The organism is Planobispora rosea, assembly GCF_014648175.1.
In the GTDB taxonomy this organism is placed as follows: Bacteria; Actinomycetota; Actinomycetes; order Streptosporangiales; family Streptosporangiaceae; genus Planobispora; species Planobispora rosea.
In genome coordinates this window covers 55,722-113,392 of record NZ_BMQP01000008.1, presented here as the reverse complement: position 1 = coordinate 113,392, position 57,671 = coordinate 55,722, and the positions used below count along the sequence as shown (strand labels likewise).

45 protein-coding genes (2 of these 45 cut by a window edge) are annotated in these 57,671 nt (G+C 72.4%); 24 read left to right on the top strand and 21 right to left on the bottom strand.

Translation table 11 applies throughout. From position 1 onward, the window contains the following. On the top strand, nt 1-1,746 hold the 3' portion of the coding sequence (locus IEZ08_RS10355) for an MMPL family transporter (protein WP_189242059.1). 528 nt of this gene lie to the left of the window's left edge; the window shows 1,746 of its 2,274 coding nt (coding positions 529-2,274); its start codon lies off the left edge, out of view; the stop codon is at nt 1,744-1,746. 16 nt (nt 1,747-1,762) lie between these two features. On the opposite strand, the gene IEZ08_RS10350 is transcribed toward IEZ08_RS10355, so the two are convergent. Beyond that, nucleotides 1,763-3,952, bottom strand: a complete 2,190-nt coding sequence (locus IEZ08_RS10350) for a WD40 repeat domain-containing serine/threonine protein kinase (protein WP_189242058.1) — start codon at nt 3,950-3,952, stop codon at nt 1,763-1,765. Nucleotides 3,953-4,114: 162 nt separating this feature from the next. Beyond that, a complete protein-coding gene (locus IEZ08_RS10345) occupies nt 4,115-5,350 on the bottom strand; it encodes a benzoate/H(+) symporter BenE family transporter (RefSeq protein WP_068920655.1) in 1,236 nt (411 codons plus the stop codon). A gap of 72 nt (nt 5,351-5,422) precedes the next feature. Between IEZ08_RS10345 and IEZ08_RS10340 the strand changes: the two genes are divergently transcribed. After that, on the top strand, nt 5,423-5,992 hold the full coding sequence (locus IEZ08_RS10340) for a helix-turn-helix domain-containing protein (protein ID WP_068920654.1): 570 nt from the start codon (nt 5,423-5,425) through the stop codon (nt 5,990-5,992). Between the two features lie 69 nt (nt 5,993-6,061). After that, complete coding sequence (locus IEZ08_RS40215) at nt 6,062-6,187, top strand: hypothetical protein (RefSeq protein ID WP_268249322.1); 126 nt, start codon at nt 6,062-6,064, stop codon at nt 6,185-6,187. 41 nt (nt 6,188-6,228) lie between these two features. On the opposite strand, the gene IEZ08_RS10335 is transcribed toward IEZ08_RS40215, so the two are convergent. Continuing rightward, the gene (locus IEZ08_RS10335; RefSeq protein WP_189242057.1) at nt 6,229-7,017 is read right to left on the bottom strand and encodes a DUF4287 domain-containing protein; all 789 of its coding nucleotides are present in this window, start codon (nt 7,015-7,017) and stop codon (nt 6,229-6,231) included. 254 nt (nt 7,018-7,271) lie between these two features. Between IEZ08_RS10335 and IEZ08_RS10330 the strand changes: the two genes are divergently transcribed. Then, nucleotides 7,272-8,492 carry an MFS transporter gene (locus IEZ08_RS10330; protein WP_229803026.1) on the top strand — a complete coding sequence of 407 codons (1,221 nt, stop codon included), beginning with the start codon at nt 7,272-7,274 and terminating at the stop codon, nt 8,490-8,492. Nucleotides 8,493-8,674: 182 nt separating this feature from the next. Here the strand turns inward: IEZ08_RS10330 and IEZ08_RS39455 are convergent, their stop codons facing one another. Both IEZ08_RS39455 and IEZ08_RS10315 read right to left on the bottom strand, forming a co-directional pair. Next, nucleotides 8,675-10,294: a pectate lyase family protein gene (locus tag IEZ08_RS39455; protein ID WP_203863325.1), complete on the bottom strand. Its 1,620-nt coding sequence runs from the start codon at nt 10,292-10,294 to the stop codon at nt 8,675-8,677. A gap of 201 nt (nt 10,295-10,495) precedes the next feature. Beyond that, nucleotides 10,496-11,239: an MBL fold metallo-hydrolase gene (locus tag IEZ08_RS10315; protein ID WP_068920651.1), complete on the bottom strand. Its 744-nt coding sequence runs from the start codon at nt 11,237-11,239 to the stop codon at nt 10,496-10,498. Nucleotides 11,240-11,485: 246 nt separating this feature from the next. Here IEZ08_RS10315 and rho point away from each other — a divergent pair, with 246 nt between their 5' ends. Continuing rightward, complete coding sequence (gene rho / locus IEZ08_RS10310; RefSeq protein WP_084779469.1) at nt 11,486-12,703, top strand: transcription termination factor Rho; 1,218 nt, start codon at nt 11,486-11,488, stop codon at nt 12,701-12,703. Nucleotides 12,704-12,832: 129 nt separating this feature from the next. Here the strand turns inward: rho and IEZ08_RS10305 are convergent, their stop codons facing one another. Continuing rightward, entirely contained in the window at nt 12,833-13,288 is a 456-nt protein-coding gene (locus IEZ08_RS10305) for a hypothetical protein (protein ID WP_141703493.1), read from the bottom strand. 47 nt (nt 13,289-13,335) lie between these two features. After that, nucleotides 13,336-14,835: a hypothetical protein gene (locus tag IEZ08_RS10300; RefSeq protein WP_189242056.1), complete on the bottom strand. Its 1,500-nt coding sequence runs from the start codon at nt 14,833-14,835 to the stop codon at nt 13,336-13,338. Nucleotides 14,836-14,947: 112 nt separating this feature from the next. On the opposite strand from IEZ08_RS10300, the gene IEZ08_RS10295 reads away from it, so the two are divergent. After that, complete coding sequence (locus tag IEZ08_RS10295) at nt 14,948-15,817, top strand: putative RNA methyltransferase (protein WP_068920648.1); 870 nt, start codon at nt 14,948-14,950, stop codon at nt 15,815-15,817. A gap of 180 nt (nt 15,818-15,997) precedes the next feature. Beyond that, entirely contained in the window at nt 15,998-17,764 is a 1,767-nt protein-coding gene (locus IEZ08_RS10290) for a S9 family peptidase (protein WP_068920647.1), read from the top strand. Nucleotides 17,765-17,808: 44 nt separating this feature from the next. Here IEZ08_RS10290 and IEZ08_RS10285 read toward each other — a convergent pair whose 3' ends face one another. Then, nucleotides 17,809-19,350 (bottom strand): PP2C family protein-serine/threonine phosphatase, encoded by a 1,542-nt coding sequence (locus tag IEZ08_RS10285; RefSeq protein WP_229803025.1) that lies wholly within the window; start codon nt 19,348-19,350, stop codon nt 17,809-17,811. 122 nt (nt 19,351-19,472) lie between these two features. On the opposite strand from IEZ08_RS10285, the gene IEZ08_RS10280 reads away from it, so the two are divergent. The 3 genes from IEZ08_RS10280 to IEZ08_RS10270 all read left to right on the top strand — a co-directional run bounded on the left by IEZ08_RS10280 (nt 19,473) and on the right by IEZ08_RS10270 (nt 25,122). Next, nucleotides 19,473-23,666, top strand: a complete 4,194-nt coding sequence (locus tag IEZ08_RS10280) for a HAMP domain-containing protein (RefSeq protein ID WP_189242055.1) — start codon at nt 19,473-19,475, stop codon at nt 23,664-23,666. Nucleotides 23,667-23,669: 3 nt separating this feature from the next. Next, nucleotides 23,670-24,302 carry a response regulator gene (locus IEZ08_RS10275; RefSeq protein ID WP_068920645.1) on the top strand — a complete coding sequence of 211 codons (633 nt, stop codon included), beginning with the start codon at nt 23,670-23,672 and terminating at the stop codon, nt 24,300-24,302. A gap of 154 nt (nt 24,303-24,456) precedes the next feature. Then, entirely contained in the window at nt 24,457-25,122 is a 666-nt protein-coding gene (locus IEZ08_RS10270; protein ID WP_068920644.1) for a class I SAM-dependent methyltransferase, read from the top strand. Between the two features lie 72 nt (nt 25,123-25,194). Here the strand turns inward: IEZ08_RS10270 and IEZ08_RS10265 are convergent, their stop codons facing one another. Beyond that, nucleotides 25,195-26,547 carry an NYN domain-containing protein gene (locus IEZ08_RS10265; protein ID WP_068920643.1) on the bottom strand — a complete coding sequence of 451 codons (1,353 nt, stop codon included), beginning with the start codon at nt 26,545-26,547 and terminating at the stop codon, nt 25,195-25,197. 205 nt (nt 26,548-26,752) lie between these two features. After that, on the bottom strand, nt 26,753-29,533 hold the full coding sequence (locus tag IEZ08_RS10260) for a sigma-70 family RNA polymerase sigma factor (RefSeq protein ID WP_189242054.1): 2,781 nt from the start codon (nt 29,531-29,533) through the stop codon (nt 26,753-26,755). A 149-nt stretch (nt 29,534-29,682) separates the two neighbouring features. Here IEZ08_RS10260 and pyrE point away from each other — a divergent pair, with 149 nt between their 5' ends. Then, entirely contained in the window at nt 29,683-30,219 is a 537-nt protein-coding gene (gene pyrE / locus IEZ08_RS10255; protein WP_068920641.1) for an orotate phosphoribosyltransferase, read from the top strand. Nucleotides 30,220-30,263: 44 nt separating this feature from the next. Here pyrE and IEZ08_RS10250 read toward each other — a convergent pair whose 3' ends face one another. After that, nucleotides 30,264-30,692, bottom strand: coding sequence for a hypothetical protein (locus IEZ08_RS10250; protein WP_189242053.1), 429 nt, complete (start codon nt 30,690-30,692; stop codon nt 30,264-30,266). Between the two features lie 280 nt (nt 30,693-30,972). Between IEZ08_RS10250 and fbaA the strand changes: the two genes are divergently transcribed. From fbaA to IEZ08_RS10230, 4 genes are all read left to right on the top strand, one after another. Continuing rightward, nucleotides 30,973-31,995 (top strand): class II fructose-bisphosphate aldolase, encoded by a 1,023-nt coding sequence (fbaA, locus tag IEZ08_RS10245; protein WP_068920639.1) that lies wholly within the window; start codon nt 30,973-30,975, stop codon nt 31,993-31,995. A 124-nt stretch (nt 31,996-32,119) separates the two neighbouring features. Continuing rightward, complete coding sequence (locus IEZ08_RS10240; protein ID WP_068920638.1) at nt 32,120-32,536, top strand: DUF3151 domain-containing protein; 417 nt, start codon at nt 32,120-32,122, stop codon at nt 32,534-32,536. Between the two features lie 211 nt (nt 32,537-32,747). After that, nucleotides 32,748-34,031, top strand: coding sequence for an adenylosuccinate synthase (locus IEZ08_RS10235; protein WP_068920637.1), 1,284 nt, complete (start codon nt 32,748-32,750; stop codon nt 34,029-34,031). A 74-nt stretch (nt 34,032-34,105) separates the two neighbouring features. Next, entirely contained in the window at nt 34,106-35,032 is a 927-nt protein-coding gene (locus IEZ08_RS10230; RefSeq protein ID WP_068920636.1) for a glycerophosphodiester phosphodiesterase family protein, read from the top strand. Between the two features lie 81 nt (nt 35,033-35,113). Here the strand turns inward: IEZ08_RS10230 and corA are convergent, their stop codons facing one another. Further along, nucleotides 35,114-36,157, bottom strand: a complete 1,044-nt coding sequence (gene corA, locus IEZ08_RS10225; RefSeq protein ID WP_229803024.1) for a magnesium/cobalt transporter CorA — start codon at nt 36,155-36,157, stop codon at nt 35,114-35,116. Nucleotides 36,158-36,594: 437 nt separating this feature from the next. On the opposite strand from corA, the gene purD reads away from it, so the two are divergent. The 4 genes from purD to IEZ08_RS10205 all read left to right on the top strand — a co-directional run bounded on the left by purD (nt 36,595) and on the right by IEZ08_RS10205 (nt 41,642). Further along, on the top strand, nt 36,595-37,833 hold the full coding sequence (purD, locus tag IEZ08_RS10220; RefSeq protein WP_068920634.1) for a phosphoribosylamine--glycine ligase: 1,239 nt from the start codon (nt 36,595-36,597) through the stop codon (nt 37,831-37,833). A gap of 76 nt (nt 37,834-37,909) precedes the next feature. Next, entirely contained in the window at nt 37,910-38,746 is an 837-nt protein-coding gene (locus tag IEZ08_RS10215; protein WP_189242052.1) for a phosphoribosylaminoimidazolesuccinocarboxamide synthase, read from the top strand. A gap of 113 nt (nt 38,747-38,859) precedes the next feature. Next, complete coding sequence (gene murA, locus IEZ08_RS10210) at nt 38,860-40,128, top strand: UDP-N-acetylglucosamine 1-carboxyvinyltransferase (protein ID WP_068920632.1); 1,269 nt, start codon at nt 38,860-38,862, stop codon at nt 40,126-40,128. Between the two features lie 224 nt (nt 40,129-40,352). Continuing rightward, the gene (locus IEZ08_RS10205) at nt 40,353-41,642 is read left to right on the top strand and encodes a GTP cyclohydrolase IIa (protein WP_068920631.1); all 1,290 of its coding nucleotides are present in this window, start codon (nt 40,353-40,355) and stop codon (nt 41,640-41,642) included. 57 nt (nt 41,643-41,699) lie between these two features. On the opposite strand, the gene IEZ08_RS10200 is transcribed toward IEZ08_RS10205, so the two are convergent. Both IEZ08_RS10200 and IEZ08_RS10195 read right to left on the bottom strand, forming a co-directional pair. Next, complete coding sequence (locus tag IEZ08_RS10200; RefSeq protein WP_229803023.1) at nt 41,700-43,250, bottom strand: multicopper oxidase family protein; 1,551 nt, start codon at nt 43,248-43,250, stop codon at nt 41,700-41,702. Continuing rightward, nucleotides 43,247-43,720 carry a hypothetical protein gene (locus IEZ08_RS10195; protein WP_229803022.1) on the bottom strand — a complete coding sequence of 158 codons (474 nt, stop codon included), beginning with the start codon at nt 43,718-43,720 and terminating at the stop codon, nt 43,247-43,249. The genes IEZ08_RS10200 and IEZ08_RS10195 overlap by 4 nt, the downstream gene beginning before the upstream one ends. Nucleotides 43,721-43,905: 185 nt before the next feature. Between IEZ08_RS10195 and IEZ08_RS10190 the strand changes: the two genes are divergently transcribed. The 3 genes from IEZ08_RS10190 to IEZ08_RS10180 all read left to right on the top strand — a co-directional run bounded on the left by IEZ08_RS10190 (nt 43,906) and on the right by IEZ08_RS10180 (nt 46,874). Beyond that, nucleotides 43,906-45,156, top strand: coding sequence for a sensor histidine kinase (locus IEZ08_RS10190; protein ID WP_229803040.1), 1,251 nt, complete (start codon nt 43,906-43,908; stop codon nt 45,154-45,156). Then, on the top strand, nt 45,153-45,815 hold the full coding sequence (locus tag IEZ08_RS10185; RefSeq protein ID WP_068920629.1) for a response regulator: 663 nt from the start codon (nt 45,153-45,155) through the stop codon (nt 45,813-45,815). The genes IEZ08_RS10190 and IEZ08_RS10185 overlap by 4 nt, the downstream gene beginning before the upstream one ends. A gap of 102 nt (nt 45,816-45,917) precedes the next feature. After that, complete coding sequence (locus IEZ08_RS10180) at nt 45,918-46,874, top strand: EamA family transporter (RefSeq protein WP_068920628.1); 957 nt, start codon at nt 45,918-45,920, stop codon at nt 46,872-46,874. Nucleotides 46,875-46,991: 117 nt separating this feature from the next. Here IEZ08_RS10180 and hisC read toward each other — a convergent pair whose 3' ends face one another. Then, a complete protein-coding gene (hisC, locus tag IEZ08_RS10175; RefSeq protein ID WP_176728344.1) occupies nt 46,992-48,053 on the bottom strand; it encodes a histidinol-phosphate transaminase in 1,062 nt (353 codons plus the stop codon). A gap of 60 nt (nt 48,054-48,113) precedes the next feature. On the opposite strand from hisC, the gene IEZ08_RS10170 reads away from it, so the two are divergent. Then, nucleotides 48,114-48,818, top strand: coding sequence for a Uma2 family endonuclease (locus IEZ08_RS10170; protein ID WP_084779467.1), 705 nt, complete (start codon nt 48,114-48,116; stop codon nt 48,816-48,818). Here IEZ08_RS10170 and IEZ08_RS10165 read toward each other — a convergent pair whose 3' ends face one another. Genes IEZ08_RS10165 through IEZ08_RS10140 form a run of 6 tightly spaced genes read right to left on the bottom strand, consistent with a single transcriptional unit; the run spans nt 48,819 to nt 57,230 of the window. Next, entirely contained in the window at nt 48,819-50,639 is a 1,821-nt protein-coding gene (locus tag IEZ08_RS10165) for an ABC transporter ATP-binding protein (protein WP_068920627.1), read from the bottom strand. Next, a complete protein-coding gene (locus tag IEZ08_RS10160) occupies nt 50,636-52,387 on the bottom strand; it encodes an ABC transporter ATP-binding protein/permease (protein ID WP_189242050.1) in 1,752 nt (583 codons plus the stop codon). The genes IEZ08_RS10165 and IEZ08_RS10160 overlap by 4 nt, the downstream gene beginning before the upstream one ends. Beyond that, nucleotides 52,384-53,529: a nitroreductase family protein gene (locus IEZ08_RS10155; RefSeq protein WP_189242049.1), complete on the bottom strand. Its 1,146-nt coding sequence runs from the start codon at nt 53,527-53,529 to the stop codon at nt 52,384-52,386. The genes IEZ08_RS10160 and IEZ08_RS10155 overlap by 4 nt, the downstream gene beginning before the upstream one ends. 7 nt (nt 53,530-53,536) lie before the next feature. After that, nucleotides 53,537-54,889: a YcaO-like family protein gene (locus IEZ08_RS10150; RefSeq protein WP_068920624.1), complete on the bottom strand. Its 1,353-nt coding sequence runs from the start codon at nt 54,887-54,889 to the stop codon at nt 53,537-53,539. Next, nucleotides 54,889-56,442, bottom strand: coding sequence for a CocE/NonD family hydrolase (locus IEZ08_RS10145; protein WP_084779466.1), 1,554 nt, complete (start codon nt 56,440-56,442; stop codon nt 54,889-54,891). The genes IEZ08_RS10150 and IEZ08_RS10145 overlap by 1 nt, the downstream gene beginning before the upstream one ends. Continuing rightward, a complete protein-coding gene (locus tag IEZ08_RS10140; protein WP_068920623.1) occupies nt 56,439-57,230 on the bottom strand; it encodes a hypothetical protein in 792 nt (263 codons plus the stop codon). Before IEZ08_RS10140 ends, IEZ08_RS10145 begins: the two co-directional genes overlap by 4 nt. 371 nt (nt 57,231-57,601) lie before the next feature. Between IEZ08_RS10140 and IEZ08_RS10135 the strand changes: the two genes are divergently transcribed. Beyond that, nucleotides 57,602-57,671 carry the beginning of a YncE family protein gene (locus IEZ08_RS10135; protein ID WP_189242048.1) on the top strand. It continues 1,364 nt past the right edge of the window, so 70 of the gene's 1,434 nt are visible here — the first part of the coding sequence; its start codon is at nt 57,602-57,604; its stop codon lies off the right edge, out of view.

Below are 57,671 nucleotides of genomic sequence, written 5' to 3'. Positions count from 1 at the left end.
GACGTGCTCGGCGACGACCTGGTCCGGGCCGAACTGCTGTCCATCCCGCTGACGTTCGGCATCCTGCTGGCCGCCTTCGGCGCGCTGCTGGCCGCCGTGGTCCCGCTGGTGGTGGCGTTCACCGCCTATCTCGGCTCGATCGGCCTGCTCGCGCTGACCAGCCAGTTCCTGCACGTCGACTCGGCCACCACCAACCTCATGCTGCTGATCGGCCTGGCCGTCGGCGTCGACTACTCCCTGTTCTACATCCGCCGCGAGCGCGAGGAACGGGCCAGGGGCCGGGGCAGGGAGCGGGCCCTGGAGATCGCGGCGGCGACCTCGGGACGGGCCGTGCTGATCTCCGGCATCACCGTGATCGTCGCCATGGCGGGCATGTTCCTGACCGGCAACGGCATCTTCATGGGATTCGCCCAGGGCACGATCCTGGTGGTGCTGGTCGCGATGGTCGGCTCGATGACCGTGTTGCCCGCGATCCTGTCCCTGATCGGCGACAAGATCGACGCCCGGGTCGTGCACGGCACCGTCCGCAAGCTCACCGGCCGCACCTGGCGGCGGGTCCTCGGCGGGCGCGAGGGCGGCGGGCGCGTGTGGAACGCCATCCTCACCGCGGTGCTGCGCCGCCCGATCGTCTCGGTGCTGCTGGCCGGGGGCCTGCTGGTCGGCCTCTCGGTCCCGGCCTTCGACCTGCGCACCGGCGAGCCCGGCACCGCCGACGTGCAGGGCAGCTACCCCGTCATGGACACCTTCCGCGCCATCGAGGAGGCCTTCCCCGGCAACAAGGCCCCGGCCGCCGTCGTGCTGAAGGCCGACGACGTGACCGCGCCGCACGTCCGCAAGGAGGTCGAGCGCTTCCGGGAGCTCGCGCTCGGCACCGGTGAGATCGACCCCGCCTTCTTCGGCGTCAGCGTGAACCCCGACAAGACCGTGGCGGTCCTCAACCTCGGGCTGAAGGGCAAGGGACCCTCCGACGAGACCTCCGAGCACGCCGTGCGCACCCTGCGGGAGCGGGTCGTCCCGCCGACCGTCGGGCTGGTCGCCGAGACCTACGTCTACGGCAGCGTGGCCGGGGTGATGGACTTCAACGCCCAGCTCGGCAGCACCGTCCCGCTGGTCTTCACCTTCGTCCTGCTGCTGGCGTTCGTCCTGCTGCTGGCGTCGTTCCGGTCACTGGTGGCGGCGGTGACGGCGATCGTGCTGAACCTGCTCTCGGTGGCCGCGGCGTACGGTGTGCTGGTCATGGTCTTCCAGTACGGCTGGGGCGAGAACCTGCTGAACTTCGAGTCCACCGGCTCGATCGTGAGCTGGCTGCCGCTGTTCCTGTTCGTGATCCTCTTCGGGCTCTCGATGGACTACCACGTGTTCATCCTGAGCCGGATCCGCGAGGCCTTCGACCGGGGCATGCCCACCGAGCAGGCCGTGACCCACGGGATCAGGACGACCGCCGGGGTGGTGAGCAGCGCGGCGTTCATCATGGTCGGGGTGTTCGCGATCTTCGGCACGATGTCGCTGCTCTCCTTCAAGGAGATGGGCATCGGCCTGGCGGCGGCCATCCTGATCGACGCCACGATCGTCCGGGCGGTCCTGCTGCCCGCGACGATGAAGCTGCTCGGCGAGGCCAACTGGTACCTGCCGCGCTGGCTCGGCTGGCTGCCGGTCCTGGAGCACGGGGCCGGCGACGATGACGACGAGGGCCCGGACGAGCCGGACGCCCTCCCCTCCGAGCGGATCCCGGTCACCGTCGGCTGACACCGCCCGACCGGCGTCAGGCGGTGCGCAGGCTGGCGACGTCGAAGAGCCCCACCTCGTTGCCCAGGGCCACGGCCAGGACGGTGCCGTCGGCGCTGAAGGCCACGGCCTGGATCTGGCCCTTGGGCACGGGCTGGGGGAGCTGCTCGCGGGTGGCGACGTCCCAGAGGAGGACGCCGTTGCGATCGGTCCCGGCGGCCAGCAGGGTCCCGTCGGGGCTGAGCGCCATGGTGTTGACGGTCGTCTTGGCGCCCTTGAACGCCTCGCCCGCCGGTTTGCGGGAGGACAGGTCCCAGACCCGGACGACCTTGTCGTATCCCGCGCTCGCCAGGGTCTCTCCGTCGAGGAACACCACCGCGTTGACGCTGTCCTTGTGCCCGGTCAGCGGGCTGCCGGACGCCTTGCCGTCGGAGGTGCGCCAGATCCGGACCCTGTCGTCCCAGCCGGCGGTGGCCAGCAGGCTCCCGTCGGGGCTGAACGCCGCGTTGCGGACGAACTCGGTGTGCCGCATGGACGCGCCCGCCTGCTTCCGGCTGGAGGTCCGCCAGAGCCGGACCCACTCGTAGCCGCTCCCGGTGACGAACAGCCCGCCGTCCGGGCTGAACCGCGCGAAGACGGAGCCCACCACGGATTTCGACACGCGGCGCCGGGAGCCGACGTCCCACACGTGGGCCTCGGTGTCCTGCACGCCGCCGACGCTGACCAGGGTCCGCCCGTCCGGGCTCAGTGCCAGGCCCTCGACGTAGAACTTGCGGTCGTCGAGTTCGTCGATCATCTTCCCGGAGGGGGCCTCCCAGAGACGGATTTTGCCGTCCCAGCATCCGGCGGCCACCGTACGGCCGTCTGCGGAGATCGCGAGGCCCTGCACCAGCTGGCCGTTGCGGAGCACCAGGGGGTCCCGGCCGGGCGGGAGCGGGCCGGACGGGCTCGGGCCGGCGGAGGGGGTCCCCGAGGGTGAGGCCGACGGACCGCCCGTGGACGAGGACAAGGACGACGGGGACGGGGAATGGGACTGGGACGGCCGCAGGCTACTGGTGACCTCCGTACCGGGCTGGGCTCCGACCGTGCTGTCCTTCTCCCTCAGGTAGCGGGGGATCAGGACCGCGGCCCCGGCCACCACCCCGGTGGCCAGCGCGGCGCCTCCGCCGATCAGAAGGTTCCGCCGGGAGACCCCGGCGGAGGGCCGGGTGGAGGACGGGCCGGTGGGCGGCGGGACCCACCCGGAGGGACCCGTGGGTTGCGCCCCCATCGGGGACGGGCCGGTGGAGTACGACGCCATCGGGGAAGGCCCCGTGCCGGAGGCGGGGGCTGCGGGGGGCGCCGAGGGGTGCGCCACCCGTCCCATCGCTGTGACCAGCAGATCGCCGGTGGAGACCGGCACGTCGGACCGGGCCGTCCCGTTGCCGGTGATGAGGCCCAGCAGAACCTGCTCGGCCGTGGGTCGGCTCCCCGGAGCCTTGGCCAGGCACCGGCCGACGATCTCCCGCAGGCCGTCCGGGAGGCCGGTGAGGTCGGGCTCGTGGTGGAGGATCCGGTACACCAGGGCCGCGATGGCGATGTCACGGCCGAACGGGGTCCTGCCCGTCCCGGCGAACAGGATGGTGCCGGCCCAGCTGAACATGTCGGAGGGCGGGCCCACCTCCTCCCCGGAGAGCTGCTCGGGCGACATGTACGGCGGGGTGCCGACCACGCTGGCGGAGGTGGCGGTCATGGACGTGCTGCGTGCGATGCCGAAGTCGACCACCCGCGGCCCGTCCGGGCCGAGCAGCACGTTGGCGGGTTTGAAGTCCCGGTGGACGATCCCGGAGCCGTGGATCGCCGCCAGGGCGGTGGCCGTACCGACCGCGAGCCGTTCCAGGTCACGCGGGCCGAGGGGTCCGCGTGAGCCGACCCGCTGCTCCAGCGACTCCCCCTCGATGAACTCGCTCACCACGTACGGCCGCTCGCCCGCCGTGCCCGCGTCGAGGATGCGCGCCGTGCAGAACTGGGGGACCTGGCGGGCCGCCTCCACCTCGCGGAGGAAGCGCCTGTGGTTCCTGGGGTCACCGGCGACGTGGCTGTGCAGGACCTTGACGGCGACCCGCACGCCCGCGGCGGACTCCCCGAGGTACACCGCTCCCTGCCCGCCCGTCCCCACGCGCCCGAGGAGGCGGTACTCCCCGATCCGCGATGGTTCGTCCGGCCGCAGGGGGTGCGGTTCCGACACGTGTGCCTCCCGGTGTCTCGCGGTCTCGGGATCGATGCGGCAGTGGGAGTGGCGGGTGCGGCCGGCCGGGGCTGTCCGGTTCGATCACGTCCCAGAATAGGCAGTTTGTGGCAGAGGTGGGGTAAATCCGTCCCGTTCCGGGCCCCCGGTCCGGGACCGGACTCAGGTCCGGGCCCGGTCCCGTCCGGGATTCGGATCAGGGCCCGGGCCCGGATGAGAGGCCGTACCAGAGGCCGGTACGGCCTGCGGAGCCTTCCTCCCCCGGTGCAGCAGCGTCATCAACCCGCCCGCGACGAGGCCCCAGAAGGCCGCGCCCACCCCGAGCACGGTCACCCCGGACGCGGTGACCGCGAAGGTGACCACCGCGGCCTCCCGGCCCTCGGGCTCGGCGACGGCCGCGGTGACCGCCGAGGCGAGCGCGCCGAGGAGGGCGAGCCCGGCGACGGCCTCGATGAGCACCGGCGGGGAGAGCAGGACCAGGGCCGTCGCGAGCCCGGCTCCGAGCCCCAGGACGATCATCGAGATCCCCGCGGTGGTGGAGGCGATCCACCTCCGCCCGGGATCGGGGCCGGCGTCGGGCCCGGCGGCCAGGGCGGCGGTGATCGCGGCCAGGTTCAGCGCGTGCCCGCCCAGCGGAGCCGCGACGGCACTGGCCAGGCCGGTGCCGACGAGCAGGGGGCGCAGCGGCGGGCGGTAGCCGTACCCGGCCAGGACCGCCATGCCCGGCACGTTCTGCGCGGCCATCGTGACCAGGAAGAGCGGGACCGCGATGCTGATCATCGCCGGGGCGCTCCAGGACGGCGCGGTCAGCTCGGCCACCGGCCGTACGTCCACCGCGCCCAGGCCCGGCCCGGTGAGCGCGATGGCCGCGATCGCGACCAGCAGCGCCCCGGGAACCGCCCACGTGCGGGCCACCCGGCTGAGCACCGCCCAGACCAGCACGACCGGAACGGCCGGCCCCGGCACCTCGACCAGCGCCCTGACCGGCGCGACGCACAGGTCGAGCAGGACTCCGGCGAGCATCGCCCCGGCGATCGGCGCCGGGATGGCCGAGATCCAGCGGCCGAGGGCGGGGAAGAGGCCGGCGACGACGATGAGCAGGCCGCAGACGACGAACGCGCCGACCGCGGCGGGGAAGCCGCCCTCGACGGCGCCGGTGGAGACCAGCAGCGCCGCGCCGGGCGTGGACCAGGCGACGGCGATCGGCGTGCGCAACCGCACGCTCAGCCAGATCGCCGTCCCGCCCACGGCCAGGCAGAGGGCGAGCAGCCCGGAGGCGGCCTGCCCCTGGTCGGCGCCCGCCGCGCGGAGGCCGGCCAGCACGACGGTGAAGGAACTGGCGAACCCGACCAGAGCGGTCACCACCCCGGCCAGCACCGGCTGCAGCAGGCGGTTCATCCGTCGTCCTCCGATGTCTCCGGGGACATTCGTTCCGTAAACGGAACGGCTGTCGTGCTGCACGATAGCTCCATGAAGCCCGGCGCACAAAATCCTCGTCCGACCCCGGATTCCGACACCCCAGACATCGGTCGGCGAATCCGCAGGTTGAGGGAGGAGCGTGGCATCTCCCTCTCGGAGCTCGCCCGGCGGGCGGGCGTCGGCAAGGCCACGCTCTCCGGGCTGGAGAACGGCACCCGCAACCCGACGCTGGAGACCCTCTGGACGGTGACCGCCCAGCTCGGCGTGGGCCTGGCCGCCGTGGTCGACACCGGCCCCGTCGTGCACGGCACCGCCGTACAGGGGGTGCTGCTCCAGGCTTTCGAGGAGGAGGGCGCCGCCTACGAGCTCTACCGCCTGTTCTTCCCCACGGGCTCCACCCAGACCTCCCCCGCCCACCCCGAGGGCGTCACCGAGCATCTGACCGTCTTCGCCGGCACCCTGCGCGCGGGCCCGGCCGACGCCCCCCTGACGGCCGGGCCCGGCGAGTACGTCACCTGGCGCTCGGACGTCCCGCACACCTACACCGTCCTCGGCGAGCACGACGTCCACGCCAGCCTCCTGATCCGCTACCCCCGGCGGCGGAGCGAGCCCGGGGGGTGAAATACCGTTCGAGCAGCCGGGACGGCACCGTCGCGTACGCCTGGAAGACGTCCTCCCCTATCAGAAGCGGTGCCGACCCCGCTGACCGGCACGTGCTCGCGGCGGCCGTCGATGGATCTGGCGGGCCTGCCGGCCCGGCTCGATCGCGCCGGGGTCAGCGGCTTCACCGAGGAGGTCCGCCGTCTGGCCCTGTGACCGTACGGCCTCCGGACCATGTGGTCCCCTCGCGCGGCGGGTCAGCCCTCCAGGAGTTTCTTCAGTACGGCCACGCGCTCGCGCCAGTAGGCCTTCAGCTCGGCGGCCGACGCGGCGTCGGGGAGCTTGCCGTGCTGGAGACCGAGCTGGGCCTTCTCCGCACCCTTGGCGACCACGCCGACAGTGATCGCGGCCCGGCCCTCCCAGTTGGCGGTGACGGACTTGCCCGGGCGCGAGGTACGGATCTCGAAGGGGGCGTCCGGCAGCCACCGGGCGCGCAGGTCGTCGTCGGTGAACGCCTCGACGACCCGCTCGGCCGGGACATTGATGATTTTGCTCGCGCTGATCGAGAAGTCGCCGCCGCGCGACTGGCCGGGAGCCCGCAGACCGCGCGCCCGCTCGTAGGAGACGGTGACGCTCTGCGCCCACCAGCCCTGGACGCCGTGCTCCTCGACCAGCCAGCGGGCGATCTCCCCGTGCGGACGGGCGGCGGCGCCCCAGTCGTCGAGGAGCGCGAACCACTCGTCGTTGGAGCGGCCGGTCCGCGCGACCACCACGTCGTCGGAGAGCGTCACGTCACGGACGGCCCCGGACCGCCCGGTCGGAGCGGAGGATCCCCCGGACGGGAGAGCCGTGGCGGAGAGTGCCTCGGGCTGCCCGATGGGCTCGCCGCCGGGGACGCGGGGGACGTCAAGGACACCGGGGACATCGGCGCCGTCAGGGACGCCGGGACCGTCGGGGACGAGGTGGCGGCGGGCGGCGGTGTAACTCTCGCCGGTCTTGGCCATGCGGGCGCGGACGCGGCTCTTGAAGGACTTGTTGCTGGTCATCTCATGCTCCTGGACACGGCGCCGCGCCGGGACTCACGCTCCCGTCGCCCCACCGGATCGAGGGCATGTGCAACCGGCGTCCCGAGAACTCCAGGGTCCCCTTTACCTCCGCGAGCCGGTGGCGTGAGCACCGGTGAAGGAGGTCGGGCGCGGGAACCACGCCTGACTCCAAGCTACCTTCCGGCGCCGACGTTTTCACCCCCGCTCCGCCCCCGCGATCGGAGCACAAAGTTCGCAAAAGTAATATTCATCCCATGACACCACGGTCCAAAGCCATGATCTTCTGGGCCACGGGTGTTCTGGCCTACGTCATCGCCGTCTTCCACCGCCAGTCCCTCGGTGTCGCGAGCATCGAGGCCGCCGCCCGGCTCGGTGTGGGAGCGGCCGGGCTCTCCCTGCTGGCCATGCTCCAGCTCCTGGTGTACGCGGCCATGCAGGTACCCGTCGGCGTGCTGGTCGACCGGTTCGGCTCCAAGCGCATGCTGGTCACCGGGGCCGCGGTGATGGCCTGCGGCGAGCTGGCCTTCGCCTTCGCGGGCGGGCTAGCGGGCGGAGTCGCGGGCCGGGCGCTCATCGGATGCGGCGACGCGATGACGTTCATCAGCGTGATCCGGCTGGTGAGCCTCCACTTTCCCGCGCAGCGCAACCCGGTGCTGGTCCAGCTCACCGGCATCATCGGTCAGCTCGGCGCGGTCGCCTCGGCCGTCCCGCTGATCCACTCCCTGCGCTCGTACGGCTGGACGCCGACCTTCCTGGGCGCCGCCGCTCTGGGCGCCGTGGCCGTACTGCTGCTCCTGACGGTCCTGCGCGACTCCCGGCCGGAGCGCGCGGCCGGGGCCCCGCCCGGGCTGAAGGCCGCCTGGGCCGAGCCCGGAACACGCCTGGGCATGTGGACCCACGCGGCCACCCAGTGCTCGGCCGCCGCATTCCTCCTGCTGTGGGGGTATCCGTTCCTGGTCCAGGGACACGGCCTGGACCCGTCCACGGCGGGTGTGCTGCTGTCCGCCCTGACCCTGTGCGGCATGGTCTGCGGGCCGCTGCTCGGCTATCTCGCCGGGCGTTTCCCGTTCCACCGCTCCCGGCTGGTGCTCATCGTGATCGGCACCACCGCCGGGGCGTGGACCGCCGTGCTGGCCTGGCCGGGGCGGGCGCCTCTCTGGCTGCTCGCCGTACTGGTGGTCGTCCTGGCGGCCAACGGTCCCGGCTCGATGATCGGCTTCGACTACGCCAGGACCTTCAACCCGGTCACCCGGATCGGAGCGGCGACCGGCATCGTCAACGGCGGCGGCTTCGTGGCCTCCATGTCGGTGATCGCCCTGATCGGCATCGTCCTCGACCTGCACGGCGGGACGGGGCCGGAGGCGTTCCGCTGGGCGTTCGCCGTACAGTATCCATTCTGGATGCTCGGCGCCGTACAGGTCCTGCGCTATCGGACGATCACCCGTCGTCTGCTGGCCGCCCAGCCGAGCACCTGAAGCCTCCCGGACCCCGGTCCGGGCGGCGCCCACGAGCAGGGCCTCTCTCCTTCCCACGGTCAGGGTGTGAAGGGGAGAGGCCCGTTGAGGGGATGCTCACTTCCGCACGGTCAGGATGCGGAGGGGAGCAGCCGTGCCGCGGAGCGGGGACCTCCTACGGGACGCCGCGGAGCGGGGAACCGCTACGGGATCCGGTCCGCGCCGGCCGCACCGGCGCCCGCGGCCGGCGGGGCCGAGGGGGCGGAACCGGCCGAGTAGGCGTACGGCGGCGCCGCGACACCGCCGTCGGCGCGCAGCCAGTCGCTCTGCTCCTTGCCGCCGTCCTGCGCCCGGGTGATCGTGGCCGGGTCGTAGAAGTTGCTGCCGGTCCAGGTCAGCCTGGTGTCGCCGAAGTCCTCCGTGATGGTCTTCGCGCCCTTCACGTAGTTGCTCTCGGCATAGATCTGGCCGCCCACGCCCAGCCCGATGAAGTAGTCCTCGACGTCCACGTAGTTGGCGAACACGTGGGCGTAGCCGAAGCGCACCCGCGGGTGGCGGGTGTTCGACCCGTCGAACCAGTTGTGGTGGTAGGTGACGCGCAGATAGCCCCTGTCCTGCGCGCCGTTGCCGTCGCTGTGGCCCAGCAGCATCGACTTGTCCGTGGCGACGAACCGGTTGTAGGAGACCGTCACCAGGTCCGACCCGCGCTTGACGTCCACCGAGCCGTCGGTGGAGGTGTGGAAGGTGTTGTGGTCGACCCACACGTGGTGCGAGTAGCACTGCACGTTGACCGAGTCGTCGGCGGAGTTCCGGAACGTCAGGTTCCGGATGATCACGTTCTGCGTGTGGGTGAACCTGTCCTTGCTGGCGGGGCTGCAGAGATCACCGCCCCAGGCGACCTCGTCCGGGCCCCAGCCGTTGACGTCGAACCCGAACCCGCTGATCGTCGCGTTCGTCCCGACGCCGATGATGGTCTTGTTCGAGCCGACGTCCAGCATCTTGGCGCCGGTGCCGGTGATCGTTCCCGACACGCGGACGATGCGGGGCGTGTCGTCGGCGACGGCCGCCGCCAGTTGCGCGTAGCTGCTGACGGTCACCGTCTCGCCGCCGGCGCCGCCGCTCGTCCCGGTCCGGCCGTACCCGGCCACGGTGGCGAAGCCGACCAGGCCGTCGGCGTTGCCCGGGGAACCGGTCGGGGTCACCGTGGGCGTCGCCGTGGGGGTGACCGTGGGCGTCACGGTGGGCGTCGCCGTCGGTGTCGCCGTCGGTGTCGCCGTCGGTGTCGCCGTCGGTGTCGCGGAGCCCGCCGGGACGAACTTCCACTGCTTGCTCGTTGCCGAGTCGCAGGAGTTCTGCTGGACCAGGGCGCCGGAGGCGGTCGAGTTGTCCTTGATGTTGAGGCACTTGCCGCCGTTGGCGTTGACGACCCGGTGGTTCGCCCCTGCGGCGGTCAGTTGCCAGGTCTGGGAGGAGGCTCCCGAGCAGGCCTCCTGCTGTACGGCCTTGCCCGCGGAGGTGCTTGCGTCCTTGACGCCCGCGCACTTGCCGCTGTGGGCGGCCTTGAGCTGCAATCCGCCGCTGACGGCGGTCAGGTTCCAGGTCTGGGAGGAGTCCCCGTCGCAGGCGGACTGCGCGAGCTGCACGCCGTCGGACGTGCCGGCGCCGGGAACCTCCAGACACAGGCCGCTGCCCGCGTTGACGAGGGTGTACGCGCCGGGTGCCGGGGCCGCGGCGGCCGAGGCGGCCGTCCACCCGGAGGCGGCGAGCGCGCCGATGACGGCGATGGTGGCCGCCGCCGCCCTTCTGTCGAATCTGCTCTTCAAGCCGAGCTCCTTGCTGGTCCAGCGGGTCCTGGGACCCGCGTCTGGATTCCCCCCAGCGAGTACTCACTGTTCACACGAGTTGCTCACACGAGTGAACGCACGCTTGTCGGCGCGCAGGCAAACCATAAGGAAAGCGTTTTCCCACTGTCAATGGAGCATGAAATTTCCAGCCGGAACCGGGCCCGGCGAACGGCTCCCGGTTCAGGCCAGTTCGATGAACGGCTCCGGAAGGTGAGCCGTGGCGATCAGGCCGCCCTCCGCCCTGACCCGGTTCAGCACCTCGATGCGGGTCCTGGCCGCCAGCTCGGGGTCGTCGTCGTAGAGGTAGGGCACCTCCGGGTCGGCCAGCTGGGAGGGGTGGAGCAGCAGATCGCCGGTCAGCGCGAGCTCGCCCACCCGGACGATCTGGTGACCCGGGGTGTGGCCGGGAGCGTGGACCACCCGGATTCCGGAGAACAGCTTCACGTCTCCGTCGATCACCCGGACCCGCTCGCCCAGCGGGCGGACGATGTGGTCGAGGACCGCCTCGGAGGCCGCGTCGATCTCGCTCCGCTGCAGGACGTACTCGGCACCGGGGAAGGCGGGCGCACCGCCGATCACGGCGCCGCCCGCGTGGTCGCTGTGCAGGTGGGTGATGACCACCGCCTCCACGTCCTCGGGCGCGGTTCCCACCCGCGCCAGCTCGGCCGTCAGCGATCCGGGCACGGGCGCCCAGCTCGCCGCCGGCGAGTCCGCCGGCCCGATCCCGGTGTCCACCAGCACGGTCCGGCCCGCCGCGTCACGCAGCAGGTAGCAGCGGAAGTGCAGGATCCACTCGCCGTCGTGGTGGCAACCGCCGGGGAACATCTCCGGAAGCGGTCGCCGGATGGCTTCTCCCATCGGTCCCACGGCATCGCGCAGCGGAAACACCTCGACGCCCGCGATGGTTATGGGTAGGTAGGGCATGTGATCTCCTTGTGACGGCGGGCGGGCATGCTACCGTGATAGCGGGTGTGACGCACCGCAGGCTGAGCCGCGTGCGACCGATCCGCCCCTTTTCTCTCATCACCGTGCCTCACCCGGCACGTGGTTCTCCTCCCGCGCATCCCGCGCGGCACTCGTTCTCCTCCCGCGCGACCGGCGCGGGTTCCCAGGACGTTCCGTACGTTCCCCAGGACGTTCCGTACGTCCGTTCCATCTGAGAGGTCGCCCATGACCGTAGAGACCATCACCAGGAAACCCCCGCGCCGCCGTAGGAGCGACGCCTCGTCCCCGTCCCCCGATCCCGTCTCCACCGCCGTTTCCGTTCCCGCCCAGTCCCCCGGCTCCGGCCCCGACTCCGATCCCGCGCTCGTCGAGGTCGCCTCGGGCCTCCTCGACGTCCGTGACAAGGCCGCCCACCTCAGAACCGGTGGCCACCTCCCCGGCCGCGCCGACGTGAAGGTCCCGCTCGCCCAGGTCAGGCAGTACGGCCTGCGCCCCGGCGACCACGTCGTCGCCACCGCGCGCAGGCCGTACGACAGGCTGGTCGAGGTGCGCGCCGTCAACGGCGCCGCGCCCGGCGGCCCCCGTCCGCACTTCGCGGACATGACACCGGTCCACCCCAGCGAACGGCTCCGCCTGGAGACCGACTCGCTCACCGCCCGGGTCGTCGACCTGTTCGCCCCGATCGGCAGGGGGCAGCGCGGCCTGATCGTCGCCCCGCCCAAAGCGGGCAAGACCCTCGTCCTGCGGGAGCTGGCCGCGGCGATCTCCGGCAACCACCCGGACGTCCACCTCATGGTCGTGCTCGTCGGCGAGCGGCCCGAGGAGGTCACCGAGATGCGCGAGTCGGTCCGGGGCGAGGTCGCCGCCTCCACCTTCGACCGCCCGGACCGCGACCACACGGCGGTCGCCGAGCTGGCGATCGAGCGCGCCAAGCGCCTGGCCGAGAGCGGCCACGACGTCGTCGTGCTGCTGGACTCGCTGACCCGCCTGGCCCGCGCCTACAACAACCTCGCCCCGGGCGGGGGCCGTACCCTCGCCGGAGGCCTCGACGCCGCCGCCCTCCTGCCGCCGCGCCGCTTCTTCGGCGCCGCCCGCAACCTCCGTGACGGTGGTTCGCTGACCATCCTCGCCACCGCCCTCGTCGAGACCGGATCCCGGATGGACGACAACCTCTTCGAGGAGTTCAAGGGCACCGGCAACATGGAGCTGCGCCTCCGCCGCGATATCGCCGACAAGCGGATCTACCCGGCCGTGGACCTGGACGCCTCCGGAACCCGGCGCGAGGAGATCCTGCTCGATCCCGACGAGCGCCGGCTCACCTGGCGCCTGCGCCGTACCCTCAGCGGCCTGGACCGGCAGCAGGCCCTGGAGCTCCTCCTCGACCGCCTCGGCGAAACCCCCTCCAACGCCGCGTTCCTCCAGCAGGTCCGCCAGACCACCTGACCGGCCGCCTGGAGCGGAGCGCGAGCACCATCAGGCAGACGACCGGAGCCGCCGAGATCGTCGCGTCACAACGGGCGACTCCAGGGACGCGAGACGGCGATCCGGTTACCCGTCACCGGCGGGACCGGGTCACTGGGGCCAGTTGGCGACGGTGGATGCCTTGATGGGGTCGGTGTAGCACCGGAAGATCCCGTTGGTCCGGTAGCTGACCAGGCAGACCCGCACGTCCACCCGGTCGACCTCGCCGTCCGAGGACAACTTGAAGTTCGCGCCCTTCGAGGAGCAGGTGTAGCGGACCTGCGACCAGCCGGTGCCGCCGCTCTTGTAGTGGAACCGCGCCCGCAGGTAGGCGCAGTGACCGGAGTGGCGGTCGCGGTCGTACAGCTTGCCGGAGACGACGAACCGCTCGGAGTCGAAGTCGCTCAGCCACACGTCGGCCTTGGCGTAGCCGCCGTGGCCGCTCTTGGACTGGACGGGGCCCCAGTGGTGCACGCGGTCCCCGGCGGCGGCCTGCGCCGTCCCGGTCAGCCCTCCGGCGAGCACGAGCGCCAGCAACCCACTACCGATGACAGTTCTCTTCCTCATGAGCCCTATGTGTACCAGTAGCCCCTTGAAAGCGACTTGCGCCCCACTTATCGCCGATTACCTGGATAAACCATGATAAGGAACTGCTCGACGGCGTCCTCCCCGTTCTTCCACGCCTCCTCGCTGCCACGTACGTGGACCCGGACCCGATACCCGCCCTTGCCCGCGACAGTGAGGTTGACGAGCCTCCTGCCACCGTAGAAGTCGACGAACGCCAGGTTCCCGCGGGTGCTCCGGTAGGGGATCTCCCGTACCGTGTCCCAGCCGCGCCGCTCCAGCGGGGGCCTGCGATCGTAGGCCTCGGCCGTGACGCACACGGTCGCGAACTCGTTGGCGACCGTCACCTGCACAATCCCGGGCTCGGCCCCGACCAGTCCCTTGACCAGGAGCGGACTGGCCTCGATCATCTCGAAGTCCTCGTCCTCAAGCGCCACGAGGGCGTTGTAGTCGGTGTGCACGGCGCCCGCCGCCCGCCGCACCGGCCGGATGCTCGGACGGTGCGGAGGATATGCCGCGCACTTGGCTTCGAGCGCCGCCTGTTTGCGCTCCTCGGCCAGGCGCTCCCGCTCGGCCTCGGCCTTCTCCACCGCGACCACCTGCGGGCAGATCGCCCTGAGCCCCTCGGCCAGGTCCGTGCTGTGCTCCAGCCCCACCTCCTCGTACGGTTCCCGCTCGTTCGCGTCCCCGCCGGCCCGCACCGCAGCGGCGCAGAGGTGGCGGCCGTAGGCGAGCACCTGCTCGTCGGGCATGTCCTCGAACGCGCGGATCGATCCTTGCCCCCACGGACCGCCGCGCACCGCGCAGAGGAACCGGGCCTCCCCCTCCAGCTCACCCAGGCCGTCTATCGGGAACCCCTCGGCGGTCGAGCACACCTCGCTCCCGGAGATCCTGCCGGTGGCGGCGTCCGAGACGGGCAGTAGGAGCATCGGGGGGACCAGGGACAGGCACAGCGCCACCCGGGCCGCGCCGGAGCGGCGGGCGTGCGGCGGCCGTACGGCGCGCAGCATGAGCACCAGGCAGACGCCTGTGATCAGGTAGGTGGTGAAGGTCAGGGCGATGACGGAGGATCCGCCCAGTGCCTGGCGGCAGTGGGGGCCCGTCATCGTGTCCAGCCATATCGCCGGGAGGGGGAAGAGGAAGACCAGCCCGACCAGGGCCACGGAGATCCGCGTGACGACCCGGCCGATCCCCGGCCGCCCCAGCCGGTTCCCGGCCAGCCACGCCGCGAAGGACACCACCACGAACGGCAGCGCGCCGAACCAGAAGACCGGCACCTCGTAGAGGACCCCGACGACCCAGCCATGATCTTCGAGGGCCTGGCTGCCGGCGCACATGTCCAGTTCCAGGAAGTCCTCGTACCGGCGGGGGTAGCGATCGTAACGGTCCAGGCTTGAGAACACCTGCTCCAACACCCACGGCGGGATCAGGGGGAACAGCGCCAGGACGGAGGCCGCGGCCCACTGGAACCATGCCGCCCTCCGGGGCCGGAACCGTTCCCGGGACCGCGACGCCCTCCCCGCGGGGGCGGCCGGGGAATCTCCGGGCATGGCGGGCTCCTTCTCTCCGGGACCGGCCGTGATCGGCTCGCTGTACGGCGAGCATCGTAGGGATGCGAGGCGACAGTCCGATCACGCCGCCGCGAGGCGGGATGATGGGGTCATGCTGGCTGACGTCGTCGAACACCTCATCTGCCCGGTCTGCGGAGACGGGATGGCCCTCGGTGACCGGGCGCTCCGCTGCCCCCTGGGGCACGCGTTCGACCTCGCGAAGCAGGGTTACGTCAGCCTCCTGACCGGCTCGCAGGTCCCGGGGACGGCCGACAGCACGGCCATGGTGGCCGCCCGGGACGACTTCCTCGGGGCGGGCCACTTCGCCCCGCTCGCGGACGCGGTCGCCGACGCCTGCCGTACGGCCCTGCGAACCGAGGGCACGGGCGGCGCCGGGACCCGGGCGGGGAAGATGATCCTGGACGCCGGGGCCGGGACCGGCTACTACCTGGCCCGGGTGCTCGACCGCCTGCCGTACGCCACCGGGATCGCCCTGGACATCTCCAAGCACGCGATCCGGCGGGCCGCGCGGGCGCACGCCCGGCTGGGGGCGGTGGTGGCCGATGTGTGGCGACCGCTGCCGGTGCGCGGCGGTGCGGCCGATGTCCTGCTGAATGTTTTCGCCCCGCGCAACGGGGCAGAGTTCGCGCGCGTGCTGCGGCGCGACGGCGCGCTCGTGGTCGTGACGCCCACACCACGACACCTGGAGCCCCTGGTGGAGCGGCTGGGCCTGCTGTCGGTGGACGAGTCGAAGGAGCGCCGGGTGGCCGAGAGCTTGAGCGGTCACTTCACCGAGACCGCGCGGAGCGCGCACGAGTTCCCGATGCGCCTGGATCACGGTGCGGTCGAGGCCGTCGTGGGGATGGGGCCGAGTGCCTGGCATGTCGACCCGGCGGCCATACGACGAAAAATCGCCGAACTCCCCGAAATAAGCGAAGTGATCGCGTCTTTTCGCATGTCTACCTTTAGAGCATGCCAATGATCAAGAGGATAACTTGACACGTCACTTCGGGACGCATGTTACTGAAGTGACATTTAGCCCGAAATTCCGTTATTCCACAGCGAACAAGTGAGGGAAGCGACATACTGGACGGCGATCTGGCAGGAAGCGCCCGCATGTGTGCATCCAATGCCTTGATGGCCTTGATGGAGGGACCGCTGAATGAAGGCGGAGGAACGCTGGCAGGCCAGGTTCCGGGCGCCGCGCGTGACGCTGCCCGTGTGGGCGCGGCAGGCCCCCGCTCGCGCGGTGTACCGCGGTAACGCCTCCGGTGCCTGGGAGGTCTACGCCTGGGACCGTTCGGAAGGCGTCGTCCGTCAGGTGACCGCGCGTCCCAAGGGCACCTCGCACGGCACGATCGACCCCACCGGCCAGTGGATCTGGTGGTTCGCCGACACCGACGGCGACGAGTGGGGCACCTGGATGCGCCAGCCCTTCACCGGTGGCCCGGACGAGCCCGTCGACCTCGACCCCGGCCACCCCGCCGGGATCGCCCTGTCCGCGGCGGGTGACGCGATCATCGGCACGGCGCGGCCCGGCAAGGGCTTCACCGTCCACATCGTACGGCCCGGCTCTCCCGGGAAAGTGATCTACGAGCACGTGGAGGCCGCCTCCGTGGCCGCCGTCTCCCCCGACGGCTCGCTGATCGCGATCAACCACAGCGAGCACGGCGACGCCCGGCACCCCTCCCTGAAGGTGGTACGGCAGTGCGGCGAGACGGTCGGCGAGCTGTACGACGGCCCCGGCAAGGGCGTCGCCGGCCTGCGCTTCTCCCCCGTCCCGGGGGACCGGCGGCTGCTCGCGCTGCACGAGCGCCGGGGCCGCCGCGAGCCCCTGGTCTGGGACCCCGTCACCGGCGACCAGCGGGAGATCTGGCTGCCCGACCCCGGTGACATCACCGCGGACTGGTACGACGACGGCCGCTCCCTGCTCATCGTCCGCGCCCACCGCGGCCGCACCCACCTCCACCGCTACGACCTGGCCGGAGGCGTGCTCACCGCGATCGAGACCAAGCACGGGGTGATCGAGGCCGCCGCGCCCCGCCCCGACGGCTCGGTGGAGTACTCCTGGTCCAGCGGCTCCCACCCGCCGGTCGTGCGGTCGACCAGCGGCCAGGTGGTGATGAACCACTCCGGGCTGCCCGCGCCGCCCTCCGTCCCGGTCGAGGACGTGGACGTCGACGGGCCGGGCGGGCGCATCCACGCCCTGGTCTCGCGGCCCGAGCGCGGCGCCGGGCCGTACCCGACGATCTTCCTCCTGCACGGCGGGCCGGCCTCGCAGGACGACGACTCCTTCGTTCCGCAGGTGGCCGCCTGGGTGGACCACGGCTTCGCGGTCGTGCGGGTCAACTACCGGGGTTCGACCGGGTACGGCTCCGCCTGGCGCGACGCCCTGTCCGGCGACGTCGGCCACATCGAGCTGGCCGACGTGACCGCCGTCCGCGAGGCGATGGTCGCGCGCGGCCTGGCCGACCCGGACCGGCTGGTCCTGGCCGGTTCCTCCTGGGGCGGCTACCTCACGCTGCTGGGCCTGGGGACGCAGCCCGGGGTGTGGGCCGCGGGCCTGGCGACGGTCCCCATCGCCGACCACGTGGCGACCTACGAGGACGAGCCGGAGTCGCTGCGCGCCTACCACCGCGCCCTGCTCGGCGGCTCGCCCGCCGAGCAGCCGGAGCGCTACGCGGCCTGCTCGCCCATCGCCTACGTGGACCGGGTCGAGGCGCCGGTGCTGATCCTGGCCGGGGAGAACGACCCGCGCTGCCCGATGCGGCAGGTCGAGTTCTACGTGTCCCGGCTCGCCGAGCGGGGGCACCCGTACGAGATCTACCGGTACGACGCGGGCCACGGCTCGCTGGTCGTCTCCGAGCGCATCGCCCAGATGGCGGCCCAGCTGGACTTCGTCCGCAAACACGTGAAGCCGGTCGACTGACCCTCCCGGTCCTGCCGGTCCTGCCGGTCGCCCCCTCCGGGGCGTCAGCGGGCGCGCAGCACCACGATCGCCATGTCGTCCGCGCTCGGCTCGGGCGCGAAATCCTGTACGGCGCGGCGGATCCGCGCGGCGACCGCCCCCGCCGACAGGCCCGCGCACTCGGCCAGCAGCTTCGCCAGCCCCCCGTCGTCGTCGAGGAGCCTGCCGCCCCGGCGCCGCTCGGTCACCCCGTCGGTCACCGCCAGGAGCACGTCACCGTGGTCGAGGTGGACCAGGTCCGCCTCGAAGGTCACCTCGGGGAAGACGCCCAGCAGCGACTGGGACGTCACGACCGGCTCCACCACGCCGTCGGGCTTCAGCCGCAGCGCCTCCGGGTGCCCGGCCGAGACCAGCCGCAGCTCCAGGCCCGTGGGCACGGGCGTGATCTCCCCGTGGAGCAGGGTGAGGAACCTGGCCCGCTCGCCCTCCTCCAGGATCGCCTGGTTGAGGCGGCCCAGCACCGCGGCCACGCCGTACCCCTCCCTGGCGAGCAGGCGCAACGTGTGGCGGGCCAGGCCGGTGACCGCGGCGGCGACCGGGCCGGTCCCGCAGACGTCGCCGACCGCGAACCGCCAGCTGCCGTCCCCGGCCGCGAACAGGTCGTAGAAGTCGCCGCCGACCTCGTTGTTCTCGCCCGCGGGCTCGTAGACCACGGCGGAGTCCAGTCCCGGGATCTCACCGGGTTCGTCGGGCGGGAGCAGGCTGCGCTGCAGCGCCTGGTTGGCCTCCGCCTGCTGGGCGTAGAGCAGGGCGTTGTCCAGGGCGAGCGCGGCCCGGCGGCTGATGTCCCCGGCGTACTGGATCACGTCCTCGGCGAAGCGGTCGGAGCGGCCCAGGCACATCACGCCCAGCCCGCGCCCGCGCGCCAGCAGCGGGACGACGAGCACGTGCGAGTCCCCGAGCTGCATCGAGCCGCCCGTGTCCGGGATCCGGATCGTGGCGAGCTCCTCGCGCAGCCCGTCGATGCGGGACTCGTCGGTGTGCCACAGGTAAGGGGGGCGCTGCGGCCCGCCGCCGTCGGTCCACGTGTAGACCGCGCACCAGGCCGCCAGCCGGGGCACCGCGATCTGCGCGATGATCGCGGGCACCATGTCCGGGTTGAGCGTGCCCGCGAGCAGGTCGCTGGCGTCGGCCAGGAACCGGAGCCAGCCGATCGGACCCCGGCCCGGTTCCTCCTCGGTCCACTCGGTGGTCACCTGCCCGGCGGAGCCGGGCAGCGGCAGCCGGGCCCAGTGCGTACGGTGTTGCCCCGAGAAGGTGACGCCCCACTCCTCCACCGGCGCGCGGGGGCCGGCGGCGCCCGCCTCCCCGGCGCCCTTCTGCCGCACCTCCACCTGGACGCCGTCGCCCATGTGGTTCCAGACGACCTCGAACGGCCCGTCGACCACCTGGGCGGCGAGCTCACCGGCCAGTTTCTCGGCGTCGGCGCGCACGGAAACGGCGGCCCAGGCGGTCATCACCTCCCTGGTGAACCGCCTGGCCGCGGGCACGGCTGTCTCTCCCGGCGCGAAGGTCGCCGCCAGGACGGCGCGAGGAACACTGGTCACTGTTCCGTGATTACCACACTTCCCACTGACGTGGGGTAAACCAATGGCAGGGTCTGTGGGTCGCGCACCGTGACAGACTGGTACAGCCCGCGGATGCCCCCCTCGGGAGTCAAGGAGGTCTAATGACCATGGCCGACGCGATGCCCGCCGACATCGAGGAACGTCGCTACACGGAGTCCGACCTGCAACCCCTCCTCCAAACCTTGATCACTTGGAGGGACGGCGACTTCCGGCGTCGGGTCCCCCACGCTCCTCCTGGAATCCTGAGCGAGATCCGCCTCCTCCTCAACGAGGTCGCCGACCGCCGCGAGCACCTGGCCAACGAGCTCCACCGGGTCCGCCGCGAGGTCGTCAAGGAGGGCCGCTTCGGCGAGCGCCTCTCCCCCGGTCCCGGGGTGGGCTCCTGGGCGGAGAGCGTCGACTCGGTCAATTCCCTGATCGACGCCCTGGTCGGGCCGGTCAGCGGGGCCGCGGACGTGATCGACGCCGTGGCCAAGGGCGACCTGTCCCGCCGGATCGACCTCGACCGCAGCTCCCGCGGCGAGGTGCGCCGCCTGGGCAAGGCCGTCAACGGCATGGTGGACCAGCTCTCCCTGTTCACCTCCGAGGTGACGCGGGTGGCGCGGGAGGTCGGCACCGAGGGGCGTCTCGGCGGCCGGGCCAACGTGCGGGGCATGTCCGGCAGCTGGCGCGACCTCACCGAGGCCGTGAACACCATGTCGAGCCGCGTCTCGGCCCAGGTCCGCGACATCGCGCTGGTCACCACCGCGGTGGCGAAGGGCGACCTGAGCCGTAAGGTCACGGTCGACGCGGTCGGCGAGATGTTCGAGTTGAAGAACACCGTGAACACGATGGTGGACCAGTTGTCCGCCTTCGCCGAGGAGGTCACCCGCGTGGCCCGCGAGGTCGGCACCGAGGGCCAGCTCGGCGGCCAGGCCCAGGTCCGCGGCGTCTCCGGCGTCTGGAAGGACCTCACCGACAACGTCAACGTCATGGCGGGCAACCTGACCACCCAGGTCCGTGCCATCGCGGCGGTCTCCACCGCCGTCGCCCAGGGCGACCTGTCAAAGAAGATCACCGCCGACGCCCAGGGCGAGATCCTCCAGCTCAAGGACACCCTCAACACGATGGTGGACCAGCTGTCGATGTTCGCCGACGAGGTCACCCGGGTGGCCCGCGAGGTCGGCACCGAGGGCCAGCTCGGCGGCCAGGCCCGCGTGCGGGGAGTGTCGGGCGTCTGGAAGGACCTCACCGACAACGTCAACTTCATGGCCAACAACCTGACCTACCAGGTCCGCAACATCGCCGAGGTCACCACCGCCGTCGCCAACGGCGACCTGACCCGCAAGATCGACGTGGACGCGCAGGGCGAGATCCTCGCCCTCAAGACCACCATCAACACGATGGTCGACCAGCTGTCCAGCTTCGCCGCCGAGGTGAGCCGGGTGGCCCGCGAGGTCGGCACCGAGGGCCAGCTCGGCGGCCAGGCCCAGGTCCGCGGCGTCTCCGGGGTCTGGAAGGACCTCACCGACAACGTCAACTTCATGGCGAACAACCTGACCACCCAGGTCCGCCAGATCGCGGCGGTCTCCACCGCCGTCGCCCAGGGCAATCTCTCCAAGAAGATCACCGCCGACGCCCAGGGCGAGATCCTCCAGCTCAAGGACACCCTCAACACGATGGTGGACCAGCTGTCGCTGTTCGCCGACGAGGTCACCCGGGTGGCCCGCGAGGTCGGCACCGAGGGCCAGCTCGGCGGCCAGGCCCGCGTGCGGGGAGTGTCGGGCGTCTGGAAGGACCTCACCGACAACGTCAACGTCATGGCCAACAACCTGACCACCCAGGTCCGCAACATCGCCGAGGTCACCACGGCCGTGGCGAAGGGCAACCTGACCCGGAAGATCGACGTCAACGCGCAGGGCGAGATCCTCGCCCTCAAGACCACCATCAACACGATGGTCGACCAGCTGTCCAGCTTCGCCGCCGAGGTCACCCGGGTGGCCCGCGAGGTCGGCTCCGAGGGCAAGCTCGGCGGCCAGGCGCGGGTGGAGGGCGCCGAGGGCATCTGGAAGCGCCTCACCGAGAGCGTGAACGAGCTCGCCGGCCGCCTGACCACCCAGGTCCGCGCGATCGCCGAGGTCACCACCGCCGTCGCCCAGGGCGACCTGACCCGATCGATCAGCGTCGACGCCGAAGGCGAGATCGGCGAGCTCAAGGACAACATCAACATGATGGTGTCCGTGCTGCGCGACACGACGACCGCCAACCAGGAGCAGGACTGGCTCAAGTCCAACCTGGCCCGGATCTCCCGGCTCATGCAGGGCCACCGCGACCTGATGGAGGTCGCCCGGCTCATCATGAGCGAGCTGACCCCGCTGGTCTCCGCCCACTACGGCGCGTTCTACCTGGCCGACCCCACCGGAAACCACGACCTGCACCTCATCGCCGGATACGGCACCACCGCGGCCACCAGTCCCCGCAAGCGCTTCGTCGTCGGCCAGGGGATCGTCGGCCAGGCCGCGTTCGAGGGTAAGCGGATCCTGCTGCCGAAGGTCCCCGCCCAGTACCTCACGGTGGACACCGGTCTCAGCACCTCGGTCCCCGCGCAGATCGTCGTCCTCCCGGTCCTCTTCGAGAACCAGGTGCTCGGCGTGCTGGAGCTGGCCTCGTTCGAGGAGTTCAGCGAGGTCCACCACGACTTCCTGAACCAGCTCGTCGAGACCATCGGCGTCACGATGAACACGATCATCGCCAACTCCCGGACCGAGGACCTGCTCACCGAGTCCCAGCGCCTCACCACCGAGCTCCGGGAACGCTCCGACGAGCTCCAGCGCCAGCAGGAGGAGCTGCGCCGCTCCAACGCCGAGTTGGAGGACAAGGCAGCGCTGCTGGCCAAGCAGAACCGGGCCATCGAGATCCAGAACTTCCAGATCGAGCAGGCCCGCCGCACGCTGGAGGAGCGCGCCGAGCAGCTGGTCGTCTCCTCCCGCTACAAGTCCGAGTTCGTCGCCAACATGTCGCACGAGCTGCGCACCCCGCTCAACAGCCTGCTCGTCCTGGCCAAGCTGCTGACCGAGAACGCCGAGGGCAACCTCACGCCCCAGCAGGTGGAGTTCGCCCGGACCATCCACGGCGCCGGTTCCGCGCTGCTCCAGCTGATCAACGACATCCTCGACCTGTCCAAGGTCGAGGCCGGGCGGATGGACATCCACCCCCAGCAGATCCCCCTGTCCAAGCTCGTCGACTACTGCGAGACCACGTTCACCCCGCTCGCCCAGGACAAGGGCCTGTCGTTCACGGTGGAGGTGGACCCGTCGGTCCCGACGGACCTCCGCACCGACGAGCAGCGCCTCCAGCAGGTGCTGCGCAACCTGCTCTCCAACGCGATCAAGTTCACGCCCAAGGGCGAGGTACGGCTCCGCGTGCTCTGCGCCCAGCCCGGCATCTCCTTCGTGGACGAGACCCTGCGCGACGCCGAGGGCATCCTGGCCTTCGAGGTGGTGGACACCGGTATCGGCATCGCGGCCGACAAACTGGAGGTCATCTTCGAGGCGTTCCGGCAGGCCGACGGGACCACCAGCCGCAAGTACGGCGGGACCGGCCTGGGCCTGTCCATCTGCCGCGAGATCGCCCGCCTGCTCGGCGGCGAGATCCACGTGGTCAGCGCCGTGGGACAGGGGAGCACCTTCACCCTGTACCTGCCGACGGCCTACGGAGGCCCGCTGGCCGCCCGCGACGGCGGGGCGGTCCCCCCGATCGCCGACGCCGTCCCGCGCACCCCGGCCGCGTCCGCCAAGGTCCTCGAGGAGGGCTCCGAGCTTCCGGAGATCCCGCTGCCCGAGGTCATGCCCATGCCGCTGCCGCACTTCCCCGAGCACGACGGCCAGGCGTGGACGGGTGAGGACCCGCTCAACAGCGCCAAGATCCTGATCGTGGACGACGACATCCGCAACGTCTTCGCGCTGACCAGCGTGCTGGAGCGGCACGGCGCCACGGTGGTCTTCGCCGAGAACGGCCGGGAGGGCATCGAGCAGCTGGAGCGGAACGAGGACGTCGCCCTCGTCCTGATGGACATCATGATGCCGGAGATGGACGGCTGGGCGACCACCTCCGCGATCCGCCGGATGCCGCAGTTCGCCGATCTGCCGATCATCGCGCTTACCGCTAAGGTCATGCAGGGCGACCGGGAGAAGAGCATCGCATCCGGCGCCTCCGACTACGTGCCCAAGCCCGTCGACGTCGACCGCCTGCTGGAGCGGCTGCGCGGCTGGCTCAGCCGTGGCCGGGCGACCAGTGACACACGCGAAGGGGCGTGATCGATGCCCGACAGAGCCAAGATTCTCCTGGTCGACGACCGCGAGGAGAACCTGATCGCCCTTGAGGCCATCCTCAGCTCCCTCGACCTCGTCCCCGTCCGCGCCCGGTCCGGGGAGGAGGCGCTGAAGGCCCTGCTCAGCACCGAGTTCGCACTGATCCTGCTGGACGTGCGGATGCCGGGCATGGACGGGTTCGAGACGGCATCGCACATCAAACGCCGCGAACGCACCCGGAACATTCCGATCATCTTCCTGACGGTGGTCGACAGCGCGCCCGACTACGCCTTCCGCAGTTACGCGGCCGGCGCGGTCGACTACCTCACCAAGCCCTTCGACCCGTGGGTGCTGCGGGCCAAGGTCTCGGTCTTCGTCGAGTTGTACAACATGAACCGCCGCCTGGCCGAGCAGGCGGGCATGCTCCGCGAGCGCCTGACCGCCGAGCTTCCGCCGGGCCAGGCCGGCGAGCAGGGCTCCGTGCTCCCCGAGCTCTCCCGCCGCCTCACCGCCGTCGAGAGCGAGCTCGCCCGCGTCCGCGAGCTGGCCCGCAAGTCGAACGACCTGACCCTCACCGGCCCCCTCTCCGACCTCGCCGACCGCCTCAACCACCTCCGCGCCGGCTTCGACGCCCTCACCTGAGGCTTCCGTACGGCGCGGGGTGCGCCCGCGACGCGATCGACGCCGGTACGGCGAGCCGGAGCGGCTTCCACGAGTGGTCTCCCGGAGCCGGTTCCCGGGGCCGCGCGGGATGGGCGGTCGTTGACGAGGGCTGCCGTGCAGGAGAAGTTGGGGTATGACTGATTGGCGGCGTGCCGGGCTGGTCCCCGTGGTGTACGACGTCGGGGTCGAGCACGAGCGGATCGGCACCATCGGCGGCAGGCTGCTGTGGGGCGCGAACCTGAAGCGCTTCTACCGTGGCATCGAGGAGCTGCGGACGCTCGCGGACGGCGGGAATGTGCTCGACGTCCCCTGCGGTGGAGGCATCGCCTTCCGCGGACTGCCCAAGGAAGGCCCCTACCGTTACGTGGCGCTCGACCTGTCTCCGGTGATGGTGGGGCGGGCACGGGCCAACGCGGCGCGACACGGGAAGCGGGACATCGTCTTCCTGCGGGGGGACGTGACCACGCTGCCGCACCCCGCGGGCGCCTTCGATCTGTGCCTCACCTACTTCGGCCTGCACTGCTTCCCCGATCCGGCGGCGGCCCTGGCGGAGATGGCCCGCGTCCTGCGGCCGGGCGGGCGGCTGCGGGGAACCTCGATCGTGCGCGGAGGCGGCCTGCGGCAGGATGCCTTCATCTCGCTGTTCCGGATGAGCGGGGCGTTCGGGACCGTGGGGACGGCCGGGGATCTGTCGTCCTGGCTCTCCGCGGCCGGATTCGACGACGTCGGCGTCGACCGCGACGGCGCCGTCGCGTTCTTCTCCGCTCGGCGGACGTCCGCGCCCTCGGGTACGGCGTAACCGGCTGTTCCCGCAGACGCCCGGCGACTCCCTACGGCGCCGGGCCCTGAACGGCGCCGTATCGGCGCACGGTCAGCGGCGGGCCTGTTCGAGGGCGTCCCAGAAACCCCGGCGCAGGGCGTGGCGGACCTCGTCGTGGAGGAGGAAGTCGATCGGCAGGGAGGAGCCCTGCAGGAGGCGGGCCTCAAGGTCGGAGGGCATGCGGGGTTTGCGGGCCAGGACCGCCTCCAGCCACAGGGCCGGGGCGTCCTTGGCCACGGACTCGCCGAAGTCGTGGCCCTCGGTGTGCGCGGCCTTCACCGCGTCCGCCAGCGTGGTCGCGCCGCTCGTGGCGGCGCCCTGGGCCGGGACGGGCGCCGCCTGGGGGCCGGTGTAGGAGCCGGCGGCGGGCTGCGGGCCCGTGTAGGGGCCGGCGGCCTGGTAGCTCGACATGCCGCCGGTGCCGCCCGAGGCGTACTGCCCGGAGGAGCCGGAGGAGTACGGCGAGGCGGCCGGAATCGGGCCGGTCGGGTTGCTGTGCCCGGCGGGCGAGGCCGGCGGGACCGGTGAGGAGGACGCCGAGGAGGATGCCGGGGCCGCGGCGGACGAAGACGGGGTGGACGAGGACAGGGGCGGGGGGGCCGGAGCCGCCGGGGCGGACGAGGTGGCCGGACGTTCCTGGGCGTAGCCGGGGTAGGCGGGCAGCGCGGGCGGGGAGGCGCTCGCTCTGGACGGCTGGGCCGGTGACGCGGGGCCGGCGGCCGGGGTGATGCCGTTGGCCGGCGTGGAGCTGCCCGACGGGAGGCCGTTGCCGAGCGGGGCGGGGGTGCCCAGCGCGGCGGGACCGGCGACGGCCTGGTGGCCGTTGTTCGGCGCGGAGCCGTTGCTCAGCGCCGGGAGCTCGGTGACACCGGTGTTCAGGGTGACGTACGGCCGCAGATGACCGCCGCTCATCTCGATCAGGTCGTCGCACTCCTGGCGGAGCGAGCGGGAGATGGCCCAGCCGCCGTCGGCGGCGACGTGCACCAGGGTGATCCTGATGCCGAGGTCCTGGGCGTCGCAGACGACCTGGGCCAGGTCCTCGTCCCCGCTGACCACCACGGCGTCGCAGATCGCGTTGTTGCGGGCGAGCGTCAGCAGATCACGGTGGACCTGGGCGTCCACACCCTCGCGGCGGCCCGGGCGGATGCGGGACAGGCGGAGTTTGAGACCGGGGATGTCGGCCAGGGTGTCGTGCTCGGGGGTGTGGCGGCCCTCGACGGTCGCCTCGTACCAGTAGCAGCGCAGCAGCGGCAGCCCCGTGCGCTCCCTCGACAGGTCGGTGAGGAGCTGGATCAGGCCCGGGTAGTCCCAGGAGACCGCCTCTCGGCGACGGGTTCCGTGCACGGCCATCGCGCCGTCCGCCAGGAGGTAGCCAGCGTCCACGAACAGCGCGCAGCGATCCACGCGACACCGCCCTTTCTACGCGGCCCGACCCTACGGCTCAGACAAGCTCGACAAGGCCCTGAGAGACCGGGCAGGCAGCCCGTCCTCAGGGTAATCAAGCCATTGATCGTCCGAAGGCGAATCCCGACGATTCCACCATCACTCGACCATCCGCCGGAGCGTTCACGCAGACCGTACCAGTTTGTCCCGTTCTTGGAACCGTTCATTACAAACGGGCCTGCACCTGCACCATTGCCACTCCGAACAGTACGGCGTCGCGGCGGGTGCTCACCCTGATGACCGGCGCGCGGCCCAGTGGGACGCGGAAGCCGTCGACGTCCACACCGGGGGTCGAGCGGGTGCCCAGTGCCCCCGTGGAGGAGCCGTCGAAGACGTTGCCCGGGTCCCGGCTCCCGCCCTCCGGGCGGAGCGCGCCACCGCGTTCCATCGTCACACGGTCCCCCTTCAGCCCGGCCTCGCCGCCCCAGGCCACCAGGCTGACCCGGGCGGGCGCGGCGGGCGTCAGCCCGCCCAGCGGGACCTGCGCCGGTGTCGCGGGGCCGACCGCGGCGACGGTGTCGACGACGACCGCCTGGCTGTACGGCCGCCGCGGATCGGCGGCGATGACCACGAGGCTCCACCCGGCGTACCGGGCGGCCCCGTTCCGCACCGGGACGTCGGCCACCCAGTAGCGTCCCCTGAGCCGGTGCACCAGCCGGGTCACGTCGGCGAACGCCTGGTACGCCCGGCCGGTCGGCAGCCTCCGCTCCGCCGTCCGCACGGCCCGCACCCGGGTGTAGTGCTCGTCCCCGGGGGCCTTGAACTTGACCGGCCCGGCGGCCGGCGCGCTCGCCGACCAGTAGAGCCCGGCCCAGACGACCCGGCTGCGTTTGGGCAGCACCAGCCGTGCCGCGCTCGAACTCCCCGTCGACGGGTCCCGGTCCAGGTCCACGGAGCGCATCTCCTCCGGCCTCTCCCTGGGTCTCTTCTCCGGTCCCGAGCCGCCGCTCCCGGTCTCACCGCTCTGGATCCCGCTGCTCCGAACCGCGCTGCTCCGGATCACGCCACCGGGTGTCCCCTCGGCGGACTCCCTCTCCCCGCGAACCTTCCCCCGGTCATTCCCCCGGTCATTCCCGTGGTCATGTCCGCGGTCGTTCCCGCACCGCCGATCGGCGGGCGTCTGCGCCGCGCCTCCGATGACGCGCGCCGAACCGGTGGGCGCCCGGGACAGGAGAGTGTTGCCGATCGCGGCGGTGGTCACCCGGCCGTCGGTGGCGAAGCGGGCCGGCGCCCCGGTGGCCCGTACCCCGCTCGCCGAGACGGCCGTCGCCTTCGCTTCCCCGCCGGTGATCCGGACCGAGAGCGCCCCGCCCTCGGGCGCCTCCGGTGAGACCGTCACCCGGAGAAAGATCGCGGTGGACCGGCCCGCCGCCAGCGGGCCGCGGGTGCAGCGGGCGCCCGCGGCCACCGGACGGCAGGACCAGCCGTCGACCGTGCCGACGGGTCCGCCGGACGAACCGGCGCTCCCCGGGAGGGCGGGTCTCGCCCTGGTGAGCCCCGCGTCAGCGGATCTCGTTTCGGCGGGTCCCGCGTCGGCGGATCCCAGGACCGTCCCGGCCCGCCCGGTCACCGCGCCCATGCCGACCGAGGCCGTCACCACCACGGGAGCGGTCAGCGCGACGGGACCGACAGCGGAGATCGTCCGGTTCCGTCGCACCCGCGGGAGCAGCGTCACCCCGTCCGGAAGGACGACACGTGCCACGAGCTTCCCGCTCTGGCTCGTACCGGCGTTGCGCAGCCGTACGGCGACCATGCCCTGCTCGGACCTGACCAGCGCGCCGAGCGCGTCGATCCGGGCGACCAGGCGTGCCGCGGGGGCGGGGCCCGCCTCCGGCCGGGGCGCGGGTTCCGCCCGCCGGCCGAACGGCGGCACCACGACCGTGGACCTGCCGGGCTCCGGCGTCTCCTGCCCCGGGGGCCCCGGATCGCCCGGCGGCGAGCCCTCCGACGGCGGCGGGCCGTCCGGACCGGGCTGCGCGACGATCGGCGCGGGTATCGGGGTGGACGTGTGGGCCGAGCCGAACAGCACCGGATCGCCCATGGTCATCACTATCAGCGCCACGGCCAGGGTGAGAGCGACGGCGGCGCCGGTGGCCGCGCCGATCTGCCGCCATCTGCCGGGCTCCCGCCCCCACCCGATCACGCTGCCGAGCAGACCGCCGCCGCGGTCGGTCCGGCCCAGCGCCGTGAGGTACCCGCTCAGGGTGGAGCCGGCGATGAGGGGGCCGACGATCACCCGCAACCCCTGGCTGACGTCGTTCAGCTCCATGAACACGACACGGCAGTCGGCGCAGCCCTCCACGTGCCGGTCGACGGAGCGGCTCTCGCGCTTGGCCAGGCCGCCCCGGACGTAGGCGCCCATCTTCGCCAGCACCGCGCGGCACCCCTGGTGGGGCGTGCCGGCCAGATGGGTGCGCAGGCACGCCTGGCGCAGCCCTTCCAGCGCCTGGCAGGCGAACGACGGCACGGCGTCCTGCGGGAGGCCGAGGAGGAGCCCGACCTCGGCGGGATCGGCCCGCTCCACCTCCGTGTGCCACAGGACGAGCTGCCACCGCTCGGACAGCGAGAGGAAGGCCCGGGCGACCAGTGAGCGCTCCAGGCCGGTCAGCGCGGGATCGACGAAGGGAACGCCGGGATCGAAGAGCTCGATCTCGGTCCCGGCGCCCTGGCCGTCCTCTCCTCGTCCGCGCTCGTAGGCCGTACGGCGCAGCGCGGTGAGCAGGTAGGGCCGGAACGCCTCCCGGGGGCCGCCGTCCCGCCTGATCAGGTCGAGGAGTCTGGTGAACGTCTCCGCGAGGATGTCCTCGACCTCTGCGGGGGTGTGCACGAGCTGCCTGCTCAGAGCCCGCGCCGCCGCCACATGCCGTTCGTAGAGGCCGACATAGGCCGCCGCGTTCCCGCCGCGGATCGCGGCGAGCAACCCGGCGTCGCTCTGGAGCGCATCCATACTCATTGTGACCTCACCATTACCCACTGTTGCCACGCGGGTTCATTCCGCACTCCGTACCCGGGCTAAACCGGGATGCGGCCTTTACCTCGCCGACCGGCCGCGGGGCGGCGCGGACCCGCCGCCGGAGCGGCCCTAATCTTGTCGGCATGAGCGATCGTGAGAGCCTGCTGGCCGAGATCAAGAACAAGGCGGTGGTACACGGCAAGGTCGTGCTGTCCTCCGGCAAGGAAGCGGACTTCTACATCGACCTGCGCCGGATCACCCTTGACGGGACGGCGGCACCGCTGGTGGGCCGGGTCATGCTGGACCTCACCGAGAACCTCGGCTACGACGCGGTGGGCGGGCTGACCCTGGGCGCCGACCCGGTGGCGGCGGCCATGCTGCACGCGGCGGCGGCACGGGGCCGCGTGCTCGACGCCTTCGTGGTCCGCAAGTCGCAGAAGGCGCACGGCATGCAGCGCCGGGTCGAGGGGCCGGACGTCGCCGGACGCCGGGTCCTGGTGGTGGAGGACACCTCCACCACCGGCGGGTCCCCGCTGACGGCGGTGGAGGCGCTGCGCGAGGCGGGCGCGGAGGTCGTGGCGGTGGCCACGATCGTGGACCGCGGGGCCGCCGCCGCCATCGGCGAGACCGGTCTGCCGTATTTGACCGCCTACACCCTGGAGGACCTCGGCCTGGCCTGAGAACCGGCCGTCAGGCCGGGGAGCCCGTCACTCGCGGGAGGCCGTCACTCGCGGGAGGCCGTGAACTCCTGCCGCTCCCCGGCCTTGCCCGCGGGTCGCTCGGAGCCGTTGACACGGACGCGGACGGCCGAGGCGTCGGTCAGCACGACGTCCACCTTGTCGTCGGAGGACTGAGCCTGTTCCCCCCGGGTCATCTCCCTGTTGAACAGCACGTCCCCGCCCGTGACCTTCAGGAAGACCGTGGGACAGCGTTCCTGCAGGCACTCGACGAGCACCGTGGGGACCTGCGAGGACGTCTCGGAGGAGGCGGGCGCCTCGGAGGAGGCGGAGAGGGGCTTGGTCTCGGGCGGTGGGGAGGAGCCCGCTTCGGGCGCCGGGCCGAACCCGCCGGTCAGCGAGATGACCCCCAGCACGATCAGCACGATCAGCCCCAGCGCTCCCAGCGCGGCGAGCGCGAGGCGGGCGATACCCATCGGATCAGACCTGTGGCGTCCCACACGGTGGAGGGTAGCGGTAGGTGAAGAAATCTCACGACCGCCCCTCGATACCGCCCCTCGATTCCGTGCCCGGCGTCCTCCGCCCGGGGCGGATCCGCCCCCTCAGCCCACCGCCGTACGGGCTGACCCACGTGGGTGACGGGTAGATCGGCCGGGGTGGAGCTACCCGGGCGGGTAGGAACCAGGAATACTGGCCGGGGGCCACGCGTCGCCGGGCCCGCCGATCCGCAGCCGATGTCTCCAGGGAGATGACACGATGCCCATCGCCACCCCAGAGGTCTACGCCGAGATGCTCGACCGCGCCAAGGCAGGCGGTTTCGCCTATCCGGCGATCAATGTGACCTCGTCGCAGACCTTGAACGCCGCACTGCGCGGTTTCGCCGAGGCGGAGAGCGACGGCATCATCCAGGTCTCCACCGGCGGCGCCGAGTTCCTCTCCGGCTCCACGGTGAAGGACATGGTGACCGGCGCGACGGCGCTGGCGGAGTACGCCCGCATCGTCGCGGCGAAGTACCCCGTGACGGTCGCGCTGCACACCGACCACTGCCCCAAGGACAAGCTGGACGGCTTCATGCGCCCGCTGATCGACATCTCGCTGGAGCGGGTGGCCAGGGGGCAGGACCCGCTCTTCCAGTCGCACATGTGGGACGGCTCCGCCGTACCGCTGGAGGAGAACCTGGAGATCGCCAAGGAGCTCCTGGAGAAGTGCGCGCGCGCCAGGATCGTCATGGAGATGGAGATCGGCGTCGTCGGCGGCGAGGAGGACGGCGTCGTCGGTGAGATCAACGAGAAGCTCTACACCACCGCCGAGGACGCCCTCGCGACCGCCGAGGCCGTGGGCGTCGGCGACAAGGGCCGCTACATGCTCGCCGCGACCTTCGGCAACGTGCACGGCGTCTACAAGCCCGGCCACGTCAAGCTCCGCCCGAGCGTGCTCAAGGAGATCCAGGACGCCGTCGGCGCCAAGTACGGCAAGGAGAAGCCGTTCGACCTGGTCTTCCACGGCGGTTCCGGCTCGCTGCTCGAGGAGATCCACGAGGCGATCTCCTACGGCGTGGTCAAGATGAACATCGACACCGACACCCAGTACGCCTTCACCCGCCCGATCGCCGCCCACATGTTCAGCAACTACGACGGCGTGCTGAAGGTGGACGGCGAGGTCGGCAACAAGAAGGCCTACGACCCCCGCTCGTACGGCAAGGCCGCCGAGGCGTCCATGGCGGCCCGCGTCGTGGAGGCGTGCCGGCACCTGAAGTCCGCGGGCACCAAGCTCGCCTAGCCCCAGGTCATCCAGGGTGCGCCCGGTGGATCGCGTGCCGCGGACCCATCGGGCGCCCCTGCCGTCCCTCCCAGGAGGCCGGGCCGGTCACGGCCCGGCGCGGGCCACGAGATAGGACTTCATCATGGAATCCCACGAGAACCTCCTCGCCGGACCACCGCCCACCCACCTGCCGGACACCCCGGAGGCCAGGGAGGCGCTGGAACAGAGTGACAAGGCGTCCGACGTCGCCGCGCGCTTCCCCTCCTACTCCGCGGCGTGGGCCGCCCTGGCGGACGAGTACTTCGCCGGCGGGCACGCCGTGACGTCGTACGCGTTCGCCCGCACCGGCTACCACCGGGGGCTGGACCAGCTGCGCCGGGCCGGGTGGAAGGGCCACGGCCCCATCCCCTGGGACCACGAGCCCAACCGCGGCTTCCTGCGCTGCCTGTTCGCCCTGGCCCGTGCCGCCCAGGCGATCGGCGAGAAGGACGAGGCGGAGCGCTGCATGCAGTTCCTGCGGGACTCCAGCCCGGAGGCCGTGGCGGAGCTCGGCGGCTGACGGGCCGGCACACCGGCGGGCACCGGCGGAACTGACCGGCCGGTGCCGGCGGAACTGACCGGAGGGCCGCGGAGAGTCACTGTGGCCTGGAGGAATCTCCCGCCCTGTGGCGGGAGATCTCCTTTCCCGACCTCGTCGGGTATTCTCTCTACGCAAGAGCCCCTGTCGCGATTGCGCCAGGGGTTTTCGGTTTTGCAGTGGGAGACTAACGATGCCGGCTGTCGTTCTCTTCGGCGCCCAGTGGGGCGATGAGGGCAAGGGTAAGGCCACCGACCTGCTCGGCGACCAGGTTGACTACGTCGTCAGATATCAGGGCGGCAACAACGCGGGCCACACGGTCGTCATCGGCGACCAGAAGTACGCCCTGCACCTGCTCCCGACGGGGGTGCTCTCGCCGAACGTCATCCCGGTCATCGGCAACGGCGTCGTCATCGACCCCGGCGTGCTGCTGAGCGAGATCGAGGGGCTGGAGGCCCGCGGGGTCTCCTCCGAGCGGTTGCTGATCTCCGCCAACGCGCACCTGATCATGCCGCACCACAAGGCCATCGACAAGGTCAGCGAACGCTACCTCGGCAAGGCCCGGATCGGCACGACGGGCCGGGGCATCGGCCCGGCCTACGGCGACAAGATCTACCGCATGGGCATCCGGGTCCAGGACCTGCTCGACCCGGGCATCCTGCAGAAGAAGATCGAGGTCGCCCTCAACGAGAAGAACCAGATCCTCACCAAGATCTACAACCGGCGCGGGCTCGACCCGGCCCAGGTCCTGGAGGAGTACCTCGGCTACGCCGAGCGCCTGCGCCCGCACATCGCCGACACCTCGCTGATCCTGAACCGGGCGCTGGACGAGGGGAAGGTCGTGCTGCTGGAGGGCGGGCAGGGCAACCTGCTCGACATCGACCACGGCACCTACCCGTTCGTCACCTCCTCCTCGCCCACCTCGGGCGGCGCCTGCACCGGCGCGGGCATCCCGCCCACCCGCCTCACCCGCGTGATCGGCATCCTCAAGGCGTACACCACACGCGTCGGCTCCGGTCCCTTCCCCACCGAGCTCGACGACGAGATGGGCGAGTGGCTGCGCACCACCGGCGGCGAGTACGGCGTGACCACCGGCCGCAACCGCCGCTGCGGCTGGTTCGACGCGGTCATCGCCCGCTACGCCACCCGGATCAACGGCGTCACCGACTTCTTCCTCACCAAGCTGGACGTGCTGTCCGGCCTGGAGAGGATCCCGGTCTGCGTCGCCTACGAGGTCGACGGCGTGCGCCACGACGAGATCCCGATGACCCAGACGGACTTCCACCACGCCACGCCGGTCTACGAGGAGTTCCCCGGCTGGCAGGAGGACATCTCCGGCGCCAAGTCCTTCGAGGACCTGCCCGCCAACGCCCGGGCCTACGTCAAGGCCCTGGAGGAGATGAGCGGCGCCCCGATCTCCGCCATCGGCGTCGGCCCCGGCCGTACCGAGACCCTTCAGCTCCGCCCGCTGATCTGATTCCTGGATCACATTCCCCGCATGCGGCGCGCCGCATGCGGGGAATCGGCGTCTGTTGTCGGTAAAGTCCCCGTGTGCCTGCCGAGATTCATGGTCACCGGGGAGCCCGAGGGCTCCGGCCGGAGAACACCCTGCCCGGTCTCGCCCACGCCCTCGAACTGGGCGTCCACGCGTTGGAGTTCGACGTCGCCGTGACGGCCGACCGGCGCCTGGTGCTCACCCACGACCTCACCGTGTCCGCGGTGACCAGCGCCGACACCCGTCCGGCCTGCCACGGCGACCCCCTGTTCCCCTACGTGGGCCGGCCGGTCGGCTCGCTCACCCTGGCGCAGTTGCGCACCCTCGACTGCGGCGTACGGCTCCCGCTCCATCCCGGCGACCGCTTCGCCGCGACCCAGATGCCGGTGCCGGACACCCGGATGCCGACGCTGGGAGCCGTACTGGGCCTGGTGGACGCCTACGGCGCCGACGGCGTGCGGCTGCACGTGGAGCTCAAGTCCGACCCCACCCGCCCGGACCTGTCCGCCGATCCGCACGAGTTCACCGAGATGGTGGTCGAGGAACTCGACCGGCACCACAGGCTCGGCGGCGCGGCGATCCTCAGCTTCGACTGGCGCATCCTGCGGATCGCCCGGGAGCTGGCCCCCGCCGCGCAGCGCTACGCCCTGATCGAGCTGGACACCCTGGACGGCGTCTGGCTGGACGGCCTGGACCTCGCGGACTTCGACGGCGACGTCCCGGCCGCCGCCGCGGCGGCCGGGGGCACGACGGTCTCGCCCGAGCACGTGATGGTGGACGAACGGTTCGCCCGGCAGGCGGAGCGGGCCGGGCTGCCGGTGGTCCCGTGGACGGTCAACGACACCGGCCGGGCGGCGGAACTGCTCGACCTGGGGGTGGCCGGGATCGTCACCGACTATCCGGACCGGATGCGCGACCTGTGGGCCGAGCGGGGACTGCCATTGCCCGCCCCGGTCACCGCACGGCGCACCGTCGCCGTCTGAACCTCCGCTCCCCGCCGCGTCCGGGGGCCTTGCCGGCCCCCGCGGCCTCCCGCCACCGCGGCCTCCTGAGGCCGCGACTGCCTACAACCAGCCGTTGCGGCGGAAGCCCCGGTAGAGCAGCGAGCAGACCAGCACCATGACGCCGATCACCGCCGGATAGCCGTAGACGGAGTTCAGCTCCGGCATGTGGTCGAAGTTCATCCCGTAGATTCCGGCGATCATCGTGGGGACGGCCATGATGGCGACCCACGAGGAGATCTTCCGCATGTCCTCGTTGGCGAGGGCGTTGGAGCGGGCGAGCGCCGCCTGCAGGACGGAGTTGCACAGCTCGTTGGACGACTCCACCTGCTCGCAGACGCGGGCGAGGTGGTCGACGACGTCGCGGAAGTACTCCCGCATCTCGGAGGGGATCATCCGGCGCTGCGCCAGGGTGGACAGCGGCGCCTGCAGCGGGGTCACGGCCCGCTTCATCTCGATCATCTCGCGCTTGAGGTTGTAGATCCGGCCGATGTCCCGGGCGCTGACGTCGGCGAAGACCATGGCCTCCACGTCCTCCAGCTCGGTCTGCATCTCGTCGGCCACGTGCAGGTACTTGTCCACGACGTGGTCGGCGATGGCGTGCAGCACGCCGGTGGGACCGCGGTTGAGCAGCTTGGGCTTGTCCTCCAGGCGCTCGCGCACCGCCGACAGCGGGCAGTACCGGCCGTGCCGTACGGTCACCACGAAGTCGGCTCCGACGAACGCCATGATCTCACCGGTTCCGATGATCTCGCTGGTCGCGGTCAGCTCGGAGTGCTCCAGGTAGGCGATGGTCTTCAGGACCACGAACAGGGAGTCGTCGTAGCGCTCCACCTTGGGCCGCTGATGCGCCTTGACGGCGTCCTCGACGGCGAGCGGGTGCAGGTCGAAGACCTCGGCCAACCACTCGACCTCGGGGGCGTCGGGCTCATGCAGGCCGACCCAGACGAAACCGTCGGCCTTCTCCTGGGCGGCGTTGTGCTCGCGGACGAGCTCCAGGGCGTCGGGGATGCCCAGAGCCTCGACTCTCCTGCCGCCGATGTAGGCGGCGTACTCGACGAGGGAGTCACTCGGCGGGACGCAGGCGCCGGTGCGCCGGTCACGCATCACGGGAGCGGAGATGTGGGGGACACGGGCAGTACGTGCGTGCTTGATGCGAGGGAAAAGGAGCGAGGAGCGCATGACATGCCTTCCCGCCCGATTCGATATTCTCCGCGCGTGACGTGATGTCACCTCAGTTCGAATCAGGAATGCGCGCGAGACCGATCGGGCACCGATGTGGAGTGGTTGAGAGGGCGCACGGGCAGGGTGCGCGAGCACGTACTGCTGGGATCGCCAGAGGACATTCCCAAACCACCTCCAATCAGCAGCAGGCACACAAAGTCGTACGAATCTATCACAAGATATCGAGCGCGATTCCCAGGGTACTCCCAGCCCCCGAACCCCTCACCCCGAACCGCCCACACCCGCTCCCTTCCTTCCCGGCGCCGCCGTACGGTGAGACGCCCGGCGGCCGCGCGGAGCCCTCCACTAGGCTCTTCGCCGTGCGCGTTCTCGTAATCGGATCCGGCGGGCGTGAGCATGCCCTGTGCCGGTCGCTGGCAGCAGACCCCCAGGTCACCGAGCTTCACTGTGCTCCCGGAAACGCCGGGATCGCGCAGGTGGCGACCCTCCACGCGGTGACCCCGACCGACCCGGCCGCGGTCGCGGCGCTGGCCCTGGAGCTGGGCGCCGGCCTGGTCGTGGTCGGCCCCGAGGCGCCGCTGGTGGCCGGGGTCGCCGACGCGGTCCGGGAGGCGGGCGTCCCCTGTTTCGGACCCTCGGCCCGGGCCGCCATGCTCGAAGGCTCCAAGGCCTTCGCCAAGGACGTCATGACCGCCGCCGGCGTGCCCACCGCGCGTTCCCGGACCTGCGTCACGCCCGAGGAGGCCGCCGCCGCCCTGGACGCGTTCGGCGCGCCGTACGTGGTCAAGGACGACGGTCTGGCGGCCGGCAAGGGCGTGGTGGTCACCGAGGACCGCGACGAGGCCCTGCGGCACGCCGCCGCCTGCGAGCGGGTCGTCATCGAGGAGTTCCTCGACGGCCCCGAGGTGTCGCTCTTCGCGCTCTGTGACGGGAGCACCGCCGTCCCGCTCCAGCCCGCCCAGGACCACAAGCGCGCCTACGACGGCGACGCCGGTCCCAACACCGGCGGCATGGGCGCCTACACCCCGCTGACCTGGGCACCGGAAGGGCTGACCGAGCAGGTCATGTCCGAGACCGTCATCCCGACGGTGACCGAGCTGGCCCGGCGCGGCACGCCGTACACCGGGGTGCTCTACGTGGGCCTGGCCCTGACCGCCAAGGGCCCGAAGGTCATCGAGTTCAACGCCCGCTTCGGCGACCCGGAGACCCAGGTCGTGCTGGACCGCCTGGCGACCCCGCTCGCCGGTCTCCTGCTCGCCTGCGCCGAGGGGACGCTGACCGGGTTCGGGCCGATCGCCTACCGTGACGGTGCGGCGGTGACCGTGGTGGTCGCGGCGGAGAACTACCCGGACGACCCGGTCAAGGGCGACGTGATCGAGGGCCTGGCCGAGGCGGAGGAGGTCGAGGGCGCCTACGTGCTGCACGCCGGGACCGCCTCCGACGGCGACCGGATCGTCTCCAGCGGCGGACGGGTGCTCAGCGTCGTCGGAACCGGCCCCGACGTGGCCGCCGCCCGTGACGCCGCCTACGAGGCGGTCGGCCGCATCCGCCTGCGCGGCTCCCACCACCGCACCGACATCGCCCATCAGGCCCTGTAGCTCCCGCAGGCCCGGTCCCTCCCCGTCTCCCCGGGGTCCCACCGGGCCGCTCGGGCCCTCCTGGCAGACTTGGTCCGTGAAGCACCTGCACTCCGGCAAGGTCCGCGACCTCTACCAGACCGACGACGGCCTGCTGCTGATGGTCGCCTCGGACCGCATCTCGGCCTTCGACTACGTCCTGACCCCCGACATCCCGGACAAGGGCGCGATCCTCACCCAGATGTCGCTGTGGTGGTTCGAGCAACTGGCCGACGTCGTGCCCAACCACGTGGTGGGTCCGGGCCCCGACCGGCGGAGCGTGTTGTGCAGGCCGCTGCGGATGGTCCCGGTGGAGTGCGTCGCGCGCGGCTATCTGACCGGCTCCGGCCTGGTCGACTACCGCCGCGACGGCGAGGTCTCCGGGGTACGGCTGGAGCCCGGCCTGGTGGACGGCTCCCGGCTCCCCGAGCCGATCTTCACCCCCTCGACCAAGGCCGCCGTCGGCGAGCACGACGAGCCCATCAGCTTCGAGCGGGTCGCGGCGGAGGTCGGCGCCGACGTGGCCGACGAACTGCGCCGGATCACGCTCGCGGTCTACCGGCGCGGCGCGGAGATCGCCCTGGAGCGGGGGATCATCCTGGCCGACACGAAGATCGAGCTGGGCTGGGACACCGACGGTGCGCTGACCCTCGGCGACGAGGTGCTCACGCCCGACTCCTCCCGCTTCTGGCCGCTCGACCAGTGGGAACCCGGCCGCCAGCAGCCCTCCTTCGACAAGCAGTACGTCCGCGACTGGCTCACTTCCCCGGCGTCCGGGTGGGACCGGGCCTCGGGCGAGGCTCCGCCCCCGCTCCCCGACGACGTGGTGAAACGTACCCGCGACCGATACGTGGAGGCTTACGAGAAACTGACTGGTCGATCCTTCACGGGGTAGTTCCTCCCCGAAGTACCAGGTTCGAAAGGTGCACAACGGCTACTGTTGGGCCGACGCTCAGGCTGCCGCCCTCGTCGCACGACTCACACCTCTCCACCTTCCAAGGAGCATGCATGGTCCGTTACCGCGTGCGCGGTGGCAACGCACTGCGTGGAACCGCCTTCATCCAGGGCGCCAAGAACGCCGTGCTGCCGATGATCGGCGCGGCGCTGCTGGCGGCCAAGGGCCGTACGGTGCTGCGCAACGTCCCGATCATCGAGGACGTACGGCGTGCGGTGGAGCTGGCCGAGGCCGTCGGCGCCAAGGTCGAGCTCCACGAGAAGGAGCGCACCCTGGTGATCGACGCCTCGGAGCTGACCAGCCCGATCCTGCCGGCGGAGATCGCGCGCCGCTTCCGCGGCTCGGTGCTGTTCGTCCCGGCGTTGCTGCACCGCCTCGGCGAGGCGATCATCGAGGGCGTGGGCGGCTGCAACCTCGGCAGCCGCAACCTCGACTTCCACTACCTCGGCTACAAGCGCCTGGGCGCCGTGGTGAACGAGGGCGACGCCGTCATCCACGTCAAGGCCTCCGGGTTCACCGGCGCGACCCTGTACCTGGACACACCCTCGCACACCGGCACCGAGAACCTGATCATGGCGGCCTCCCTGGCGCGCGGCACCACCGTGATCGAGAACGCGGCGCTGGAGCCCGAGGTCCTCGACGTCATCGACATGCTGACCCGGATGGGCGCGAAGATCAGCGGTGGCGGCACCGGGTTCATCACCGTGGAGGGCGTGGAGGAGCTGCACGCCGTCGAGCACACCGTGATGCCCGACCGCCTCGACGCGGGCGTGTTCGCCATGGCGGCGGCCATCACCGGCGGCGAGGTCAATCTGGTCGGCGCCGACCTCGACCACCTCGGCGTGGTCCGCTACAAGCTGGAGCAGATGGGGGTGGAGTTCGCCGACCACGGCGCGGTGCTCCACGTGCGCCGGGACCGCCCGCTCCGCCCGATCAACGTGATCACCGACACCTACCCGGGCTTCGCCACCGACCTCCAGTCACCGATCATGGCGATCGCCTGCCTCGCCGACGGCGCGAGCTACATTCACGAGCGTATTTTCGACGGCCGGTTCGCACTGGCCAGCGAACTCAACAAGATGGGCGCCGATATCGAGGTCAAGGAGAACAGCGCGGTCGTGCGGGGCACGACTCCGCTGCGGGGGACCGAGGTGACCGCGCACGATCTGCGGTCCGGAATCGCTCTCGTCCTCGCGGGCCTCGCGGCCGAAGGCGAAACGGTGATCGAGTCCGGTTATCTCATCAACCGGGGTCACTCATATCTCGCCGAGCGTATGCAGGCGCTCGGCGCGGATGTGGTGCAGGAGATTTCTGCGCCATAATCAACCGGTTTCGTCCACCGAGAACCGCGTCGACCTGTGTAAATAGTGGGAGTCAAGGGTTTAGCGGAGTCCGTTGGCCGCTGGTGGACAGAAAATCGGGCGTGACATTATGGCCCCCACGAGCGATCGTTCCAAAAGAGAGCCGAAATCAACGGACGGCAGGATGGGAACGAACATTGGTAGAGCGGGTCGAAGAAGCTCCACGAGTGTCACGCCCGGGCTCCATGACACCGGATCTCACTATCGGTGTGGTGGGCCCCCATGATCTCGTCGAGCGAGTGATGCTGATGGGTCATGCGGCGGCGCCTCTTCCCTGCCGCCTCGTGGCCGCCGCCTACCGGGACGAGCAGGAGGCCCCGGACAAGGTCACCCGGCTGGGGGCGGGCGTGGACGCCTGCCTGTTCGCCAGCCCGGTCCCCTACGATCTGGCCCGGCGTTCGGGAGTGCTGACCATGCCGGCGACGTACGTGCAGCTCGGCGGGGCCGCGCTGATCGCCGCGCTGGCCCGGGCCGCGCTGGACGAACGGATCGACCCGCGCCGGATCAGTGTGGACGTGCTGGGCCGGGCGGACGTCGAGGAGGCCTACGCGGACCTGGGGTTGCCGGTCGAGAATGTGCACAGCCGTGACGAGCCGGGCGCCACCGGCACGATCACGGCCTTCCACGAGCGGCTGGCCCGTCAGGGCGCCACCAGCGGGGCGCTCACCTGCCTGCCCACGGTCGCCGACCGTCTGCGGGCGGCGGACGTCCCGGTGGTCAGGATCCGCCCGACCTCGGCCGCGGTCCGTACGGCCCTGCACACGGCCGCCCTGCTCGGCGCGCACCACCGGCTGGAGGAGTCGCAGCTGACGGTGGTCCTGGTGGAGGTGCCGACGCTGCGCGAGCCGGTCCGCCGGGCCGCGCCGCGCCACTGGCGCGACGAGCTCCGCCTCTCGCTGCACCGCCTGCTGGTGCAGGAGGCCAACCGGATCAACGCGACGGTGACCCCGATCGACGATCACAGCTACCTGGTCATCGCCACACGAGGCTCGGTGGCCGCGGTCACCGAGGGTTTCCGGGTGTTGCCGTTCGCCGCGCGGGTGCGCGAGGAGCTGGGGCTGGCGGTGGAGGTCGGCGTCGGCATGGGCCGGACGACCCACGACGCCGAGGCCCACGCCAGGGCCGCGCTGGCCCGTGCCCAGGCGGGCAAGCAGGCGCAGGGCTTCGCGGTGGACCGCGAGGGCCGCGCGCTGGTCCCGGCGCCCCGGACGCCCCCGCACGGCAGCGGGACGGTCCGTCCCAAGGGTGTGGAGGTGCTGGCCCGGCTGGCCGCGAAACTGGAGAGCGGGGACACGGTGGTGGACGCGGAGAGCGCGGGCAAGATGCTCGGCGTCACCTCCCGTACGGCTCGGCGACTGCTGCGCACGCTGGTGGACGAGGGACTCGCGTGGCCGCTCCCGCCGAACCGCACCCCCCAGCCGGGCCGTCCCCGGCAGCTCTACCGCCTGATCGTGGAGAAGCTCAGCAGCCGGTAGGACACGACGGCCCCGACACCTCAGGGAGGCTTGCCAGGACGCGTCTCAGACCCCCTCTCAGACCACTTCGAAGTCCGCCATCATCGCCATGTCCTCGTGTTCGAGGTTGTGGCAGTGCATCATGTAGCGGCCCCGGTAGCCCTCGAAGCGGACCAGTGTGTCCACGACCTCGTAGGGCCGGACGTCCACGGTGTCCTTCCAGCCCGCGTCGGCCGGGGCGGGCGGTCCGCCGTTCCGCGCGAGCACCTGGAACCGGGCGAGGTGGACGTGGACGGGGTGGTGGAAGTCGCCGGTGAACCGCCACAGCTCGGTGGTGCCCAGGCGCGGCCTGGCCAGTGAGTCCCCGGGGCGGTACGGCCTCCCGTTGATCGTCCACGACCCGCCGCCGCCCTGCCCGGTCCGGCGGAAGTCGAAGACCCGGGTCGCGACGGCCGCCGACCGGTCGGGGGGCTCGACCCGGCTCAGCCGTTGCGGGACCGCGCTGTCGTCACGGGCCCGGCGGGCGACGCGGAAGCGCATGACGTCGCGCGCCGGGCCGGTCCCCAGGGTGTTGACCAGGGTCACCTCGGCGCCGACGGGATGGGCGGAGAAGTCGACGACCACGTCGAACCGCTCGCCGGGCGCCATCGTGATCGTGTCGTGCGCCACCGGTGCGGCGAGCAGCCCCTGGTCGCTGCCGACCTGGACGAACCGGCCGCCGGGGGTCAGCGCCAGCCGGTAGCGGCGGGCGTTGGAGGCGTTGAGCAGCCGCAGCCGGTAGCGGGCGGCGTCCACGTCGAGCACCGGCCAGGGCGCCCCGTTGACCAGGATCACGTCACCCTCGACGCCCTCCATGTAGGCGTCCTCCACCCCGGGCTTCACCAGCAGGCTGGGGTCCACCGACGGGTAGCGGAACGAGCCGTCCTCCTCGAAGGCGCGGTCGCAGATCATCAGCGGGATGTCCCGCTCTCCCTTCGGCAGCGGCAGGGCGTCGTCCTCGTCGTCGCGGACCAGGAGGAACCCGGCCAGCCCGCGCCACACCTGCGGCGCGGTGAAGTCCATCCGGTGGTCGTGGTACCAGAGCGTGGCGGCCCGCTGCTCCAGCGGGTAGACGTAGTCCCTCGCCCCGGCGTGGAGGGTCCAGGGCGCCGGGTCATGGTGGGCGTGCGCTCCCGGCGCCGGACGGAACCCCCGTCCCCGGGCCACCACCAGGTCGGTGGGGTAGCCGTCGGAGTCGGGCGGGGTGACCCCGCCGTGCAGGTGCGTCGAGGTGGGCACGGGCAGCTCGTTGCGGACCCGGACGACGGTACGGCTGCCGCGGCGCAGGTCGAAGGTCGGTCCGGGGAAGGTCCCGTCGTATCCCCACACCTCGGTCGGCGTCCCCGGGATGATCTCCACCTTGGCGGCGCGCTGGACCACCTCGTAGTGGCCGGGCCGTACGGGACGCGCCGTCGCGGGGACGGGCAGCGGCACGGTGAACGGCCTGGGCAGCGGCAGCGCGCTCGTCAGGACCTCCCCGGAGGTCTCGGCCGTCAGCAAGCCCCCCGGGCCGCCGCATCCGGTGACCGCCAGCCCGGCGCCGCCGAGCAGCCCGAGGAAGCCCCGCCGGGAGACCGCGCGGGAGATCACGCCTCCTCCGTCCGCAGGCCGTACCAGACCCACCAGGTCAGCACGGCGGAGGCGCCGAAGACGGTCACGCCGAGCGGGAAGTGACCGACGAGGATGCGCTCCTGTCCCAGGAAGACCTGGATCGTCTCGGCGACGGTGAGCGCGGCGGTCGCCCAGGCGGGCCAGGCCGGTCCCCGGCCCGGACGCCACAGCAGGATCGCGGCCACCAGCTGGCAGAACAGCATGCCGGCGGTGAACCCGCCGTTGTCGCGGTGCCAGCGGAGCAGGTCCACGTCGCCGGTGACGAACAGCCCGGCCAGCATCGCCTGGCCGAGCACGCCGAGCAGGTGCAGCGTGGCGGTGGAGCGCAGGGACCAGGTGATCCAGCCGGGCGCACGGGTACGGCGGGCACGCTCCGCACCGCGAGGGCCGGAGGTCCGGGCCGCGTCACGGGTACCGGGGGCCTGCTCCGCTTCGGGGGAGATCTTCATGGCCGCCATGGTGGTACGCCGTCCCCGGCCGGTCGTCGGACCGGCGACGGCACTTCGCCGTACATCCCGGGATGTACGGCGCGGCCGTACGGGGCCCGGATACGACCGGGGACGCAGGCGCGATCCCGTCCCCCGGCCGGTGGGCGCGGCCGGGCCGGTGGCCTACCGTTTCAGGCGTGAAGGTCATGGAGATCGCCGGGATCCGGCGGATCTGGGAAGACGGGGTCCGGAAGGACTGGAAGGACTGGAAGATCGATGTCCTGACCGTCGCGGTCGTGCTGGCGCTGGGCGTCGCCGGCACCTACGGGCGGCTGTCCGCCTCGGGACTGGCGGAGCGGCCCCTGGAGGCGCCGGGTCTCGCGCTGCTCGTGGTGTCCTCGCTCGCGCTGGTGTTCCGGCGCCGCGCTCCCGTGTCCGTCGGGGTGGTCGTGGTCGGCTGCGGCGTCGCCTACTACGCCGCCCGGTACCCGGGCGTCTTCGCCACCGGGCCCGCCCTGGTCTCGATCTACACGGCGGCGGTCCTCGGGCGGCGCCGTCTGGCCGTCGTGCTGGCCGTCGTGCTCGCCGTGGGGATCTCCGTCCCGGTCGCGCTCGCCGAGAACGATCCGGAACCCGGCGGCCTCACCCTGCTCAGCGGCTGGCTGATGGCCACGGTCGTGGCGGGCGAGCTGACCCGCAACCGCCGCGCCTACGTCCGCGAGGTCGAACGGCGGGCGGCCGAGGCCGAACGCACGCGGGAGGAGGAGGCGCTGCGCCGGGCCGGTGAGGAACGCCTCTGGATCGCCCAGGAGCTGCACGACTCGCTCACCCACGCCATCTCGGTCGTCAACGTCCAGGCGTCCGTCGCCCTCCAGACGTTCGAGCACCGGCCGGAGCTGGCCCGCGAGGCGCTGGCCGCCATCAGGGAGTCCGGGCACGAGGCCATGGACGAGCTGCGCGCCACCCTGGGCGTGCTCCGGCGGGCCGACGCGGACGGCGCGGAGGCGGGTCTGGCCCGGCTGCCCCGGCTGGTGTCCCGGGCCGAGTCCGCGGGACTGCCGGTGCGCACGGTCGTCGTCGGCGCGCGGCGGGAACTCCCTCCGCGGGTCGACCGGGCCGCCTACCGCATCGTGCAGGAGGCGTTCACCAACGTGCTGCGGCACGCCGGGGCCGCGTCGATCACACTGACGACCGAGTATCGTCCCGGCGTGATCGTGCTGAGCGTCGAGGACGACGGGGAGCACCGTTCCGGAGAGATCGGGAACGGGATGGGGCTGATCGGGATGCGCGAGCGCGCGGTCGCCGTCGGCGGGTCGCTCACCGCCGGGCCGCGGCCGGAGGGGGGCTTCGCCGTACGGGCCGAGCTCCCGGCCGGGCCCTCATCCTCCGTACCGGCCGAGCTCCCGGCTACATCTTCATCCGCCGCGGGAACCGGCCGTCCGGCGGGGCACCCGTGATCCGGGTGGTGCTGGCCGACGACCAGCCGCTGATCCGCGCCGGGTTCCGGGTGCTGCTGGAGATGGCCGGCGACATCACCGTCGTCGGCGAGGCGGGCGACGGGGGCCAGGCCGTCGAGCTCTGCCGGGCGCTGCGGCCGGACGTGGTCCTGCTGGACGTCAGGATGCCGCTGCTCGACGGGATCCAGGCCACCCGGAGGATCGGCGCCGACCCCGGGCTGGCGGGGGTCCGCGTGGTGATCCTGACCAACTACGCGCTCGACGAGTACGTCTTCGCCGCGCTGCGCGCCGGGGCCAGCGGTTTCCTCGTCAAGGACATCGAGCCGGCCGACCTGCTGCAGTCGGTACGGGTCGCCGCCCTCGGCGAGGCGCTGCTGTCGCCTTCGGTGACCCGGCGGCTGATCGAGGAGTACGTCTCCACTCCGCCCCGGCCGGTGCCCGGACCCGGCATGGAGCGGCTGACCGACCGCGAGCGCGAGGTGCTGGCCCTGGTCGCGACCGGGATGTCCAACGAGGAGATCGCCCTGCACCTGACCATCAGCCACGCCACCGTCAAGACCCACGTCAGCCGGATCATCGGCAAACTGGGCGCCCGCGACCGGGCTCAGCTGGTGGTCCACGCCTACGAGTCCGGGCTGGTCGTCCCCGGGAACCGCTGATTCGCGCGTGCGGCGAGCCGCTGCGGGGTGGGATCCACGGGTCATCTCAAGGGCCGATACCCGCGAGCGGAATGTCGGTCCTGGCCGGTATTGTCATGTGCCATGAGCCCTGACACTGCTGACAAGCGCACGTCCCTCCTTGTCTGGGGCGCTCTGGCGATCGTCTACGTGGTCTGGGGATCCACCTATCTCGGCATCATGATCACGATCGAGACGATCCCCCCGCTGGCCAGCGGGGCCATGCGGTTCGCCGTGGCCGCCGTGGTCCTCGCCGCCGCGGTCCTGCTGTTCGGCGGGCGGGAGGCGTTCCGGATGACGTGGAAGGAGTTCTGCGGCGCCGCGGTGGTCGGGCTGCTCCTGCTGACCGCGGGCAACGGCATGGTCGCCCTGGCCGAGCAGCACATCTCCAGCGGGCTGGCCGCGCTCCTGGTCGCCTCGGTGCCGCTCTGGCTGGTGATCTTCCGGATCGTCATGCGGGACCGGCCGCGGGTGCTCACGCTGACCGGGGTGCTCGTCGGTTTCGGCGGCGTCGCCGCGCTCTCCCTGACCGGCGGGAGCGGCGCCGGGACCACCACGGGCATTGTGATCATTCTTCTGGCGTCGCTGTCCTGGTCCATCGGGTCGTTCCTGTCCTCGCGCATCCCGATGCCCGCCAACCCCTTCGCCGCGAGCGCGGTCGAGATGGTGGTGGGCGCCGCCGGGCTGGCGGTGACGGCCACGGTGATGGGCGAGCGGCTGGACCTCGCCGCCGTCTCCGGCCGGTCCTGGGCCGCGCTGGCCTACCTGATCCTGGTCGGCTCGCTGGTCGGCTTCACGTCCTACGTGTGGCTGCTGGGCAACGCGCCGATCTCGCTCGTCTCCACCTACGCCTACGTGAACCCGGTCGTGGCGGTCGTCCTGGGCGCGTTGATCCTGAGCGAGCCGGTGACCGGCTCGATGGTCACGGCCGGCCTGGTGATCGTCGTCGGCGTCGCGCTGGTCGTCTCCACCGAGCGCCGCAGGCAGGCCGCGCCCGCGGACGGGGAGCCCGTGGCCGTGGAGGCCACCAGCAGGGTGTGACGATCCGCCGGCCGGGAGCGCGCACCCCGGGGCGGGCGAGACGATCGGGAGCGAACCCCCGGAGCACGCGGGACGTCCGGCCGGGACCGCCGTCCCGGCCGGACGCTCCCGGAGCGGTCAGGCGTTCCGGAAGGCGGCCGCGGCCGCGAGGAAGGTGTCGTTGGCCTCCGGGCTGCCGATGGAGATCCGCGCGCCCTCGTCGGCGAACGGCCGCACCGCGACACCCTCGGCCGCGCACGCCGCGGCGAAGTCCATCGTGCGCCCGCCCAGCCGGAGCCAGACGAAGTTGGCCTCGGTGGCGGGCACCGTCCAGCCCTGGGCGATCAGGGTCTCGCGGACCCGGGTGCGCTCCTTGACCACGGCCTCGACCCGCTCCAGCAGCTCGTCCTCGGCGGCCAGGGAGGCGACCGCGGCGGCCTGGGCCAGGTGGTTGACCGCGAAGGGCACCATCGTCTTCCGTACGGCGGAGGCCACCGGCTCGTTGGCGATCAGGTAGCCGACCCGGAGCCCGGCCAGGCCGTACGCCTTGGAGAACGTCCGCAGCACCGCCACGTTCGGCCGGTCCCGGTAGACCGTCAGGCCGTCGGTGACGTCGGCGTCCCGCACGTACTCCCGGTAGGCCTCGTCGAGCACGACGAGCACGTTCTCCGGGACCCGGTTCAGGAAGGCCTCCAGCTCGGCCGCGCGCACGACCGTGCCGGTGGGGTTGTTCGGGTTGCAGACGAAGACCATCCGGGTCTCCGGAGTGATCGCCTCGGCCATGGCCTCCAGGTGGTGGGTCTCCTCCGCCAGCGGGACCCGGACCGAGGTCGCCCCGGCCAGGTCGGCCAGGAGCGGGTAGGCCTCGAAGGACCGCCAGGCGTAGACCACCTCGGCGCCCGGCTCGCTGACGGTCTCGAAGAGCTGCTGGGCCACGGTGACCGAGCCCGCGCCGAGCGCGACGTGCTCGGCCGGCACGCCGTACCGCTCGGCGATGGCGTCGGTCAGCTCGGTCGCCGCCGGGTCCGGGTAGCGGTGGACCTCCGTCGCCGCCTTCGCGATCGCCTCGACGACCGAGGGCAGCGGGTCGTAGGGGGATTCGTTGGAAGACAGCTTGTAGGACCGGCCGTCGGCCGACACCACGGCCTTGCCCGCCTTGTAAGCAGGCATTGTGTCCAGGATCGCACGGAAACGAGGCATGGCCTTACTTTAGAGGAGCGGGCGGACGGGGCATCATCCTGCAAGACTGGAGGTGAGAGCATGCCCGACCGGGAGGACGACATGAGCGCCGCGCCGCTGTCCGAGACCGATTGGCTCATCCTGGATCCGAACCTTCCGGATCCGCTCATCCCGGATCCGCTTGAGGAGCCGCCGTCGCCCTCGGACTCCGTCCCCGATTGGCTGATCCCGCCGGAGCGCGGCTTCACCGCCGATGACCTGGACAGACTTCGCGGGATCCCCCCGCACACCGAGCTGATCGATGGCACTCTCGTCTTCGTGAGCCCCCAGACCCGTTTCCACACGCGCATGCTCTCCCTGCTGGAGCGGGCGCTGAGCGCGGCAGCACCCGCCCAGCTGCGAGTGGAACGGGAGATGACGGTGAAACTGGGGCCGCGACAGCGCCCCGAGCCCGACGTCGTCGTTCTTCATGCGCATGCCGCCACCGATCCGATGTGCACCTTCTACGAGGCGGCCGACGTCCTGCTCGCCGTCGAGGTCGTCTCGGAGGAGTCGGCGGAGCGCGACCGCAAGCGCAAGCCCCAGCTGTACGCCGAGGCGGGCATCCCCCACTTCTGGCGGGTCGAGTACGCACAGGGCACTCCCGCCGTGTACGTCTACGAGCTCGATCCCGACTCCGACTGCGACTCCGACGTCTACCGGCTCACCGGGACCCACCGCGAGCGGTTGACGCTCTCCGTCCCGTTCGACGTGGACATCGACCTGACGGAGGCCACCCGGCCCTGATCACTGGTGGGCCAGCAGCCACGACAGGCGGCTGTCCGGGTCGGCGGCCAGGTCGGCGAAGGCGCCCTGCTCGGTGACCCGGCCCCCCTCCAGGACCACGACGTGGTCGGCCCTGCGGATGGTGGACAGCCGGTGGGCGACGACCAGGGTGGCCCGGCCCCCGGCCCCCGGCCGTCCCGCGCCCGCGGCCTCCAGGGCTTCGGCGAGGCGGGCCTCGTTCTCGGCGTCGAGGTTGGCGACGGCCTCGTCCAGCACCAGGACCGGGGCGTCCACGGCCAGGGCGCGGGCGACCGCGACCCGGGCGCGCTGGCCGCCGGAGAGGGCGACGCCGCGCTCCCCGACGACCGTGTCCAGGCCGTCGGGGAACTCCCCGGGTCCGATCTGCGCGTCGCGCAGCGCCTCCTCGACCGGAGCTCCGGGCGCGCCCAGGCGGACGTTCTCCGCCAGGGAGCCCGCGAACAGGTGCACGTCCTGGGGCACGACGGTGACCAGCCGCCGCAGGTCGGCGTCGGCCAGCTCGTTCAGCGGGACCCCGCCCACGGTGATCCGGCCGCCGTCGGGGTCCCAGTACCGCAGCAGCAGCGAGACGCAGGTCGACTTGCCCGCTCCGGACGGGCCGACGAGCGCCACCGTCTGACCGGGCCGTACGGTGAACGACACCCCGCGCAGGACCTCGGGCCCGTCGGGGGTGTAGCGGAAGCGCACGTCCTCGAAGACCACCTCGCCCTCCAGCGGCGGTCGCGGCGCGGCGGGCTCGGTCACGTTGGGCGGGGCGGTGACCAGCGCGTGGACCCGCCCGGCCGCGGCGCGCAGCGTGCCGTACTCCTTCAGCAGCAGCGCCACCTGCGAGGCCGGGCCGAGGGAGGCCGCGGCCAGCACCATCGCGACCGGGCCGTCGGCGACCGCCAGTTCGCCGGAGCGGACCAGCGCGGAGACCACCAGCAGGGTGCCGGCGGCGGCGACGGCCAGCAGCGCGTCGGTGAGCGCGGCCTCCAGGCCGCCCCGGGAGGCGTTGGCCGCCTGCGCCCGCGCGAGCCGGCGGGTCTTGGCGGCCAGCAGGTCCCGCCGCCGCTCCAGCGCGCCGAACGCGGTGATCTCCCGCAGCCCCTGCACGGTGTCCACGACGTCGGAGGTGAGCTCCGCGGTGGCCTCGCGCAGTTCCTCACCGTGCCGGGAGGAGGTCCTGCGCAGCCAGAACGGCACGGTGAGCACGCACAGCGCCAGCGGGAGCGAGACCGCCAGCAGTATCGGGTCGAGCAGCGCCGCCCCCACCGCGCCGCAGACGAGCACGGTCGCCGCGGTGACCAACTGGGCCAGGGTGTGGGCGAACAGCCACTCCAGGGTCTCGACGTCGGACAGGACGGCGGCCGACAGGTCCCCGCTGCGCCTGCCGAGCAGCCGGGCGGGGGCGATGCGGGCCAGCGCGTCGTAGACCCGGCCGCGCAGCCGCGCCAGCACGAGGTAGGCCAGGTCGTGCGCGACGTACATCTCCCACCAGGTGGCGAGGGTGACGACGACCACCAGCCCGCCCAGCACGGCGCCCGCCACGTCCAGCGGGGCCGCCTGTCCCGCGACCGTCCGGCCGAGCAGCCAGGCCCCGGTGACGGCGGCGGCCAGAGCCGCGGTCTGGCCGAGCAGGTTGGACAGGAGCGTGGCGGCGAACGCCCGCCGGTGCCCGGCGACGGCCGAGGCCAGCCAGATCATCGGGTGAGCGTCCGCGCGCGGGTCGCCCCCGGGCGGCGGGGCGGCCGTGCCGTCCGGGAGCGGCGGCCGGTCCGCGGCGGTCGTCTCCGGGGAGGGGGTCGGGGCACCGGCGGTCATGCGGGGATCTCCTGGGCGGTGACGAGACGGGTGTAGGCGCCGCCGGCGGCGAGCAGGTCGCCGTGGCCGCCGGACTCGGCCACCGCGCCGTCGGCCAGGACGACGATGTGGTCGGCGTCCCGGACGGTCGACAGGCGGTGGGCGATGACCAGGCAGGTACGGCCGTTCCGGGCGCGGGCGAGGGCCTGGGCGATGGCGGCCTCGCCCCGGGCGTCCACGTGCGAGGTCGCCTCGTCCAGCACCAGGAGCGGCGCGTCGGCCAGGAGCGCGCGGGCGAGCGCGACCCGCTGGCGCTGGCCCCCGGAGAGCGTGGCGCCGCGCTCGCCCAGCACGGTCGCGTAGCCGTCCGGCAGGGCCGCGATGAAGTCGTGCGCGCCGGCGTCCCGGCAAGCGGCCACCAGCTCCTCGTCGGTGGCGCCGGGACGGGCCAGGCGGAGGTTGTCGGCGACCGTGCCGTGGAAGAGATAGGTGTCCTGGGCGACGACGGCGATCTGCGCGCGCAGGGCGGCGAGGGTGAGATCGCGGATGTCGACGCCGTTCAGGGTGATCCGGCCGTGCTGGGGGTCCAGGTGGCGCAGGAGCAGCGAGACGCAGGTGGACTTGCCCGCCCCGGACGGGCCGACCAGGGCGACGGTCCGTCCCGGCGCCGCGGTCAGGCTGACGTCCCGTACGGCGGGCCGCTCCCGCCCCGGATAGGTGAAGGTGACGCCCTCGAAGCGCAGTTCCGGAGCACCGCCCCCGGCCCGCCCCGGCAGGGCGGTGAGGGCGCCGGTGTCCGGCGCGGCGGGCCGGGCCGACAGCAGGTTCTCGATGCCGTCCACCGCGGTGATCCCGAGATACCCGGCGTGCCAGTACTCGGAGAGGTTCTTCACCGGCCGGAAGCACTCCACCGCCACCATCAGGACCGCGAACACCTCCCAGGCCCCGGGTCCGGGGGTTCCGGCGCCCGGCGCGGCGAACGCCGCGGCCGCGGCCAGTACGGCGCCCGCCGTACCGGCCTGGATCAGGAACGCGCTCACCCCCGTCTCCACCAGCGAGACCCTGAGCTGGCGCATCGTCGTCTCGTACAGCTCGCGTGCCCGCGTGGCCAGCCGCGCGCCGACCCGGCCCACCGCGCCGAACGCCCGCAGCGTCGCCATCCCCTGCATGGCCTCCAGGTAGTCGGAGGCCAGGTCGGCGAAGGCCGTCCAGCGGGTACGGCCGCGGCGCAGCAGCGTGGCGTCCCAGAACCGGGGAATGATCAGAACCCCCGCGACCGCCGTGCCGAGTACGGCCGCCGCCGCGGGATTGACCGTGGACAACCAGGCGACCAGGACCGTCGGCACGGTGAAGGTGATCACCACCTGCGGAAGGTAGCGGCTGAAGTAGGGGTCGAGTCCCTCGACGCCGTCCACCAGCGTGGTCTGCGCCTGACCGGTCCTGGTCCCGGTGAGGTGGGCCGGTCCCAGCTCGCCGAGCTTGGTGACGAGCCGGTCCCTCAGTTTCGCCCGGATGAGCGCCCCCGCCCACACGGTCACCGTCTCCCGCAGCCAGATGAGGGCCGCGCGCGCGGCGATGACCGCGAAGGCCCACAGGAGAAGCGTCACCGCCTCGTCCCAGCGGCCCCGGACCAGCGCGGCGAGCGAACCCGCCAGCAGCAGCGCCTGGGCCGCGTAGGCCGAGGAGACCGCCAGGCCGAGACCGACGCACACCGCGATCGGCCCCTTGACGTCTCCGGCGAGCTGGACCAGTCTCCGATGAACGATCACTTCGCACCCCTCTCCGGCCCCGTGGCCCCGTCTCCGCCCGGGCCCACGACGGCGCCGTGCACGATCACGCGCTCTCCCGGCGTCCCGCCGAGCGCGGCCCCCAGGTCGGCCTCCCCCCAGCTGCCGATCGCCCTGGCCCGCAGTCCCCGTGCCTGGGCCAGCAGCAGCGCCCGGTGCACGGTCATCCCGGCCCGCAGGCACGCCACCCGGTATGCCGGCCACCCCGTCTTCTCCGCCGCCGCGTGCGGGGTCGTGTAGAGCAGTACGGCCGCGGCATCGGCCAGGAAGGGCTGCCCGTGGGCCCAGGCGGCGAGGGCCGGGCGGGCGTCCCCCCGGCCGATGAGCCCGGTCGCGTCGCGCAGACCGTCCGGAAGGGCGGCGACCAGCCGGGTACCCGCCAGCAGCGGCGCGGGGTCGACCTCACCGGTGAACGGCGGGGACGCGCTCCTGCGCCTCATGATCGTCTCGGCTCCGACGCGGGCCGCCTCGGGTGTCTCCCACAGCGGGTCCCGGTCTCCCGGGCCGAGACGGGCCAGGTCCGGATGCGCCCACGTCTGCGCCGTGCCGTGAAGGCTTCCGGACGTCACGGACGTCATGGACGTCACGGACGTCATGGACGTCATGGACGTCATGGACGTCATGGACTCCACAGGCTCCACGGACTCCACGGACTCCACGAGCTCCGCGAGCTCCGGAGGCGCGCCGCCCCCCACCCAGGCCGCCGCCAGCGGGTACCCTCCGGCCGGCCCGGTGAGCCGCTCCAGCGCCGCGCCGTCCGCCTCCAGCAGGACCCGGCAGCCGACCCCGAGCGCAGCCGCCGCCGCGGCGACCGCTCCCAGCGCGTGGCCGAGGTCGAGCAGGAGGCTGGGAAGGCTGCGGGAGCCGTACTTGCGCTCCGTGCGCTCCGGGACCAGGGCCAGGACGATCAACGCCCCGCCGCCGGGTGCCGGGCCGCTGCCCCGCTCGGTCAGGTCGTCGCCGAGCGGGTCGTAGAAGAAGCGGCCGCCCGAGGTCAGGACGTGGGCGTCGACCGGGTAGCGTGCCCCCGCCGAGGGCACCCGGCGCAGCCGTACCGATCCCACCGTGGGACCGGCCGCCGCCAGGGACAGGTGCAGCAGTTCCCTCAACGTCGAAGTTCTCACGGCGTCCTCACAGGTGCGGGGGCGGGGCCAGGGTGATCTCGGGCAGCGGCCGGGTCCACCGGGGGGAGGCCAGGTAGGGGTAGGCGGCGGGGCTGTTGGGGAGCAGGCCGCTCACCGCGACCCGCGCCACCCGCAGCGGTGTCTCGGCGATGTCCCGGGTGGTCAGGTCGACGACGACGATCCGGTGGCCGGACAGCGCGGCGAAGGGGTCGGCGCCCGCCGGGATCTCGCCGGCGTCGACGGTCCCGGCCGCGGGACGGGTGAACCGGCGCAACATCGGATGCATGCGCTCGTCGAGCCAGACCTGGGCCTGGGCGGCGAGGTCGCGGACCGCGGCGAAGTCCTCCCCCGCTTCGTCCAGGTAACGCCGGTCGGCCCGCCACGGCAGGTAGGCGTGCCTGGCCAGGACGCCGCGCTTCATCGCTTCAAAAGCCGCGCCGTCCTCCGCCAGCAGCCCCCGCGAGGCGATCCACACCTGCACCGCCTCCATGGCCGCCTTGTGGCAGGCCTCGGCGGGGTCGGGGCGGCAGGCGAACCCGGCCGCGGCGATACGGTGCTCCGGATCGTAGGCGAGAGCCGCGATCACCGGCACCCCCTGCCCGCCCGGGACCTCGACCAGGCTCAGCTCCAGCCGGGACCCGGCCCACGCCTCGCGCAGCCCCGGCACCGAATCGACGCGGATCCCCCGGGCGGGCAGGTCCAGTCCCCACCACAGGGTGACGGCGTCCCGCTCGACGACCTCCAGCAACGCCCGGCGGGCGGCGTCGGCCAGGCCCACGCCGCAGGCGACGCCCGCGTAGTTGAGATGGTGGTGGCGGGGCTCGCGGCGCCGGGGGCCCTGGTGCCAGTTGAGGTAGGTCCACGAGCCGGGGACCAGGCAGGGCACGCCCCGCATCCCGCCGTCTCCCGTTCCGGATCCTGCGGCGTCGAGCTCGACGCCCTCCGCCCAGAGGATCTCCTCGTCCTCGGCCCACGGCCGGTAGGGGAAGGCCGCCCTGCCGTACTGCTCGGGCGTGAATCCCGGCAGATCCCGCGGGCCCAGGTAGCGCACGCCCTGCCGGGTCAGCTCGGCGACGCTCGCCCGGCGCAGGTCCGAGGGGATGTTGTTGCCGCAGTAGCGCTCGACGGCCTCGCCGACGGCCGCCTGCCGGGCGCTCTCCTCGTCGCCGAACGACGTCCCGGCGGCCACCTGGTCGGCGAGCCAGACGCCGATCCTGCGCGTGTCGGAGACCTCGGCGATCAGGCAGCGGTAGGCGTCGGGCATGCCGTCCAGGCGCGGGTAGGGCACGATCCGGCGGATCACGCCGCACACCGGGTCGACGAGTGCCTCTGGGGCGACGAGTGCCTCTGGCCTGGTCATCAGGGAGCCTCCTGGAGTTCTTTGACGGGATCGACGGTCCACGCCGGGTCCGGGACGACCGGGACGAGGAGCCGGGCTCCGGTGACACTCCGGGCGGACGGGAGCAGCGTGCGGGCGGTGAGCGGGTCCTCGGCGGTGTGCGGGTGGCGCACGTGGAGGGGGAAGTGGTGCCCGGCGACCTCCACGCGCAGCCGGGCGCCCTCGGGGAAGCGGTTCACGATCGTCGGCAGGACGACCCGCTGGAGACCGGCCCGGTCCCGCCCGGCGGCCGTACGGCCGGGACGCGGGCCCGCGGCGTCGTGGTCACCGGGGCGCAGGCCGCCGTCTTCGTGGTCGGCCACCGCGTGGCCGAGCTGGACGGCCCCGCCGCCGGGATGTTCCTCCGCCAGCCGTACGGCCCAGTGGCCCTCCCCGATTCCGGCGAAGGTCACCACCGGCCGGCCCGCCACCGTGACCGCCCGCTCGAACGGATCCGTGCGGAACACGACGACATCGCTCCTCCCCGCGTCGGAGGTGACGTCCACCGGTCCCATCCGCGAGGGGAACGGGTCACCGGGGTCCGCGACGAACGCGCCGCCGCCGGGAAGACCCAGCTCGGCGGTCCGTGTCCTCGGCCACCCGTCCCCGGGATCCCGCCCGATCAGCCAGCGGTCGTCGCCCTCGGCCGCCAGCAGCACGGCCGAGGGCGGGTCCCCGGCCAGGAGGCGGTCGATCCACGCCATGACCAGCCGGGCCGCCGGCACACGGTGCCCGGGGGCGACCGGCCGGTCGCCGTTGCGCTCCCGGTTCACCAGGCCGAGGTCGTGCTGCCACGCCCCGACGACCAGCGCGCGCGGCCCGCGCGCCCGGCGCCACAGGTCCACCGCGTCGTCCACGAACGGGTCGTACAGCCCGGCGACGCTGAGCAGCGGCACCCGCACGTCGGCGCGCGCAGGCGCCGGATCGCGCCAGGCCCGCTCCCACCCGGGCAGCGGCACGCCGAGCCGGGCGGGCAGGTCGGTGACGGGCAGGTGCCGCAGGGCGTCCGGGTCGTCGGCGATCCTGGTGTCGAGCAGGCCCACGCGCTCGGTGCGCCCGTCGCCGTAGGTCGTCCACCACCAGGCGTGGGAGTACAGTTTCGGCACCCCGCCCGGCTCCCTGGCGACGGCTCCCAGCGCGGGCACCGCCGAGATCACCCCGGCGACGCCCTCCGGCTCCCCGGCCGCCGCCTCGACCGCGCAGAACGCTCCGTAGGACGACCCGTAGAGGATCACCCGTCCGTCGCACCACGGCCGGCCGAGCACCCACCGCAGCAGTTCCCGCCCGTCCTCGCGCTCGTGGACGTACGGCTCCCAGCGTCCGCCGGACTCGTACCGGCCCCGGACGTCCTGGACCACCGCCGCGATCCCGCGCCGCGCCCACCCGTGCGCCTCCGCCAGGTGCCGCGTCCTGCCGTACGGCGTGCGCATCACGATCACCGGGTGCCGTCCGCCCGCGGAGGGGAGCACGGCGTCGGCCACCAGCTCCGTCCCGTCGTGGCCGGGGACCCGTACCGCGCCGTGGAGCACGGTCATGCGGACCGCCGGGGCTCGACGGGGGGCAGCGGCAGGATCGGGTGGTCCGTCACCGTCAGCTCCACGCTGTCGACCAGCCGCAGCCTCCGCGCCCCGGCCGCCGCGCGACGGCCCGCCCCGTCCGCCCCGCCCACCTGATCCGCCAGGTCGGCGGCCAGGAGGGCGGCGACGAAGGCGGCCTGGGCGGGGCCGATCGGGGAGGGGCCCCTCCGGCGGTCCTCCCCGGAGGCCGTCCAGTAGGCCAGCAGGTGTTCGGGGGACTCGCTGGCCGCCAGGCGGCGGGCCCGCACGTCGGCGTGGGTGACGTCGTCCGGACCGAGGGCGACGGGCTCGATCACGATGGTGGCGCCCTCGACCGAGCAGCGCTGCCAGGCGATCCCGCGCCGGGTGAGCAGGGTGTCGAGCGTAGCCCACGCCTCCGGCGGGTGACCGTCACAACACCAGACGACCGCCGCGCAGTCGGCCGGGGAGAGGTCCGGGTCGAGAGCGCTCGGGCGGAGGTCGTCCGCGTGGATGACCTCCGCGCCCATCCGGTCGAGCAGACCGCGCAGCGCGGCGGCGATCGCCCCGTCGCCCACGACCGTCACCGGACCGGGCCACCGCGACGGTCCCGGCGCGGTGACCAGCCCCCGGGCCTCGAACGCGCCGAGCGTCTCGGGGTCCATGCGGTCCGGGTCGTCGCCGAGTTCCCGGTTGACGCGCAAGAACTCCCCGGAGGGCGTCCTCAGCACCGTCTCGCCGGCCACCGGGAAGATCTCCACACCGGGCGCGAAGGTCCGCAGCGCCATCGGCTCTCCTGTCTGTGAGGGGGTGCCGCTGTCTGTGAGGGAGCGCCGCGCGCCCGGAGGGGTGCGCGGCGCCTCGTACGGATCAGGCCTCGTACGGGTCAGATCCCGTACGGATCAGGCCTCGTACGGATCAGGCCTCGTCGTCGAACAGGTCGGCGACGAGGGCGTGGTTGCAGGTCGGGTGAGCCGCCGCCACGGGGGCGGGGTTCACGATCGCCGAGAACACCGGCACGTCGTCGTAGGACTCCATGGGCTACCTCCTGAGATTTCTGGACTTTTGCGCTCTTGGGCCCTTGGCGCGGAGCCAGCGTAAATGATAATGATTTTCATGTCTACGAGTAGAGAATGATTTTCGTTTCCTTGGAGGTCAGATGCCCGACAAGATCGTCGGCCGCGTCGGAGCCGTGGGCCTGCTCGCCCTGGCTCTGTTCGCCCCCGCCG

What these genes read in the sequence shown, in the direction of transcription:
- IEZ08_RS10345 (WP_068920655.1), bottom strand. Translation starts at nt 5,350, where the DNA reads ATGAACCGCCTGCTGCAGCCGGTGCTGGCCGGGGTGGTGACCGCTCTG.
- IEZ08_RS10340 (WP_068920654.1), top strand. Translation starts at nt 5,423, where the DNA reads ATGAAGCCCGGCGCACAAAATCCTCGTCCGACCCCGGATTCCGACACC.
- IEZ08_RS10335 (WP_189242057.1), bottom strand. Translation starts at nt 7,017, where the DNA reads ATGACCAGCAACAAGTCCTTCAAGAGCCGCGTCCGCGCCCGCATGGCC.
- IEZ08_RS10330 (WP_229803026.1), top strand. Translation starts at nt 7,272, where the DNA reads ATGACACCACGGTCCAAAGCCATGATCTTCTGGGCCACGGGTGTTCTG.
- IEZ08_RS10315 (WP_068920651.1), bottom strand. Translation starts at nt 11,239, where the DNA reads ATGCCCTACCTACCCATAACCATCGCGGGCGTCGAGGTGTTTCCGCTG.
- rho (WP_084779469.1), top strand. Translation starts at nt 11,486, where the DNA reads ATGACCGTAGAGACCATCACCAGGAAACCCCCGCGCCGCCGTAGGAGC.
- IEZ08_RS10305 (WP_141703493.1), bottom strand. Translation starts at nt 13,288, where the DNA reads ATGAGGAAGAGAACTGTCATCGGTAGTGGGTTGCTGGCGCTCGTGCTC.
- IEZ08_RS10300 (WP_189242056.1), bottom strand. Translation starts at nt 14,835, where the DNA reads ATGCCCGGAGATTCCCCGGCCGCCCCCGCGGGGAGGGCGTCGCGGTCC.
- IEZ08_RS10295 (WP_068920648.1), top strand. Translation starts at nt 14,948, where the DNA reads ATGCTGGCTGACGTCGTCGAACACCTCATCTGCCCGGTCTGCGGAGAC.
- IEZ08_RS10290 (WP_068920647.1), top strand. Translation starts at nt 15,998, where the DNA reads ATGAAGGCGGAGGAACGCTGGCAGGCCAGGTTCCGGGCGCCGCGCGTG.
- IEZ08_RS10280 (WP_189242055.1), top strand. Translation starts at nt 19,473, where the DNA reads ATGACCATGGCCGACGCGATGCCCGCCGACATCGAGGAACGTCGCTAC.
- IEZ08_RS10275 (WP_068920645.1), top strand. Translation starts at nt 23,670, where the DNA reads ATGCCCGACAGAGCCAAGATTCTCCTGGTCGACGACCGCGAGGAGAAC.
- IEZ08_RS10270 (WP_068920644.1), top strand. Translation starts at nt 24,457, where the DNA reads ATGACTGATTGGCGGCGTGCCGGGCTGGTCCCCGTGGTGTACGACGTC.
- IEZ08_RS10260 (WP_189242054.1), bottom strand. Translation starts at nt 29,533, where the DNA reads ATGGATGCGCTCCAGAGCGACGCCGGGTTGCTCGCCGCGATCCGCGGC.
- pyrE (WP_068920641.1), top strand. Translation starts at nt 29,683, where the DNA reads ATGAGCGATCGTGAGAGCCTGCTGGCCGAGATCAAGAACAAGGCGGTG.
- IEZ08_RS10250 (WP_189242053.1), bottom strand. Translation starts at nt 30,692, where the DNA reads ATGGGTATCGCCCGCCTCGCGCTCGCCGCGCTGGGAGCGCTGGGGCTG.
- fbaA (WP_068920639.1), top strand. Translation starts at nt 30,973, where the DNA reads ATGCCCATCGCCACCCCAGAGGTCTACGCCGAGATGCTCGACCGCGCC.
- IEZ08_RS10240 (WP_068920638.1), top strand. Translation starts at nt 32,120, where the DNA reads ATGGAATCCCACGAGAACCTCCTCGCCGGACCACCGCCCACCCACCTG.
- IEZ08_RS10235 (WP_068920637.1), top strand. Translation starts at nt 32,748, where the DNA reads ATGCCGGCTGTCGTTCTCTTCGGCGCCCAGTGGGGCGATGAGGGCAAG.
- corA (WP_229803024.1), bottom strand. Translation starts at nt 36,157, where the DNA reads ATGCGTGACCGGCGCACCGGCGCCTGCGTCCCGCCGAGTGACTCCCTC.
- murA (WP_068920632.1), top strand. Translation starts at nt 38,860, where the DNA reads ATGGTCCGTTACCGCGTGCGCGGTGGCAACGCACTGCGTGGAACCGCC.
- IEZ08_RS10205 (WP_068920631.1), top strand. Translation starts at nt 40,353, where the DNA reads ATGACACCGGATCTCACTATCGGTGTGGTGGGCCCCCATGATCTCGTC.
- IEZ08_RS10195 (WP_229803022.1), bottom strand. Translation starts at nt 43,720, where the DNA reads ATGAAGATCTCCCCCGAAGCGGAGCAGGCCCCCGGTACCCGTGACGCG.
- IEZ08_RS10190 (WP_229803040.1), top strand. Translation starts at nt 43,906, where the DNA reads ATGGAGATCGCCGGGATCCGGCGGATCTGGGAAGACGGGGTCCGGAAG.
- IEZ08_RS10180 (WP_068920628.1), top strand. Translation starts at nt 45,918, where the DNA reads ATGAGCCCTGACACTGCTGACAAGCGCACGTCCCTCCTTGTCTGGGGC.
- hisC (WP_176728344.1), bottom strand. Translation starts at nt 48,053, where the DNA reads ATGCCTCGTTTCCGTGCGATCCTGGACACAATGCCTGCTTACAAGGCG.
- IEZ08_RS10170 (WP_084779467.1), top strand. Translation starts at nt 48,114, where the DNA reads ATGCCCGACCGGGAGGACGACATGAGCGCCGCGCCGCTGTCCGAGACC.
- IEZ08_RS10165 (WP_068920627.1), bottom strand. Translation starts at nt 50,639, where the DNA reads ATGACCGCCGGTGCCCCGACCCCCTCCCCGGAGACGACCGCCGCGGAC.
- IEZ08_RS10150 (WP_068920624.1), bottom strand. Translation starts at nt 54,889, where the DNA reads ATGACCAGGCCAGAGGCACTCGTCGCCCCAGAGGCACTCGTCGACCCG.
- IEZ08_RS10145 (WP_084779466.1), bottom strand. Translation starts at nt 56,442, where the DNA reads ATGACCGTGCTCCACGGCGCGGTACGGGTCCCCGGCCACGACGGGACG.
- IEZ08_RS10140 (WP_068920623.1), bottom strand. Translation starts at nt 57,230, where the DNA reads ATGGCGCTGCGGACCTTCGCGCCCGGTGTGGAGATCTTCCCGGTGGCC.